Here is a 57671-nt window from a genome sequence, read left to right on the forward strand (position 1 = left end):
GCGTCCTTTGCCTGCCGGGCAATGTCCAGCCACTGATCGGCGGTAAGCTCCCGTCGGCCGGAGGCGGCGATCTGCTCCGGCGTCTGGTGCACATAGCACATCTTGCAGCTGAAATTGCACCGGGGTGTCAGCTCAAAGCTGCCGCTGACGGGCAGGCCCAGCATACTTCCCTTCTGGTGGATATATGTGGACCACAGTGGTTCCACATCCCGTTCCATTATCTGTCCCATAGATATTTCTCCAAACTTTTGACTGCACCCTCATCCGGCCGACAGGTCAGATAAAATACAGGCTGTTCGGTCAAAAGCGCCGAAAGGATTTGGGTGGCATTTTTAATTTCCTCTGTATCCCAGGTCCGATAGGAAACCCTGGGGAGCAGCGCACGAAACGCAGTCAATCCTCCCAGCGGTTCCACCGTATTCTCCGGCCCCTGGGCCAGCAATACCAGCGCTTTCAGAGGGGTACCTACATTTTTGCAGATACCGGATGTACCGCTGTAGCAGACACCATAGGCCCAAAAGGCTCCGTCCGGGCCGCGCCGGATCAGGGTTCGGTCGCCATTTATGACCTCAGCCCCCCTGTATTTCTCCCAGAGAGCGGCCTGGGTAGACTTTCCCATTCCACTGGGCCCAGAGAACAAAATCCCCTGGCCCTGATAAGCAACATATGCGGCATGGAGGACGAGTCCACCATATTCCAGCAGGATTCCGAACAGATCGGCCGACATCAGTACGTTCCGCGCGTACAGCATGTCTCGGAAGGCTTCCGACCACAGCATTTCCGTCACATCGCCCTGCCTCCGCCACCAGCAAGCGGGCCGCAGGGGATCCCTGTGGCTGATCTTGTAATTATGAAAGCCGCAGAGTACGCCGTCCTCCCTCCACATTTTTTCCTCCGGCGTATCAAGCGGCGAGTGGCTCGGAGGAGTCGGCAACTGTTCTGCAAATCGGCATTGAATCTGATGGTCTGGTTTTCCACCCGGAACACGGAACCGCTCCAAAAGCGTATCCGTCCGGATGGACGCCTCTGCTGTCAGGGCAAAACGCACGCCGCCGAATTGATAATCCTGCCGGTACAACAGGCCTGCCTCCTTTTCTACAAAAAAGCCCCGCCCCATCGGGGCAGGGCTTTTTGCGTGGTATTACGATGTGAAGAGGATGGTCTTGCCGCTGGGGCCGTGGTAGCAGGGCTTATCATGCTTCTGCAATGTAACCAGGCCCTGAGCAACATCATTGCATGTACCATACCAGAAGAGCGTGGGAATACCGGGACCCGTAATCGTACAGCCGTACTCCTGGGACGTCACATGGAAGTAACAGCCCTTGGCGATGTCGCTGCACAGCTCGAAGCTCTCAAAGCCGATCTCGGGTTTACAATATCTCTTTTTCATACTGCACACCCCTTTCTTAAGAACCGCTTACAAGCTTGAGGTTGGTCAGGGACAGGATTCCATCGCCCGAGGCGGTAATGGTAATCTCATTGCCGGGTTTCACGCCATCCAGCAGGTAATACATCTCCACTGCGGAGGTAATCTCGTAATCTTGCCCCTCCACAGTGAAGGTCATTTCTTTGCCGGATACCAGCTTGGCGCCGATCTGGACGATGGAGCCGCCCTCAGGCACGGTAAAGGTGATCTGATCGTCGGCCTTCAGATAGACCTCGTTGTTGGGACCCACGTTGGCGTAGTCAGCAGCGCTGTTTGTAGACGCACCAAGCGTATCTACATAAACGCTGTTGCTCTGATCCCACGCTCCGTCATACAGAAGGATGTTGCGGATCTCGCTGTAGGTCACATTACCCTCGTTATCCTGAGTGTAATTGGGATAATCGCCGATGGGCTTGTAGATACGGACGCCGTCCAGGACAAAGGTAGCAGAATCACTCTTCGCCCAGTCCCGGCCACTCAAATAGCCCGCCGTAACCGTAACGGTATAGTTGCCCAGCGCAAGTTCATCTACTTTCAGGACAGGCACCTGGTAGAGCGCGCCGCCGTTCGCATAGTAGCAGTCCACAAAGTAGTAATTATTGGTTTCTTCGCCCTCAACATGGACCGTGATGCAGCCGGAGGTGGCGTCGGTCATGCTGACCAGCTGGAAGCCGGTGCCGTGGAAGCTGAAGGTAGCCGTAGCGGTTTCGCCGCTTGTCAGCGTAACCTTGTGGGCGCTGCCGCCGCTGTAAGTAGTATCCGTGGCATAAGCAGCATCATGTCCGTAGACAGCCTTATCACCCAGCTTGCTGGTAGTCTGAGTGCGACCGGTAATGGTGGTACCAACAGTCTCCCAGCCCTTGCCATACTCAATGGCTCCGAAGGTATCCTCGTAGTACACCGTGGAAGCGGGCACCACATACAGCACCCAGTCAATTGACTGCGCGCCAATTGTGACCTTCATCCGGAATGTTTCGCTGCCATTCATTATTTTGCTGGGCGTATAGATATAATTTCCACTGCCATCTTTCTTCAATGTACCATAATTGCCAGTAACTCCACTTCCCGAATCGCCAACTGCGCTTATGCTGCTAGCATTTTTGTCGAAGAAAGTAGGACCAATTTTAACAGGCAGTCCAAAATCAACAATTGCGGTAGCTGCATTTTTATCGGTACTGTAGTAGAGATACAGATCATCGCCATCGCTACTGACGGTAATCTTATTGGCAAACTCAAAAAATCCGCTGGTATATGCGGGATTCATATTAGGAACCTTTGCCAAGTCATCTGTACGATAATATACTGTTTCTTCTCGACCCAGAGCATTCGTGATTACACCAGGCGTAAGATTCCCATTGTTCAACGTCCAGCCTGTGAAGTCTGCCGCTTCCTCAACGCTTTCTCCTGCAGTTCGAGTAGCAATATCATAGGAATGGAATTCCTGCCCCGATGTTTCGTTAATATAGTGAACCGTCAGATTGCTATACTCCGGATTTACTTCCAGCACATAGCGAACCAGTTTCACATTATCTCTGCCATTGGACTCGCCAAATGTCAGAGAAGGTACAATCGGGTCTGTCCCAGATTCGGATGTCCACACAACCTCCGCAGAGGCCTCATCATATTGAATGTCAATCTGCGACAGCGTTCCAACGCTCCGATAATTTGTAGAGCTGGCAGTGAGCACCTCGATCCGTGACAATACATAATAGGGATCGCTCAGAGAAGCGCGAATCATGCCAATAGTCCGGCCTTTTCCGGTATTATTATGGTAGAGCAGGGTCTTTTCATTTGCAAAATCATTGGGGTAGAAGCCGGAAGGATACTCTACCTGGAAATCAAGAAGCGCCCAATCTTCCTTTCCAATCAGGTAGAAGCCGTCCTGTCGGGCTCCGTAATCCACGACCTGTGTCTCAAGCTCCGTCGTGACATCCGTTACCTGAAGGTAATAGGCGACTAACTGATCGTTATCCTTTATATCGACCCACTGACCATCTGCATTTTGATACTGCCATCCGCCATTGCGGTAGCGCACTGCTGTCATCGTGTGCGTATCATCGGCCATCGTTTTGTCCGAACCATCACACGTACACTGAATATCGCCAAAGATTCCCTTGTGAGTCTGACCGCTGCCGCCTGCGCCGGTTCCCGCATGTGTAGCTCTGGCGGAACTGTTGTAATCAATCTCCACTACTTTCCAAAAAGCGTATTCAACATCGCCATCTGCGATGCGTGCCGGAATATCAGAAAATTGATATCCTTCCTCGGTTGCCGCCGCTTGCGCCTCAATCGCAATCGTATTCGCACCATTATAATTCAGTCGTCTATTTGTAATAAACAGCTCAATTGTAAGCGGTGACACCCCACTCAGGTCCTCCTCAGTGACCACAACCTTGATAACATAGTCATTGACTGTTACCAGAGTCTCACCAACTTGCAGGCCGCTAACGGTAATCTCCGTAGTCCCCTCCACAGGCTGCTGTGCAATCTCATAGGCAGCGCCGTAACTGCTGGTACTTTCCGCTGTGCTCCAATTATTACCGCCGGATAAGTAGTAGGTCTTTTCTACCCGATCAAACCATTCCCACTCTGTCTTAGTGTAGTAGAATCCCTTAGTGGAATCATAGCTCCAGCTGTAAGGAGTTCTGCTGAGAGATGCCCTCTCTGTTAAGTATTGACCGGTAGCAGGATCATAAATCGTATAAGAACTTCCGCTCTTACTGATTTTCCACTGGGTAGCTTCTGTCACATTAGTGGTGTTTCTCACCGCATAATTATAATACCTAGAGTAAACTTCCAGATAATTGCCGTTACCATCACTGATAAAGTAAGTCCCATCGGGTGCTGTGACCTTATTGCCGCATATAATGCCGCCCTGACCAGGGGTGTACTTACCAACTGTCACAGCCGCAATATTGCCATTCTGTACGTCTGCTTTAGCATTGGAATAATCGCCAGAAATCGTGATACTTTTTTTGCTATTAACTGCTACCGAAACTGTCTGATCCGGCTCAGCCATAACCGCCACACCCACTGTGGAGAAATGGGGCGCAGTAAAGGTGTAGACGCCATCATTCAAACTGCCATCGTCGGCATACTCCACCTTACCGTCGGAGGAGAGCACAAAGCCCCTCAGCTGGACGTCAGAATAGATCCAATCCTCAGGCAGAGGGATGGAGACCTGGGCGCTCTGGGTATAATTTCCGTTATTCAGACTGATGTCATAGGCAACATAGGTGCTGTCCGCCAGCGCCGGAATCGCCTTCTCATGCTTCACCGCACTGATGCTGGTCACTCCGGAGGCAGAAACAGTGATATTGGTTACATTGTCCGTTACCGAAGCAGCCGGTACATTAATAGTACCGTTGGCATTGAAGCCGCCGGGAGTCACGGAGGTATCAACCGTGTCCGCAGTCACAATCTGGTCCTGCATACGGGCCGCCATAATGCGCAGAGGCACACGAACCTTCTCTGCTACCTTCTGCTCAGTCTCATCATTGGGATAATCGCTCCAGATGCAGAACATGGAGCCCACCGGATCGGAGATATTGCTCCCTCCAGCAAATGTGTTGTTATCAAAATCATATCGGTATGTATCGCTGCTGTCCCAACTGTCTTCTTTCCCCAGGACGTAATAATAATCGCCGTGGGTGTTGATGAGCTGATAGCCCCGCTTCTCTAGCGTAGATGCCTCTGCCAAATCATAGGCGTACTCATTCCACCCAGAGGACCAGTAACAGACCTGGATATCAGTGCTGGGCGCGTAGTCAGTATTATCCTTATAGCAGAAGCTGTCGTTGAAGGCCCGGGGGGTCATGCCAGCTTTTTCTATAATAACTGCCAGATCGTTGATGTACTCGATCAGCTTGCTATAAACCTCTGGTTGATTGTAATAAATATAGTTCAGTCCCATGACAGGACTATATTCCGTACCGAGATCATTGGCAAACTCATCGGCGCCGATGTTGAAGGTCTTGCAGCCCTGCTTTGCAAACCACTCGGCGTAAGCGCTCACCACACCCTCAGCAAAGCGCACCGCCTCGTCGTTTTCAAGATCGATAGTGCTCTCGCTGATCCGATTCTGATTATCAGTCCAGCGATACTCCTGGAAAGCGTTCAGAATGGCGCCCATGTGGCCGGGGCTGTTCAGCAGCGGGACGATCTCAATATTCTTACTCTGGGCATAGTCAATGATCTCCGCCATTTGATCTGCGGTGATATATTCCTGGCTCAGAGCCTTGGTAAGATCCACGGTCTTGCTGTTATAGACCTGAACTTCCTTGTACTGGGGCTCAGGCTCCGCCTCGCTGCTCCCGGCGGGCTCGGAAGTCTGGGCAGCATCCGCCTCGCCAGTGCCCTCTTCGGGCTGGGCGGCGTCAGAAGCCTGAGGCAGAGCGGAGTCCGTCACGTCGGTGTCGCCGGCCGCAGCCGCGTCCGTCTCAGGAGACTGCGTCTCCTCAGCTTCCACTTCCATCAGGACGGTCTCATAGCCGCCCACTTCGATCTGCATCTGATCATAAGGCAGAGAGAACCGGAAGCCCTCATTATTAGAGAAGTCCAGCTCCAGTTGCGTATATCCCAGGGCAGAAATCTCGTTGATGAGTGCCTTGATCCACTCGGGGCTGAAGTACTTCCGGCCCATGTCCAGGTGGACGATACGGTCAAAAGTACTTTCCGTGGTCGTGCTGGCCGAAGCAGCAGCTGAATCTCCAGCCGAAGCGTTGACCATGGGCGCCATGCCGAAGATCATCGCCAGGCTGAGGACCAGAGCAACCGCTTTGGCTGCGCCCTTACGCACTGCTTTCTTCATAATTTTTCTCCTCCCTTGCAAAACAGTTGCCCCGCAAGGCCGGCTTCCGGCGTCACCGTCGATACAGGGGTCTGGCTGCAAACCATCAGGCACGTTCCGACGCTTCCGCCGAAAACACACCTATTTTTGGCTAGTATAGCATAGGCGGCCGCTAAATTCAAGAATCTTCCTTTATTCTTTCGGATATTTTTTAACAAGTGGTCCCCCTTTTTTATTTATTCACCCGCATTTTTGCAATGTTTCGCGCATATGTAACCAAAAAGCGTCATATATCACTCACAAACTAATTTTGGAATTTTCCCCTTCCTGTGGGTGATTTTTTATTGCCGTTTCCTTTTAACTATGCTATAATTTGTCGTGTGTTATAGCATGAGGCGCGCAGATTCTCCGGCTGTCTGTCGCGCTGTTTTATGCAAATTGCAAACGGAGGTATGACCTATGCGTATGCGCAAATTCCTGGCCGCGGCGCTGGCTGTCGTCATGCTGATCGGCATGCTCCCCGCCGCCTCTGCCACGGTAACCAACCCGCCTGCCAACACCGAGAACGGCATCACCCTGGGCAAGCAGGCCAGCGAGCTGGCCGGCAGCGACACCACCATCACCCTGGATGTGGTGGCCAACACCAACGCCAACCCCATCGCCATCCAGTTCGTGCTGGACGCCACCCAGAGCCTCTTCCTCAGCGAGGATAACAAGACCTACGTGGAGAACTGGGCCAACGCCCTCAAGTTCATGGCCGACAAGAACATCTACGCCGGCCTGACCATCTTCACCACCACCGCCCAGACCGTGGTGGAGCCCCAGCTGCTGACCAGCAGCTCCGAGGCCGCCCTCTCCGGCGTGGAGGATGAGTGTGCCGCCTTTGTTCTGGCCTCTGACCACGGCACCAACGTCCAGGCCGGTATCCGGGAGGGCCTGAGCGCCCTCAACAGCCTGTCCACCGACACCGTGGCCGCTGACAAGCGCTATCTGGTGCTCATCACCGACGGCGGCAGCTTCTACTGGCTGGACGACAACGGCAGCGCTGTGAACAACTCCTACTACAAGGCCGACGGCACCACCGCCACCATGGCCAACAGCGACGCCGCCGAGGGCGGCTACCAGGCCCTGACCGACCTGGACGACCTGCTGGCCCTGAACCTGTCCGCCGCCCCCAAGACCTACGGCAGCGCCTCCGCCAGCGAGCCTCTGCCCGCCGCTGTCCAGGCCGTCAAGGACGACGCCAACGCCTACACCAACTTCGAGACCGGCGTCTACTTCGCCGCCAAGGAGCTAGACAAGGTGGCGGAGGCCGGCGTGAAACTGGTCACCGTGGGCTATCCTTATTATGAGGACGACGCCAATGTCAGCGCCCTGTCCACGCTGGCCGCTCAGTTCATCGATTACGCCCAGAGCAAGAGCGTGACCGGCGGCGCCTTTGACGCCACCCTGGACAACACCGCCTCCCAGCTGGACAACATCATCAGCGCCATGTACGGCCAGTCCGCCAACGTGGCGGTCCCCGCCGGCAGCGTCATCACCGACGTGCTGGGCTACAGCTCCTCCGACGGCTACAACTTCGATCTGGCCACCGACAAGGCCATCCGTGTCAGCCTGACCAACGCCAACGGCACCAACGAGGGCGGTCTGTACTGGGAGAGCCAGACCCTGGGCGACAAGGACAGCCTGGTCTTCCACACCGACGACGGCGCCGAGTTCCTCACGCTCAATTACACCAAGGCCTCTGACGGCACCGAGCAGTTCACCCTCACCCTGCACCAGGACCTGCTCCGCGGCCAGAAGCTGTCCATCACCTACTCCGCCAGACTGGTGGGCCACATGGGCTTTGCCGGCACCTACATCGCCTACCCCAACGTGGAGGCTTATCTGACCCCCAAGGACAGTGAGTCCAAGCTGTACTTCCCCCGTCCCTCTGTGACCTACACCGTCATCGGCGGTGACGACGGCGAGACCGATATTGACGACCCCGATGTCCCCCTGGGCCCCGGTCCTGACCTGAACACCACCGATCACTTCGCCTACATCATCGGCCGTGACGACGGTCTGGTCCACCCCCTGGCCTCCATCACCCGCGCCGAGGTGGCCACCATCTTCTTCCGCATGCTCACCGACCAGTCCCGCGCCATGCTCTGGAGCACCAACAGCGGCTATGTCGACACTGACAGCAGCGACTGGTTCAACAACGCCGCCGCCACCCTGACCAACGCCGGCATCATCACCGGCAAGCCCGGCGGTCTCTTCGACCCCGACGCCCCCATCACCCGCGCCGAGTTTGCCACCATCGCGGTCCGCTTCTTCGGCGGTACCTATGAGGGCGAGGACATCTTCCCCGACATCGCCGGCCACTGGGCCAACCAGTACATCAACCGCGCCGCCGTCCTGGGCATCATTGAGGGCCGCGGCGACGGCACCTTCGATCCCGACGCCTACATCACCCGTGCCGAGGCCATGACCATCGTCAACCGCACCCTGGGCCGTGCTCCCTCCACGGAGAACATGCTGCCCGGCATGATCACCTGGCCCGACAACATGGATACCAGCGTCTGGTACTATGCGGCCGTTCAGGAGGCCACCAACTCCCACGACTATGAGTTCATCACCGTGGATGGCGCTCAGGTCGAGTCCTGGACCGAACTCCTGCCCGTCCGCGACTGGGCCGCTCTGGAGCGCGCCTGGTCCACCGCCAACTCCGCCCCCGATCCCAACGGCGGCGAGGTCGCCGGCGATCAGTAATAACGCCCAACAGCAAACGGCCCCCTGTGAATCTCGGATTCACAGGGGGCCGTTTTTTATATTCTTCCTCCGGAAGCGATAGATCAGAAATCCATGGCCATGCGGCCCGACTCCTCCCGGCTCAGCTCGGTCACCCGGGTGTCCATCACCCGGTAGACCCGCTGGCACAGGCTGAGCACGCTGGGCCGGTGGGTGGTAACGATACAGGTCTTTCCCCTGCCGCAGCCCGCGATATTGCGCAGCACAGCCCGCTCGGTTGCCACGTCCAGAGCCGAGGTGGCCTCATCCAGCAGGAGGATGGGCGCGTCCCGCAGCATGGCCCGGGCCAGGGCCAGCCGCTGTGCCTGGCCCTCGGACAGGCCCTTTCCCCGCTCCCCCACCGGACTGTTGATCTGCTCCGGCAGCTTCTCCACAAACTCCCAGGCGCAGGCCAGCTTCAGCGCCTCAATGATCTCCTCATCGGTGGCCGTCTCCTTCACCAGGCGCATATTCTCCGCCACCGTACCGGAGAATATGGTGTTGCCCTGGGGCACATAGGCGAAGAGCCGCCGGGTCTCCGCATTGGCAGGCACCTCCCGGCCGTCGCAGTCCCGGAGCACCACGCTCCCCTCTCCCGGGCACACCAGGCCCAGGATCAGGCGGATCAGGGTGGTCTTGCCCTCGCCGGAGGGCCCCACCAGGGCCACAATCTCCCCCGGCGCGGCGTGGAAGGCCGAATCGGTGATGACCTGATCCCCCTCCCGGTAGGAGAAGGTCACATGCTCCATGCGCACCTCAAAGCCTCCGCCGCTGTGGATATCCAGCTTGCCGCTCTCCGGAAGGTGCACCTCCCGGGGCAGCTCCGCCAGCTCCCGGATCCGGTGGGCCGAGACTGAGCTGCTGAGAAAGCTGGGAACGATGCCCACCAGATTGGTGAAGGCGGTAGACAGCTCATTGCGCTGCTGAAGGAAGAGGGTCATGGTACCGTATGTAATGCCGCCGCCCCACAGGCGGAACAGGCAGTACCCGAAGGCCACGAACTGGACCACGATCCCCAGCAGCGACATGAGCGCGCCGCTCTTGATGGAGAACAGGTTGTACTTCAGGCTGATGTCCCTGAACCTGGCCTGCCACCAGCGGATCTTGCCGCTGTAGTGGGGGCCAACGCCAAAGGATTTGATGGTGTCGAAGTTGCTGACCGCCTCCACTTCAAAGGCCATCAGGTCGCTGCTGGCCTCCCGCACCTGCCGGTTGTACTCCCGCTGCCGCCGCACCAGCAGCCGCCCCGCCAGCAGCAGGAAGGGCGCGCTGCCCAGGGCGATGAGGGCCATGGCCCAGTCGTAGTAGAACAGCACCAGAAAGGTGGCCACAAACTGGTACACCGCGATGATCACGCTGGGCAGCCACTTGATGGCGTTGCTGCTCACCGTGCTCACATCCCCGTTGAAGCGGTTGAGGATGTCGCCGCTGGTGTACCGGCTCAGGGACAGCCAGTCCGCGTCCATGATCTGGTCAAAGATGTCGGCCCGGATATCGTTGTCAATGTCCAGGGCCAGCCTGGTGGACACCCGGCTGATGACGCTGGTGAACAGCAAACTGATGAGGGTACTGCCCACCATGATGAGGATCACCAGCCACAGCTTGCTGGTCTCATAGCCGGTGATGACATCGATGGCGTACTTTCCCGCCACGCTGCTCACCAGCCCCAGGGACGTGCTGAGGATGCCCATCAGGATATAGAACACGATGGCCCCCTTGTACCGGGCGCTGTACCCGAATATCCACTTCCAGTCCTCCAGGATCTCGGAAAAGGTGCCGTCCTTCCACTTTCTCTTTAAAACATTCAGGGATTCGAAGGGGCTCTCCCCCAAATCCCGCTTTTTTCCCGCCATAGTTTTCCTCCCGGTCTGGTCTGCCGTGCAGCGTCCGCAGGATCCGGCGCGGAACGCCTGTTTTTTCAACATTATACTATGTCCCGGCGGGTTGGAAAAGAGAATTCCGTTTTTTCCCTGTCTCAAGGCTGAAAAAGGGCGGGAGCTGTATGCTCCCGCCCTGTCCCTTATCCCTCCGTAGGCTGAATCCAGGGGGCGTAGGTCTGCCAGAAGTAGTCCCGGCGGTACCGGTCCAGGACCCCCTCCGGCACGCAGATGAAAAAGTCCGCCCCGTCCCGCAGGCCGTCCCCTGCCACATAGGCCGCCGGGTCCTCACCGGTAAGGATCAGGCGCTCCAGGGCCGTACAGCCGGAGAACATACCGTCGTACAGAATCCCAATATTGGGCTGAACCGTAATTTCATGGATTTTGGTATTTCCTTCAAATAATGTTTTGTCTATCCCCACCACCGGCTCTCCCTCATAGCTGCCCGGCAGGGTGAGGGATTGGGCGGCCTGTCCCTCCGCCGTCAGACCGGACAAAATCCAGCCTTCCTCTGTATGCCGGTAGGTGAAGAGGGCGGCATCCGTGCTGTCCTCCGCCAGAGCCGACGCCCCCACAGCGGGCATGGCGGGCAGAGAAATCTCCGTGGGGGAGGTGTCCTTCAGATAGACCTTCAGGTCCTCAATGAGCAGCTTGGTGAACACCGTGGCGCCGCTGGCGTTGAGGTGGAAGTTGGTGTCGTAGAACCAGCCGCTGTCCAGGATACAGCGGTTTGGGTCCCCCAGGATCGGGAACAGAAGCTGTCCGTCCAGGTAGTCGTAGTAGGTATCCACCGCTGTCTGGTCGGTGTCCGGCTCCAGGGCGGCGGCGTTCATGGGCGGGAAGTGGTAGACCACCTTGGCCCCCTTGGCCACCACCGCCCGGGCGAAGTCGTTGAGGGCGTCGACAAAGTCCTCCGCAATGACGTCCCGGGAGAAGGAGATGAGGTCGTTGGGGTTGTACCCTCCGGACATGATGTTGGCTGTCCGGTCCGGGTAAATGATATCGCCGTACCCGTCAAAGGAGGACCGGGCGTACACCCCCTCCGGCTCCGGGGACCCGAATAGGGTATACCACAGCTTTTTCCCCGCAAAGGCGGGGAAGGATGCGGCCAGGGACTCGTACCGGCTGGAGTGGACGGCGGACAGCAGATCAAAGGCGCCGTCCGCCGCCTGCCAGGCCAGCTCGCCGGAGAAATAGCAGGACAGGGTCTGGGCGCTCTGTTCCGGGGCGATGATGAAGATGTCGCCCGCCCTGGCCTGGGTCTGGGCCCAGTCCAGCATGACCACCGTGCCTATGCCGGCGTACATGCCGAAGTCCACCACCTGATAGCCGGGGAGGTACTCCTCCACCAGGCCGCTCTTCAGGGCGAAGGGCACGCTGCTGCCCCCCACCACGACGATGCGGGGCCCCTCTGTGTCCTCCAGCCGCTCCATCTTGTACTTCATCTCGCCCAGAAAGGTATCCCCGTACTGGGGCGGCAGGGCGAAGCCGAAGAGGAGCAGCAGCCCGGCCAGCAGGCACAGCGCCGCCGCCAGCAGGCCGCAGAGGGCCGCCGGGGAGGGCGTTTTTCGCTGTTTCATGGCATCCTCCCCCTAGAACTGAAAGTAGATGAAGGCAGTTGCCCCGTGCTCTGTCAGCACCAGGCAGCGGCAAGCCACAATGGCGACGGCCAGCAGGAAGTAGAGCAGAGGGACGGCATACCGCCCCTTTGTTCTGTTTTTCTCCACCTCCAGGGCGGGCAGCCGCTCCAGCATCGGCAGCAGGAGCACCAGCAGGCAGGCCAGTATCAGCTCCACCCTGCCCATCCCCAGCCCGGTCAGGACGTTGGGGAGGCGGAAGTCGGTGAAGATGGAGCGGAGAATGAACACTGCCTGGGACAGGTCGGACGCGCGGAAAAATACCCACGCAAAGCACACCAGCACCAGGGTAACCGCCCGGTGGAGTCCCCGGCCCAGGGACGAGGTGAGCTGCCGCCGGCCCAGCAGCAGGGTCTCCGCCACCAGGAACGCTCCGTGGAGCCCGCCCCACACCACAAAGGTCAGGTTGGCCCCGTGCCACAGGCCGCTGACCAGAAAGACCGCCAGGATGTTGACGCACTGCCGGGCCAGCCCCCGGCGGCTGCCGCCCAGGGGGATGTACAGATAGTCGGTGAACCAGCGGGTCAGGCTGATGTGCCACCGCCGCCAGAAGTCCCGGATCGAGGAGGCGGCGTAGGGCTGCCGGAAGTTCTCGGTGAGCCGGATGCCCATGAGCCGGGCACAGCCCATGGCGATGTCGGAGTAGCCGGAGAAGTCACAGTAGATCTGCAGGGCAAAGAGCACGGTGGCCAGTACCATGGCCGCGCCCCCTGCCCCGGCGGCGTCCCCGTAGGCTGTATCCACAAAGGGAGCCAGAAAGTCGGAGATGAGCACCTTTTTGCCGTACCCCCGCACCAGAAACCGGACGCCCTGGGCGATGTCCTCCTGCTCCAGTGGGTTGGGGGCCTTCAGCTGGGGCAGCAGGTCGCCGGGGCGCTCAATGGGTCCGGCCACCAGCTGGGGGAAGAAGGAGACGAACAGGGCGTAGTATCCCAGGTGGCGCTCCGCCCGGATGGTGCCCCGATAGACGTCAAAGGTGTAGGACATGGTCTGGAACACATAGAAGGAGATGCCCATGGGCAGCAGCAGGTGGAAGCCGGTAAAGCCGCTCTCCACCCCGAACAGGCGCAGCAGGGAGAACACACCCCCCAGGGCAAAGTCCAGGTATTTGAAGAGAAAGAGAATGCCCAGACACACCGCTGCGTCCAGGGCCACCGCCCGGCGCTTCTGCTTTCTAGTCTCCGCCCTCTCAATGCGCAGGGCGCTGCCGTAGGACACCAGGGTGGTGAGCAAGATCAGGCTGAGCAGCCAGGGGCTGTGGCAGGCGTAGAAGAAATAGGAGGCGGGCAGGAGCGCCATCCACCGCTGCCGCCATGGGGTGAGCCGGTAGAGGGCCAGCACCGCCGGGAGAAAGAGGAGAAAGCCGGGGGACACAAAGCTCATTTCTTCTCCCCCCTTGCCACAGTCAGAAAGCAGGTGAGGGCCGGGAGGAGCAGCAGGAGCAGGATCTCCTCATAGGGCACCGAGCAGGCCAGCGCGGCCACCGCCATGGCCCCCACGGACACCGCCGCCAGCGCTGCCGCCGCCCCGCTGCCCCGGCGGAGCAGCCCGGCCAGGGCCGTCAATACCAGGGACAGTGCCAGTAGAATGGGGATCAGGGGGTACTGGAGAAAGACAAGGTTCATGCTCCTCCCTCCAGTGCCCGGCGCAGGTCGTCGATGACCTGCGCGGTGTGGATTTGCGCGCCCTCGGTGCTGAGATGGTTGTCGGTGGCGTAAAAGTACAGCGGGTCCATGAGGGAGGACTGGATGTCGGAGATGACCGGGGCGTGGAGCTTCTGCCGGAACAGGGCGTCCAGCTCGGTGATGGACACCTCGGTGCTGTCCTCCGAGATGCTGGTGCGGCTGCGGGGGGAGTAGGTGAAGTACACCGACACGCCCTTGGCAGCAAAGCTGTCGTACATGGCGTTGATGCCCTGCCAGTCGGCCTCGGTGATGTGGCTGGCGTTATAGAAGGCCCGCTTGATGCCGAAATTCTCCCCGGACAGGTTGTTCTCCCGGTAGAGGATGTAGTCCCCGTAGCGGTTATAGGTGGCCTGCTCCTGCCGGTTGCCGTCCTCGTCGTACAGGGCGGGGGAATCGGCGTAGGACCTGGGCTCCATGTCCGCCCGGGCGGCCTGGAAGGCCCCGAAGGCCCCCCAAAGGTTCGTAAATTCCCGGCAGTCCAGCAGGGCGAGCAGGTCGTAGTTGGATTCTGTCATGCAGAAGGTCTCCTTGTCCAGGGCGGTGCTGCCGCAGAACTGCTGCCCGATGGCGTCCAGCTCGGGGGAGTGGAGGAGGATATCCCCCTCCTTCATGTAGTGGAGGACGATCCTGGCCTGGGGTAGCATGTTGGCATAGGCGTACACCCCCATGTTCACCACCTCGTAGTCGGGAAATGCCTCAGCGAGCATGGGACTGTCGTACCCGAACCGGGCGGAGGAGCCGCAGAAGAGCACCAGCTTGTCCTCCTCCGCCACCGACCGGAGGTAGTCCGCCTTGTCGGGGAAGGTGTCGAAGTAGGTGCCGCTGTAGGCCGGGTCTTTCACTGCGTTGAGGTGGAGACGGGTGATGGCGTAGTCCCCCAAGGAGGCCTCGTCCACCTGCTCCAGGGTATCAAAGAGATAGAGGTGTTCCGCCGTCAGGGCGGAAAAAGCCCCGGGTTCCACGGCGGTCAGGGTGGGCGGCAGGGCCACGGTGTCCGCCGTCACGGCCCCAAAGGCCCCGGCGGCGATGGCGGTGACGGGCAGGCCGCCCAGGGTCTCAGGGATGACCAGGTCGCCTTCCCTGCCGTCATAGCCGGTGATGACGGCGCCGCCGTCCCGCTCGGTCCAGGTGAAGGCCTCCTCCGGCGTACAGGGTAGCCACTGGGGATAGAGAGTCAAGGTCTCTTCCCCGTCCTCCCGGGCCCCCCGGCTGCCGAAGCCGATATGGACGCCGCTGCCGTCGGGCGCTGTGTTCCAGCCCACGGCCAGAAAGCCCTCTCTTGAAAATTGTCCCCGCCAGGGCAGGGTATTGGGGGACAGGCGGGGGCTGTCCTCCTGGACGGTGATGGTCTCCCCCTGCCCTTCTCCGGCGGTGTAGACCGTGGTGAGGGCGGGGGATGTGGTCAGCCGCACCACCGCAGGGTAGCGGACGTCGTGGAGGATAAGGTCGTAATAGTCGTAGCTGGCGGAATAGCCGGTCTTGCCCGACACGGTATACCGGTCAAAGCTGACCGTGGCGATCCGGCGGCCGGTGGGAACCCCCACCGTCACCGTCACATCCCCGCCCCGGGGCGTCTCATAGATCTGGTTGTAGAAAAACAGCTCCGGGTCGTCCTCAAAGACCACCGTGCAGGTGGACGCCCCCTCCCCGGCGGACACACAGCCCGACAGGAGGAGCACAGCGGCCACCGCCGCCCACAGCCATGAAAATTTCCTGCCGCCCACGGGAAAGCCCCCTTGCATCCGGTTAATGGTTGATGATCTCCAGCCCTTCCGCCCGGAAAGGGGTCAGCACCTCATCCTCCGCGTCGGTGAAGATACAGTCGTACTTCCGCAGGCCCACAGTGCGGTAGGGGGACCGAAGGCTGAACTTGGTCTTGTCCGTGATGAGGATACACCGGTCGGACAGCTCCATGGCCGTGACCTTCAGCTCCTTCACCGGCAGGGAGTTCTCATAGGTGCCCTCCATGTCGATGGAGGCGCAGGAGCAGAGCATCAGATCGAACCGGAACCCCCGCAGGGTGTTGCAGGCCATGCTGCCGGTAAACCCGGTGTTGGCCTTCAGCTCTCCGCCGGGCATGATGACCTGCACGTCGTCCTGCTGGGCCAGCCAGGTGGCCGCCTGGATGCCGTTGGTCACCGCCACCTTGTGCCGCAGGTTCATGCGCTGCACCAGGGCCAGGCAGGTGGAGGAGTTGTCGATGAAAATGGTGTGGAAGTCGGGCAGGTGGGGCAGGGCGATGGAGGCCGTCACCTCCTTGCCGGTGGCGTTCACCTCCTGCCGGACAAAGATGGACACCTCCTCCGAGCCGTCGGCATACATGGCCCCGCCGTGGGTCCGGCGCAGCAGCCCCAGACGCTGCATCTCATTCAGGTCCCGGCGTACCGTGGCCTCGCTGACATACACCATTTTGCTCAAATCTGCAACTGTTGCGCGTTTGTGCATTTTAAGGTAGTCCAGGATCAGGTCAAAACGTTCGTTCGTATGCATAATTAAGCCCCCTGTATTTGGTCGATATTGTATCATTCGGTCATTTTGTTGTCAACGGGCTCTTGTTTTTGGAATATTATGGATACCGTTACCGGACACAGTGTCTACTTTTCCCCTCCCATTTTGTCCATTTATGCTCATTTACGTTCAATTGCCTCAAAAAGTATGTTGTTCTTTCTACTTCTTGGATATTATCGCTAAATTGTGGACAAAAGATTACCTCAGTGTTATAATTTCTCACAACAGAACGGCCGTTAATGTTCATGCTACTATGGGGAGGAAAAATGATGAAAGCGAAACGAATTGCACCCGTCATGAGAGGCCTTTCGGCGGTCATGGCCTCCGTGCTTGCCCTGTCCGTCGTGGGCACCGGCATCGCGGAGGGCTATCGTTCAGCGCTGGACGGCTTCCTTGGCACCAGCAGCTACATTACCCTTACCGATGAGGATTCCGCCCGCTTCAAGAGCGACTACGCCACCATCGACGAGATGAAGGCCGCCGCCAAGGACATCGCCATCAAGGAGGGCGAAGAGGGCACCGTTATCATGAAGAACGACAACGATGTGCTGCCCCTGGCCTCCGACGCCACCGTGGCCCTCTTCGGCCTGGCCGCCTACGCTCCCTATCCCTACACCAGCGGCGACCACAAGGCCGGCAACGCCGACGCGGTTGACCTGGTCCAGGCCCTCACCGACGCGGGCGTGCAGATCAACGAGACGGTCAAGGACTTCTACACCAACAACATTCTCAACAAGCACACCGAGGAAGTGCCCAACCAGTGGACCGGCGAGATGGAGACCAGCGTGGCCTATGACCACATCTACGTGGCCTCCCCCGGCGACATGACCACCTATCAGATCGCCGAAGTACCCCCCACGGAGTACGAGGCCCTGGGCGCTCCCGCCGACTGGAAGAGCCAGGTGGACAAGGACAACACCATCGGCATCTGCGTGTTCGCCCGGGGCGCCGGCGAGGGCAACACCTATATGCCCGGCTCCGCCGTCAACTACGCCGGCAAGGAGACCGGCGAGGACCCCCTGGCCCTGAGCGAGGATGAGCTGGCCGTCATCGACGTGGCCAAGGAGACCTGCTCCAAGGTCATCGTCCTCCTGAACACCGGCAACACCATGGTCATCAAGGATATCGCCGCCGGCGGCGCCCACGAGGTGGACGGCATCGCCTACATCGGCTGCCTCAACGACTACCAGTCCATCGGCGTGGTGAAGGTGCTCACCGGCCAGGTCAACGCCACCGGCGCCCTGCCCGACACCTATGTGGCCGACAACGCCTCCATCCCCGCTGTCATGAACTTCGGCGGCGGCTACTACGCCGACTACGAGATCGTGGGCAGCGACGGCGACGACCCCCGCTATCCCGGCGTGGAGATCGCCAACACCACTGCCGGCTCCTTCGGCGGCAGCGACACCTACAACGGCGGCTACTACATCGTGGAGGCCGAGGGCATCTACGTGGGCTACAAGTACTACGAGACCCGGTACTACGACTCCATTATGAACCCCGAGTCCGGCGCCAACTCCGGCGCGGGCGCCACCCAGGACAGCACCTGGGACTACAATAAGGAAGTTATCTACTCCTTCGGCCACGGTCTGAGCTATCTGGACTACACCCAGACCCTGAAGAGCGTGGACGTGGACCGCACCCCCGACGGCAACATCACCGCCGTGGTGGAGATCAAGAACAACAGCGACCAGGACGGCTATTTCCTGGCTCAGCTCTATGTCCAGCAGCCCTACACCGACTACGACAAGCAGAACAATGTGGAGAAGTCCGCGGTGATGTTCCTCAACTCCGCCAAGACCGAGGTGGCCGCCAACAGCACTGCCGAAGTCACCATCACCATCCCCACCAAGTACCTGGCCAGCTATGACTACACCAATGCCAAGACCTACATCCTGGACGCCGGTGACTACTACTTCACCGCCGCTGCCGGCGCCCACGAGGCCGTGAACAACATTCTGGCCGCCCAGGGCAAGACCACCGCCGACGGCATGGATGCCGAGGCCACCGGCAACACCCAGGTGTGGAGCCTGGGCGAGCTGGACAAGACCACCTTTGCCGTTGAGAACGGCGTGGCCGTCACCAACGTGGCCGACGACGCCGATCTGAACTACTGGACCGGCGAGGACACTGTCACCTACCTGTCCCGCAGCGACTGGGAGGGCACCTATCCCATCAACTACAACGAGGTGGCCATCACCATCGGCGACAGCCCCAAGGCCGACGAGTGGATCGCCGAGCTCCGCGGCCAGACCTACACCATCCAGACCGACAGCCCCGCCACCGAGGGCGGCGACAAGGGCGTCCGCTTTGACACCACCAACATCCAGTACGACCAGCTGAGCGATGTCAACGACCCCTTCTGGGATACCCTGGTGTCCTCCATCACCATCGACGAGGCCGTGGGCGCCGTCATCCACGGCGGCAGCCAGTCCGACGTACTGACCAACGTGGACAACCCCGTGGTCATCCAGAACGAGGGCGTCAGCGGCTTCACCGCCACCTACACCGACGAGACCACCGGTGAGACCTACCGCTTCAACGTCCACTCCCAGACCCTGCTGGGCTCCTCCTTCAACCCCGACCTGGCCTATGAGTGGGGCCGCATTGAGGGCAACTCCGGCCTGTGGCTCAATCGCTACCACCTGTGGGGCGTGGGCCTGACCCAGCGCCGCACCCCCTACAACGGCCGTAACTACGAGTACATCTCCGAGGATCCCATGCTCACCAACCGGATGGGCTACGGCGTGCTCCAGGGCTGCGCCGACATGGGCATCATCAACGGTCCCAAGCACATGGGCTTCAACGACCAGGAGCACAACCGCGGCGGCATCTCCGCCTACATGAACGAGCAGAAGTTCCGCGAGACCGACCTGCGCTGCTTCCAGGGCGGCCTGGAGGACGCTGACGGCATGGGCGTCATGATCGCCTTCAACCGTATCGGCGCCACCAACGCCTCCCACCACGTGGGCATGCTCCAGACCATTCTCCGGGGCGAGTGGGGCTACACCGGCCTCATCTCCACCGATATGATGAACAACAAGTACTACTTTAACGCCGAGTCCATGGTCATGGCCGGTATCACCCAGGTGGCCGACTTCGCCACCGAGGACAACCACATCAACCTGGGCGAGGGCGGCGTGGACGCCACCTGGCCCTACATCTCCGTGGATACCGTCAAGAACGACTCCACTCTGGTGGAGCAGGCCAGAGAGAACCTGAAGTACCAGCTCTACACCTTCGCCACCAGCGCCATCATGAACGTGTCCACCGAGAAGGTCAACACCTGGTGGGACAACGCCCTGGCCGCCATCACCTACACCAGCGGCGCGCTGGCCGTGATCACCGGCGTGGCCTGGCTGGCCCTGACCCTGGTGCCTGAGAAGAAGAAGAAGAAGGAGGAGGTATAACCATGAACATCAAGAAACAGTCCGCTGGCGTTTGGGTTAACCTGATCGTCGCCATCCTGGCGCTGGCCTCTCTCATCGTCTACGGCGTGAACATCTCCAGCGCGGGCTACTTCCAGAACGCCGCCGTCAGCAGCATGACCACCTACGGCATTCCCGCCATCATCCTGCTGGTGCTGGTCATCATCCTGGCCCAGCTCAAGCTCTCCGGCGCCGCCGCCACCGTGGTGGAGATCATCTCCGGCGCCATGCGCATCGTCATCCCCGTGCTCCTCACCCTCTGCCTCATCAACCTGATCTCCGCCAGAGCCGAGGGCCTGGGCTACATCTACTTCTCCAACGCCGATGTCGCCCTGGAGGTTCAGACCCCCGAGAACCTGTCCTCCGCCACCGGCACCATCGCCAACATGATCTGCCTGGCGGTGGCCGCTGTGGCCGCCATGGTGGCCGCCTTCTTCCGCCTCAACAAGAAGGCGGACTGAGCAAAACCTACAGGCAAGCGTTGAAGGCCTGAGCAGGGTTTGAATTGCTGTGCCTGGGGAACGCACCCTGGGCACAGCAATTTCTTTGCCCGGCAAGGGCGGGAAAATGAAAGAACGTTACGCTGCACGAGAAAGGCCGGTTACATATGCTTACCATCAGAACATTTACCTGTGAACATCAGCGGGAACACTGCGTGACCGACGCGGCCGCCCCCCGGTTCGGTTTCTCCCTGGACAGCGACCGGGCCGGCGCGGCGCTGGCCAAAGCCGTTCTGACGGTCAACGGCTGGACGGTGGAGACGGACCGGCAGGTCGCCATCCCCTACGGCGGCCCGGCCCTCAAGCCCTTTACCTGCTACCGGGCGGAGCTGACGGCGGTGGACGACGCCGGGGAGACCGCCCGGGCTTCCCTGGAATTCGAGACCGGGCGGCTGGACACCCCCTGGGCCGCCCAGTGGATCAGCGACGGGGCCTACTCCTTCACGGAGAAGCGGGTGTCCCCCGTGCCCATGACCTTCCGCAAGACCTTTGCCCTCCGGGGCAAGGTGAAGGAGGCCAAGATCAGGGCCACCGCCATGGGCATCTACCAGCTGGCCCTCAACGGCGCAGCCGTGGGCCACGACTACTTTGCCCCCGGCTTTACCTCCTACAAGACCAACCTGCAATACCAGACCTACGACGTGACCGGCCTGCTCCAGGGGGACAACACCCTGACGGCGGTGGTGGCCGGCGGCTGGGCGGTGGGCTCCTTTGTGTTCACCCGGAAGAACCGGGTCACCGCCGACCGTCAGGCCCTGCTGCTGGAGCTGCGGGTCACCTATGAGGACGGCTCGGAGGAGATCGTGGGCACCGACACCTCCTGGCAGGTCACCGAGGAGGGGCCCCTCAAGGAGGCCGACCTGTACGACGGCGAGGTGTACGATGCCACCGCACAGACCGGCGGCTGGCGGAATGCAGTGATAGAGCAGCTGCGGGTCAGCCCGGCCATCCGGGCGGCCTACGGCCCGGCGGTCACCGCCCACGAGGAATTTTCCCCCATCTCCTGCACCAAAGTGGAAAACTGCCTGGTCTATGACTTCGGCCAGAACTTCGCCGGTGTGGTCAGGCTGAAAATCCGGGGCAAGAAGGGGCAGAAAATCCTGGTGCGCCACGCCGAGATCCTCAACCCGGACGGCACCCTGAACACCGCGTTCCTCCGCTCCGCCAAGGCCCGCATCGCGTACACCTGCACCGACGGCGAACAGACCTACTCCCCCCGGTTCACCTACATGGGCTTCCGGTATGTGGGCGTGGAGGGCATCGCGGCGGAGGACATCGATGTGAAAGCCGTGGCCCTCTACTCCGACCTGGCCGACAACGGCGGCTTCTCCTGCTCCAACGAGATGCTCAACCAGCTCCAGTCCAACATCCGGTGGGGCGCCAAGTCCAACTTTGTGGACATCCCCACCGACTGCCCCCAGCGGGACGAGCGCATGGGCTGGACCGGCGATATCGCCGTGTTCTCCCCCACCGCCTGCTACAACTTCGACATGAGCCGCTTCCTGGAGAAGTGGATGCTGGACGTGCAGGCCGAGCAGCTCAGGGGCGGCGGCATCCCCAACACCGTCCCCGCCCAGGGATACGGCTTCCCGGCCACCATGCCCGCCATGGCGGTGGACTGGTGGGGCGACGCCTGCGTGCTGGTGCCCTGGGCGGAGTACATGGCCCGGGGCGACCTGTCCATCCTGAAGAAGTTCTACCCGGTGATGAAAAAATACGTGAAGGCCTGCAAATTCTGGGCGGGACTGCTCAGCTTCGGCAAGAAGAAGTACATCTGGAGCACCCCCTCCGTGCTCCACTTCGGGGACTGGGTGGCCCCCGACGTGCCCAAGATGCAGCAGTGGCAGGCACGCAGCAAGTGGACCGCCACCGCCAGCCTGTGCCACACCAGCGCCGTCACCGCCCAGGTGGCAGAGCTGCTGGGGGAGCAGGAGGACGCCGCCTATTACAGGGACCTGAGCGCCAAGGTGGCCGACGCCTACTGCTCTGTGTTCACCGACGGCCAGGGCAGGCTCCTCAACGAGTTCCAGACCGCCTATGTGCTGCCCCTCCAGTTCGGCATGTTTCCGCCGGAGGCGCGGGCCAAGGCGGCGGACAATCTGGCCCGGCTGGTGGAGAAAAACGACTTCTGCATCGGCACCGGCTTCCCCGGCACGCCCTACATCCTCTTCGCCCTGGCCGACAACGGCCACGCCGACACGGCCTGGAAGATGCTTCTGAACACCAAGTGCCCCTCCTGGCTCTACGAGGTGAAGGTGGGGGCCACCACCATCTGGGAGCGGTGGGACGGCCTGGACGAGAACGGCCAGTGTCCTATCGGGGACGACGGCACCGACACCATGATCTCCTACAACCACTACGCCTCCGGCGCGGTGGGCGACTTCCTCTACCGGCGGGTAGCGGGCATCGAGCCCCTGGAGGCGGGCTACAAGCGCTTTGCCGTCAAGCCCCTGGTGGGCGGCGGCCTCACCTGGGCCAGCGCCTGGGTGGAGACCCCCTACGGCCGGGCCGCAGTGGACTGGAAGGCGGAAAACGGCGCACTGACCGTGACCGTGGCGGTGCCTGTGGGTGCAAGTTGTGAGTTGACGCTGCCTGACGGATGTCATACAATTTATGGCAGCGGAACCTACACCTGTTCCTGCAAGCTGTAAGAAAGGATATGGACTATGAACGACAAAAAGAATGACTTCTGGAGCACGCCCCTGACCAGATCCCTCATCCGTTCCCCGGAAGTCCGGCTCCCCGAGATGCTGCTGGGCTACTTCATCGGCCCCTTCGGCGCCCTGCTCTCCTCGGGCATCTTCACCAGCTTCCTCAACAAGTACTTCACCGACGTGCTGGCCCTGGACGAGGCCTTCCTCTCCGTGCTGCAGGTGGTATCCACCATCCTGATCGTGGCGGCCAACCTGATTGTGGGCCAGCTCATCGAGCGCACCCGGTGCCTGGCGGGCAAGGCCCGGCCCTGGGTACTCCTGTCCGCCCTGACGCTATCGGTGGCCAGCGTGCTCATGTTCATCGTCCCCTTTGAGGGGACGGCCAAGATGGTGTGGATCGCCATCGCCTACAACCTGTACTACGCTGTGGCCTACCCCATCTACAACACCGCCAACTCCACCCTGATCCCCGTGTCCACCCGCAACAGCCAGCAGCGGGGCGCCCTGGCCTCCTTCACCAATGTGGCCGGCCTGGGCGTCATGGGCGTGGGCTCCATGGTGTTCCCCATCCTGGTCAGCCAGGTGATGAAGAACGACCAGAACATGTGGTTCATGGTCATGCTGGCCGTGGCCATCTTCTCCGCCCTGACCATCTTCCTCCAGTACAAGTTCACCCGTGAGCGGGTCACCGAGGAGGCCATGACCTCCGGCAGCGCCCAGGAGACCAAGGCCAAGGCCGCCTCCCTGGGCGAGCAGCTGGGGGCCGTCACCAGCGAGAAGTGGTGGTGGATCGTCATCCTCTTCTACCTGGGCTTCCAGTGGGCCGGCGCCATGAAGAACGGCTCCATGAGCTACTTCTGCGAGTGGGTCATCGGCGCCACCGGCACCATCGACTGGGGCCTGGCCCAGACCGTTCTGTCTGTCCTGGGCGCCATCCCCATGGCGGTGGCCGCCCTGTTCGTGGTGCCCCTGGCCAACAAGTTCTCCAAGCGCACCGTGTGCATGGCGGGCATGCTGGTGGGCGCCGTGGGCGGCGTCATCGCCGGTCTGGGCAGCCACAACTTCGTGCTGGTGGCCATCGGCGTGGCCCTCAAGTGCCTGGGCTCCGCCCCCGCCTGCTACCTGATCCTGGCCATGCTGGCCGACGTCATCGACCACATCGAGTTCAAGAGCGGCATCCGCACCGACGGCCTGACCATGAGCATCTACTCCTCCCTGATGGTGGCCGCCACCCCCATCATGAACGCCGTGTTCATGGCCATGCTGGGCGCGGTCAACTACCAGAAGCCCACCGGCGGGGCTGAGACCATTGTTCAGACCGCCGCTGTCCAGAGCACCATCACCGTGGGCTACATCTGGGTGGAGACCATCGCCTATGTGGTGTGCGCCGCCCTGATCTTCTTCTTCACCGTGGAGAAGAACCTGCCCCAGGAGCAGGCCGCCATCGCCGCCCGCCACAAGCAGGAGGACTGACCCCTGCAAAACCCCAGAAAAGAGAGGGTATCGGAAATGATACACTTAGCCATTGACATCGGCGCGTCCTCCGGGCGGCACATTGCCGCCTGGAGGGAGGACGGCGAACTGAAAATGAAAGAGGTCTACCGCTTCCCCAACCTGCCCCAGGAGCAGGACGGCCACCTGGTCTGGGACCTGGACCGGCTGTGCCGGGAGGTGGTCAGCGGCCTGAAGGCCTGCAAGGAGCAGGGCATTATGCCCGACAGCGTGGGCATCGACACCTGGGCGGTGGACTATGTGCTGCTGGACGACGCGGACAAGCCCATTCTGCCCCTGTACTGCTACCGGGACGGCCGGGGCGCCCAGGCCGCGGAGCTGGTCCACAAGGTACTCCCCTTTGACAAGCTCTACGAGAAAACTGGCATTCAGTTCCAGCCCTTCAACACCATCTACCAGCTCTATTGGGACAAGGTGAACGGCCGGCTGGACGGCGCGGCGGACTTTCTTATGCTGCCCGAGTACCTGAGCTTCTACCTCTCCGGCGTCAAGGCCCACGAGTACACCAACGCCAGCTCCACCGGCCTGCTGGACGCCAGGCGCAGGACCTGGGACATGGAGATCGTCACCGCCCTGGGCCTGCCGGAACGGCTCTTCGCCGCCCAGCCCCAGAAGCCGCCTGTGAAGCTGGGGCAGTTGAAGACGGACATTGCGCAGCAGGTGGGCTTTGACTGCGACGTGGTCCTCCCCGCCACCCACGACACCGCCTCCGCCATCGCCGCCCTGCCCCAGAAGGGCACGGCCTACATCTCCAGCGGCACCTGGTCCCTGCTGGGCGCCGAGCTGGAGCAGCCCGTCACCACCCCGGAGGCCATGAAGGCCAACTTCACCAACGAGGGCGGCGTGGGCACCATCCGGTTTTTGAAGAACATCATGGGCTTGTGGCTGGTCCAGTGCCTCAAGCGGGAGCTGAAGGACCAGTACTCCTTCGCCCAGCTGGCCCAGATGGCCCAGGCGGAGGCCGATTTCGACTACCGCCTGGACGTAAACAGCGCCCGTTACCTGGCCCCCAAGTCCGTCATGGCGGAGATCGACGCCGAGTGCGCCGGTCACGGATGGCCCGTACCCCAGACCCCCGGCCAGTACGCCCACGCCATCTACCAGAGCCTGGCCCACGCCTACGCCGCCGCGCTGGATCAGCTGGAGTCCATCACCGGCGAGAAGTTCGACGTGCTGTGCATTGTGGGCGGCGGCGTCAACAACACCTACCTCAACCACCTCACCTGGCAGGCCATCGGCCGGCCGGTGATCACCGGCTCCCCCGAGGCCACGGCCCTGGGAAATATTCTGCTGCAGGAGGCTGCATATGTATAACGAAGCGAAAGAGAAATACGCCGCGCTGGGCGTGGACACCGAGCAGGCCATGGCGCGGCTGATGAAGGCGCCCGTCTCCCTCCACTGCTGGCAGGGCGACGACGTCCGCGGCTTTGATACCGACCCCACCAAGCCCCTCACCGGCGGCATCCAGACCACCGGCAACTACCCCGGCCGGGCCCGTACCCCCGAGGAGCTGATGGCCGACATCGACATGGTCCTCAAGCTGTGCCCCGGCATGAAGAAGCTGAACCTCCACGCCAACTACGCCATCTTTGACGACGCCAACGGCGGCTGGGTGGACCGGGACAAGCTGGAGCCCAAGCACTTCAAGAAGTGGGTGGACTTCTGCAAGGAGCGGGGCCTGGGCTGCGACTTCAACCCCACCTTCTTCTCCCACCCCAAGTGCGACCCCCTCACCCTGTCCTCCCCCAACGAGGAGACCCGCCGCTTCTGGATCGACCACGGCAAGGCCTGCATCCGCATCAGCCAGTACCTGGCCGAGGAGCTGGGTCAGCCCTGCGTCATGAACATCTGGACCGGCGACGGCTTCAAGGACATCCCCGCCGACCGCATGGGCCCCCGGATGCGCTACAAGGAGTCCATCGATGAGATCCTGTCCGAGCCCTTTGACTTCAACAAGGTCAAGCCCTGTGTGGAGTCCAAGGTCTTCGGCATCGGCGTGGAGGCCTATACCGTGGGCAGCGCCGAGTTCTCCCTGAACTATGCCGCCGCCAACCCGGGCAAGTGCATCCCCCTCATGGACAACGGCCACTACCACCCCACCGAGGTGGTGAGCGACAAGATCCCCGCCCTGCTGGTGTTCTTTCCCGAGATCGCCCTCCACATCACCCGCCCCGTCCGCTGGGACAGCGACCACGTGGTCCTCTTTGACGACGAGACCCGGGAGATGGCCAAGGAGATCGTCCGCTGCGGCGGCCTGGACGGCCGGGTGAAGATGGCCCTGGACTACTTCGACGCCTCGGTCAACCGGGTGGCCGCCTGGACTCTGGGCTTCCGCAACTGGCAGAAGGCCCTGCTCAACGCCCTGCTCACCCCCAGCGACAGCCTGAAGGCCGACCAGGACGCCGGCGACTTCACCGCCGTGCTGGTTCGGCAGGACGAGCTGAAGACCCTGCCCTTCGGTGCGGTGTGGGACGAGTACTGCCGCCGGTGCGGCGCGCCCCTGGACGGCACCTGGCTGGACACTGTCCGCCAGTATGAAAAAGAGGTTCTCTCCCAGCGCTGAATGCGCCGTCTGAAACTATTACATAACAGGAGGAGTATTATCATGGTCAATCGTTTTGTGCTTAACGCCATCTCTTATCACGGAAAGGGCGCCATCAAGGAGATCCCCGGCCTGGTGACCGCCAAGGGCTTCAAGAAGGCCTTCATCGCCTCCGACCCCGACCTGGTCAAGTTCAACGTCACCAAGAAGGTCACCGACCTGCTGGACGAGGCCGGCATGGCCTATGAGATTTACTCCGACATCAAGCCCAACCCCACCATTGAGAACGTCCAGTCCGGCGTGGAGGCCTACAAGAAGTCGGGCGCCGACTACATGATCACCATCGGCGGCGGCTCCTCCATGGACACCGGCAAGGCCATCGGCATCATCATCAACAACCCCGAGTTCGCCGACGTCCGCTCCCTGGAGGGCGTGGCCCCCACCAAGAACCGCACCGTGTTCACCATCGCCGTGCCCACCACCGCCGGCACCGCCGCCGAGGCCACCATCAACTACGTCATCACCGACGTTGAGCGCAAGCGCAAGTTCGTCTGCGTGGACACCAACGACATCCCCGACATCGCCGTGGTGGACCCCGACATGATGTCCACCATGCCCAAGGGCCTCACCGCCTCCACCGGTATGGACGCCCTGACCCACGCCATCGAGGGCTACACCACCAAGGCCGCCTGGACCCTGGCCGACTGCCTGAACCTGGAGGCCATCCGCCTCATCTCCAAGAACCTGCGCAGCGCCGTGAACAACGAGCCCGACGGCCGCGAGGGCATGGCCCTGGGCCAGTTCGTCACCGGCATGGCCTTCTCCAACGTGGGCCTGGGCATCGCCCACTCCATGGCCCACACCCTGGGCGCCGTGTACGACACTCCCCACGGCGTGGCCTGCGCCATGATGCTGCCCATCGTGATGGAGTTCAACCAGGAGTACACCGGCGAGAAGTTCAAGGCCATCGCCGAGGCCATGGGCGTGGACACCACCGGCATGGACCAGGCCGCCTACCGCAAGGCCGCCATCGACGCGGTGCGCCAGCTGTCCCAGGATGTGGGCATCCCCACCAAGCTGCCCGCCATGAAGGAGGAGGACCTGGACTTCCTGGCCCAGTCCGCCGCCGCCGACGCCTGCGCCCCCGGCAACCCCAGAGAGGCCACTGTGGAGGACTTCAAGACGCTGTTCCGCAAGCTGATGTGAGAGCAGCATTTCATCCATCGGATATGAGATAGGAGAGAAAAGACGTCATGAAAGATATTCTGACCGCTCCCTTTGTGGAGGAGATGAAGAGCACTACCGCCAACATGTACCGCATGGGCTGGGATGAGCGCAACGGCGGCAACATCAGCTACCTGCTCAGCGAGGCCGAGGTGGCCGAGTACCTGGATCTGAACAAGGTCATCCGCACCATCCCCACCGGCTTCGACGCCACCCCCCTCATCGGCAAGTACTTCATCGTCACCGGCACCGGCAAGTACTTCAAGAACGTGGAGAAGGACCCGGAGACCAACCTGGGCGTCATCCGCATCGCCCAGGACGGCACCACCGCCGAGCTGCTGTGGGGCTATAAGGACGGCGGCAAGTTCACCTCTGAGCTGCCCGCCCACCTGATGAGCCACATGGCCCGCCTGAAGGTGGACCCGGAGAACCGGGTGGTTATGCACAGCCACCCCACCTACACCCTGGCCATGAACTACGTCCACGAGCTGGATGAGAAGAAGTTCACCCACACCCTGTGGGAGATGTGCACCGAGTGCATTGTGGTCTTCCCCGACGGCGTGGGCGTGCTGCCCTGGATGCTCTGCGGCACCAACTCCATCGGCGAGGCCACTGCCAAGAAGATGGAGGAGTTCCGGCTGGTGGTGTGGGGCATGCACGGCATCTACGGCGCCGGCAAGACCCTGGACGAGACTTTCGGCCTCATCGAGACCGTGGAGAAGGCCGCCCAGATCTACATGCTCACCGCCCACCTGCCCCGGAAGAACACCATCCTGGACAGCCAGATGAGAGAGCTGGCAGAATACTTCGGCGTCAACTACCGGAAAGACTTCCTGGACTGACCTCTTTCTCCCCAGGTCTGTCCGCCATCAAAAGCATGAGGCCCCACCCAGCCGGGTGAGGCCTCATGCTTTTCTATCCTGTTTCTCCCGGCGCTCCGCCATCCCACCGGAACCGTTTTATATCCACACAGCCGTCGGAGCGGAATCCCACGCCCTCCCCCTCCAGAAGGGCGCGCTGCTCCGGCCACCCCGGTGCCGGACGTCCGGCATGGTTCACCACCCGGTGGCACGGGTAGTCGCCATAATAGGACGCGTCACTGAGCACCCTCCCCACCAGCCTGGCGTTTTTCTCCCTGCCGATGAGCCGGGCGATCTGGCCGTAGGTGGCCACCCGGCCCGCCGGAATCTCCTCCACCACGGACAGGATCTCATAGATCAGATGCTCATTCAGAATTCGTTCCATCGCGCTGCTCCTGGTCTGCTTTTTTATTACTATATCATATCCATGCGCCGGCAGAGCGGTCTTTTTCCCCATTCTGAAAAATCTGCCGCGGAAAGCCTGTTATTGGTACGCCCGAAGTCCGACCGAGGGGACGTGCCGGTGGCACGTCCCCGACCGAGGAGTCCCTTCCCAAGAGGGCGAGCGCTCCTGCGCGACGCCCGATTGGCCGCCGCGGCTTCATCTAAAACAAAAACAGGCCTCCCGCTGTCGCGGAAAGCCTGTTATTGGTACGCCCGAAGGGACTCGAACCCCCAGCCTTCAGAACCGGAATCTGACGCTCTATCCAATTGCGCTACGGGCGCATACAACGCCTCAACCAAGGCGCTCAATTATTATAGCAAGAATTTTCCGATTTGTAAAGGGGGGTCTCACTCTTTTTTTGCGGGCTTCCGGATTTGCGGCAGGCGGGCAGTCAGTAGGGGATGACCTGCCAGGTGTTGGCGCCGGACAGGTCCGTGAAGAGGACATGGTCGGGCGGCAGGAAGGTAAACAGGAGCATGGCTCCGCCCAGGGCGATGGTGAGCAGCAGGAGCAAATCCGTCCGCTGCCGGACGGCCGGGCCGTTGAACACCGCCGCCAGCAGGAAGCCCGCCCCCATCAGCAGGACATACAGCCCCACGTCAAAGGCCACGGAGTCCCCGCCAGCTGTCACATGGTAGAGATATCCCGCCGCCAGCATGGCGCCGCAGATAGCCAGCAGGGCCAACAGCCAGGGCCCCAGGCAGTCCCGCCCGCCCCGCCGGCAGAGGAGCAGCACCCCCGCCAGGAAGGGCCAGTAGATGATCTTCAGGTGCTCCCATATGCTCTCGTTCACCGGCGCGATGAGGCCCACAGCGGGATTGGGAAAGAAATCGTGGACAAAATGGAGACAGGCCCCCGCCAGCGTGACGGCCACAAAGGCGGTCAGAAGCTTCCAGGACAGTCGCGGCACGGCTGTTCCCCCCTTTCTCCCTAGAGGATATGCGCTGTCGTCCCCTTTTATTTCCCTTTCCTGGAAAACTGCTCTTTCCTCTGATCCACGCCCCTCTTTCTTTTTTCGCCGCTGTGGTTTATACTGATATCTGCACATTATGTATACCAACGTGGAAAAGGAGATCCCATGAAACGACGTATCGCGCCCCTGCTCACCCTGCTCTGCCTGCTGGTCTCTCTGGCCGGCTGCGACCTGCTCTCTGCCGCTCCGCCGGACTCCGGCGCTCCCTCCGCCGCCCCTGTGACCGACGGCTCCACCCTGGCCGTCCACTTCATCGACGTGGGCCAGGCCGACTCCGCCCTGCTGGTGTGCGGAGACGACGCCATGCTCATCGACGGCGGCAACGTGGCCGACAGCAGTCTGGTGGTGTCCTATCTGGACCAACAGGGCATCGACCAGCTGGACTATGTGGTCTGCACCCACGCCCACGAGGACCACGTGGGCGGCCTGTCCGGCCCCCTGAACACCTGCACCGTCAGCCACGTCCTCTCCCCTGTCACCCAGTACGACTCCAAGGCCTTTGAAAACTTTGTCAAGTACACCGAGGCCCAGGGCCTGGAGCCGGAGATCCCCGACCCCGGCGACACCTTCGACCTCGGCGAAGCCCAGGTGACCATTCTGGGCCCTGTGGCCGAGTACAGCGAGACCAACAACACCTCCATCGTGCTGCGGGTGGACTTCGGCGCCACCTCCTTCCTCTTCACCGGCGACATGGAGACCAAGGCGGAGAAGGACCTGCTGGACCAGGGGGCAGACCTGTCCGCCACGGTCCTCAAGGTGGGCCACCACGGCAGCGACACCTCCACCAGCTACTCCTTCCTGCGGGAGGTCATGCCCGAGTACGCCGTCATCTCCGTGGGGCTGGACAACGACTACGGCCACCCCTCTGACGATGTGCTCAGCCGCCTGCGGGATGCGGGCGCCACCGTGTACCGCACCGATCAGCAGGGCACCATCGTGGCGGTGAGCGACGGCACCACCGTCACCTTCACCACGGAGAAGGACGCCGCCCCCACCCCCGGCCGGGACGGCCAGACGTCTCCCCAGCCCAGCCAGTCCGAGAGCGCCCAGGAGACCTACATCGGCAACCTGAACTCCAAGGTGTTCCACCGGGAGGACTGCCCCAACCTGCCCGCCGAGCAGAACCGGATCATCTTCTCCAGCCGGGAGGAAGCCGTGGAGGAGGGGTACACCCCCTGCGGCAACTGCAAGCCCTGATTGTGCTTGTACTCCAGTCGCCCGTACACGGGCGGCACTGCGCAGAGCCCTATCTTTACTTCTGAGGTGATACGGATGAGACGGCTCCAGTACAATTCCCCGGTGATCCTCACGTTCTTCTTTCTTTCCCTGGCGGCCCTGCTGTTAGACCGCCTGACCGGAGGGTGGACCAACTCCTATCTCTTCTCGGTCTACCGTTCCCCCATCTCCCCGCTCTTCTTCGTGCGCCTGCTGGGCCACGTGCTGGGCCACGCCGGCTGGGACCACTTCCTGGGCAACATGCTCCTGCTGCTGGTGGTGGGCCCGCCGCTGGAGGAGAAGTACGGCAGCGGCACCCTGCTGGCGGGCATCGTGCTCACCGCCGCCGTGTCCGGCCTGCTCCAGTGCCTCTTCTTCCCTGGAGTGGCCCTGCTGGGGGCCAGCGGTATCGTGTTCATGCTCATCATGCTCTCCTCCCTGGCGGGCATGAAGTCCGGGTCCATCCCCGTCACCCTGATCCTGGTGGCCGTGCTCTACCTGGGCCAGGAGGTGTACTCCATCCTCTTCGTCCAGGACAACGTGGCCAATTTCATGCACCTGGTGGGCGGCGCCTGCGGCACGGCCTTCGGCTTTTGGGCCGCCAGAAAGAAGCTCTAATTACAAAGGACTGGGGCGGAAACAGAAGTTTCCGCCCCAGTCCTTTTTTATCCCAGAGCCACGTCCAGGATCATCATGATGAGGAAGCCGCCCATGACTCCCAGGGTGCCCACGTTGGAGTGCTCCCCCAGATGGGCCTCGGGGATCAGCTCCTCCACCACCACATAGATCATGGCGCCCGCCGCGAAGGAGAGCAGCCAGGGCATCAGCGGGGCGATCTGGCCCGCCAGCAGCACGGTGAGGATGCCGAAGACAGGCTCCACAAAGCCGGACAGGCTGCCGCACAGGAAGGATTTGACCGGCCCCATCCCCTCCTGCCGCAGGGGCAGGGAGATGGCCGCCCCCTCGGGGAAGTTCTGGATGCCGATGCCGATGGCCAGGGCCATAGCGGCGGCGTAGAGGGCCGGGTCGTCCCCGTGCTGGGCCGCCAGGGCAAAGGACAGGCCCACCGCCATGCCCTCGGGGATGTTGTGTAAGGTGACCGCAAAGACCAGCATGGTGGTGCGCTTCAGGTGGGCCTTCATGCCCTCCGGCTCCCGGGCGCCGGGGTGCAGGTGGGGCAGCAGGCCGTCCAGGCCGATCATCAGCCCCACCCCCAGGACAAAGCCCCCCGCCGCCGGAATCCAGCCGATCATACCGGCCGCCTCCGCCTCCTCAATGGCGGGAATCAGCAGGGACCAGACCGAGGCGGCGATCATCACCCCGGCGGCAAAGCCCAGGAAAATCCGCTGGGCCAGGGCGGTGACCTGCTTTCGGAACAAAAACACCATGGCCGCGCCCAGGGTGGTCATCAGAAAGGTAAATCCGGTGCCGCCGGCGGCCCAGAGCAGTGCTGTCATAGGGTTCTCCCCCTTTCAAAGGTTCTGTGGTTCTAATAATTAGTTTCAGCTAACCAAATAATATCACACGCGCTCTCCGCCGTCAATCCCCAGTTGTATACTGGGAAATAAATTTTTTACCGCAAAAAACAGCACCCCGGGAGGCATCCCGGGGTGCTGTAGATGTGTTTGTCAGGCTGCGCTTACTTCAGGGCGCAGATGGCAGCGGCGGTCTTGGCGGCCAGCTTGGCGTTGTTGTACACCAGGTGGATGTTGGAGTCCAGGGAGTCGCCGCCGGTCAGGTCCTTGATCTTGGCCAGCAGGAAGGGGGTGGTGGCCTTGCCGTGGATGCCCTGCTCCTTGGCCTCCTCCACAGCCTCGTCGATGGCCTTGTTGATGACGTCGGCGTCCATGGAGAACTCCTCGGGGATGGGGTTGGTCACCAGCATGCCGCCCTTGAACTCCAGCTCACGCTGGGCATGGAAGGCAGCGGCCAGCTCCTCGGGGGTGTCGATCTCGTAGTCCACGCTGAAGCCGCTCTTGCGGGTGTAGAAGGCGGGCAGCTCCTTGGTGCCGTAGCCGATGACGGGCACGCCGTGGGTCTCCAGGTACTCCAGGGTCAGGCCCAGGTCCAGGATGGACTTGGCGCCGGCGCACACCACCATCACGGGGGTCTGGGCCAGCTCCTCCAGGTCGGCGGAGATGTCCATGGTGGTCTCAGCGCCGCGGTGGACGCCGCCGATACCGCCGGTGGCGAAGACCTGGATGCCCGCCATGTGGGCAATGATCATGGTGGTGGTGACGGTGGTGGCGCCGTCCTCACCCCGGGCCACCAGCACGGGCAGATCCCGGCGGCTGGCCTTGGTCACCTCCAGGCCCTTCTTGCCCAGGTACTCGATCTCCTCCTTGGTGCAGCCGGCCTTCAGGCGGCCGCCGATGACGGCGATGGTGGCGGGCACGGCGCCGTTCTCGCGGATGATCTTCTCCACGTTGAGGGCGGTCTCCACGTTCTGGGGATAGGGCATGCCGTGGGAGATGATGGTGGACTCCAGGGCCACCACGGGCTTGCCGGCCGCAATGGCCTCGGCGACTTCAGGGGCAACGTCCAGATACTTGTTCAGGCTCATTTTCAATTACCTCCAGAATAATATTTTATGTATATTACAATTTGTAGTGGTTTTTCTCTGTTTCCGGCTCACTCGCCCATGCGCTCTTTCAGCAGACGGGCGCTCATGCTGGGGTTGATGGTCTCGGCGCTCTCCATGGCGATGGCCCCTGCCGCCATGGCGGCACGGGCGGTGCCCTCCAGGTCGGTGCCCTCCAGATAGGCCCAGGCGATGGCCGCCATGCCCGCGTCGCCGCAGCCGGTGGTGTTGACCATGTCGCCGGGACAGCAGGGCACATGACAGCGGCCGTTGTGGTCAGCGGCCAGCACTCCGTCCCCGCCCAGGCTGATGAACACCCGGCGCAGGCCGGTGGAGAGCAGGGCGTCCGCCGCCGCGTTGAGGCTGGCCTCGTCGGTGATGGTCACGCCAGAGAGCAGCTCGGCCTCCAGCCGGTTGGGCTTGAGGGTGTGGAGCCTGCCCAGCACCGGCCGGAGCTTCTCTGCCTTGGCGGTGGACACCGGGTCGGCAAAGATGGGCAGCTTGATGTTCTCCGCCAGCCAGGCGATGGACTCGGCGGGGATGTTGGTGTCCACCACGATGAGCTGGGCGTTCTGGAGCAGCCGGACACGGCTGGAGAGAAACGCGGGGGTCACGTTCTTGTAGATCTCCATGTCGCTCACCGCCACGGCCATGTCCCCCCGCTCATCGGTGATGAACAGGTAAGTGGAGGTGGCCCCGCCGGGCACGGTCAGGCACTGGCTCACGTCGATGCCCAGCTCGCCGCAGCTGGCCGCGATGCGCTGGGCGTTTATGTCGTCGCCAAAGGCGGTGAGGAGGCGCACATCCATGCCCAGCAGGCTCATATTGTGGGCGATGTTCCGCCCCACACCGCCCAGGCTCATGCGCACGGAGCCCGGGTTGGAATCGGCGGGTACCAGCTTGTGGGCCGGATGGCCGCCGATGTCCATGTTCACGCCGCCCACCACCACCGCGTATGGCGCGGTGCGGACGATGTACCCCCGGCCAGCGATGTGCCCCTGCTTCATCAGGTTGGAGATGTGCACCGCCGCCGAGGAGCGGGTGATGCCCGCCTTCTCCGCCAGCTCCTGCTGGGAGATGAGGGGGTTCTCCTCAATCCACTTGAGAATCTGTCGTTCCCGCTGGGTCATGGCCTCTCCTCCTAAGCAAAAGTTTGTTTTATAATCACGTGCTTATTATACATCTTTTCTCTCCTCTGTCAAGGGACAAACGGAACTTTTTCTCCAAAAAAACGTCTGAAAAGCAGAACCAAACCTGGAAGGAGGAGGAAGCGCAATGAAAATTCGGCTCCTGGCACTGGCCATGACAGGGCTGCTTGTCCTGACCGCCTGCGCACGAAAGCAGGCCACCTTGACCGTGCGCATTGTGGACGGGGCGGAGACGGGCGCCCTGATGGTGGCCGACCTGGATGGGGGCAGCGGCATCTACCGCCTGGGTGCGGATGATGGCCCCGTCACCATAGACGGACACCCGGCCACGGCGGACGACCTGGCAGACGGCATGAAAATCACCATCACCTTTGACGGGATGTTTCTGTACAGTTGCCCCGCGGGCCTTGGCAAGGTCTACGCCCTGGATGGGGACGGAAGCAGCGTGGACGACCGCTGCGGCCTCTACCTCCAGGTGCTCAACGACCTGTGGGCGGCAGAGCCCGGCCTGAACGAGGGCGCCACCCAGCTGGCTGTGGACCTGTCCGGCCTGACCGACCTGACCCCGGGCGAGAAGGCGGGCCTGGCCTGGCGCTTTGGCGAGGACTGCGGCCTGGCGCCCCCTATGGAGGTCCCCCTGGAGGTGCTCTGGCAGGAGGGCTATCTCACCCCCATGGCAGAGGGCGGTGAGGAGAACCCCAACCTCTGCGCCTGGGAGGACGGCTGTCTGTTCTCCATCACGGGGGACGCGGAGACCGGCTTTGAGGCCCGGAAGTGGCGCTCGGGCACAGAGAGCTATGCCTTTTCCGACTGTACCGCCCAGATGGCGGAGGACGGCTCCTGGACCTACACGGTGGGGGAAGCGGGCGCTCCCTGAGCCGTCCGCAACCGAATATTCCGGCGGAGAGACCGTCTGTCCCGATGGCATGGACAGACGGTCTCTTTTTGGTTATAGTTAGGGTGGAAAGGGGGCGGAAGCCATGAAGGTGACGATACGCATTGACCCGGGCTGCGGTGCGCCCTCCGTGACCATCACGGCCCCCGCCCTCACCGACGAGGTGAAGGCCCTGGCCGCCCGGCTGGAGAGCGGGGACCGGCTCATCGGCTGGCGGGACGGCTCCGCCTTCCCCATCCCGCCGGAGAAGCTGCTCCGGTGCTACGGGGAGGACAAGGGGGTCAAGGCCCAGACCTCCGACGGGGTGTTCGACCTGAAGGAGCGGCTCTACGAGCTGGAGGCCCGGCTGGACCGGCACACCTTTGTGCGCATCTCCCAGTCGGAGATCGTCAACCTGGGCAAGGTTACCGCCCTGGATCTGACCCTGACGGGCACCATCAAGATGACCCTGGCGGGGGACACGGTGTGCTACGTGTCCCGCCGGTATGTGAAAAAGATCAAGGAAGCCCTTGGACTGTGATAGGAGGGAATCGCTATGACGGACAGACAGAAACAGTGGCTCATCCGCATCCTCCTGGGCGGACTCATCGGCATTGCCGTCCTCATCCCCCTGGGCGGCCTCTTTAACGACCTGGTGAGCGGCGGCCTTCTCTCCAGCCGCACCTCCTTCCGGCTGGTGAGCTATGACCTGGCGTATCTCACCGGCTCCGTCCCCCTGGCCTTTGCCATTGAGCTGGGGCTCTACTTCCTGATGGGGGCGGTGGTGGGGGTGTCCACCCTGCCCTTCGCCGACGACGGCCCCACCCTGGTGTGCCGCTCCCTGGTCCACTTCGCCGCCACCGCCGCCGCCCTCACCCTGCTGGTGGTGCTGTGCGGGTGGAACTGGGGCGAGTTCTGGCCCCTTGTCCTCTACCTGGGGCTGCTGGCGGCGGTTTACCTGCTCATCTGGCTGGGCCGCTGGGTGGGGTGGTATGTGGAGGTGGCCGCCATACGGCAGAAGCTGGGCCTCTCCCCCGGGCCCTCCCCCCTGAAATGGCGGGAGAGCCTGCCCTATCTCCCCTTCGCCGCCCTCATGTGCCTGGTGCTGCCCATGGCGGTGCGGCTCACCCTGGACTCTCCCATCCCACTCTTCACCGCCATCTACGCCATGCTCATCCTGCCGGTGGGCGGCTTCTTCTCCGGGCTCTTTCTGGGCAGGCGGCAGGGCTTCTGCCCCCTGTACCCCGTGGCCTGCGCCCTGCTGACCCTCTGCTTCGTGCTGCTGGCCAAACTGGCCTCCAATGTGGCCGATGGGGTGATGATCCCCATTGCCCTGTGCACCGCGCTGCTGGGCAACGCCATCGGCGCCCTGCTGCGCACCGTGAGAGAGAGGAGAATGGAAAAATGAAACGGGAACACCGGCTCTACAACATCATCCTCCCCATATGGCTGCTGATCCTCTTCCCTGAAATTTGGTTGATCCTGCTGCCCGGCAACCTCATCGTCGACTGCCTGGTGCTCTTCCTCACCCTGCTGGCTTTAAAACATCAGGGCAAGGGCAGGGTGATGAAGAAGCTGTGGTGGAAATTCTGGCTGCTGGGCTTTGCCGCCGACGCGGTGGGCGTGGCGTGGATGTTCCTGGGCCTGCTGCCCGCGTGGATCGCCGGTTCCGGGCAAGTAGGGGAGCTGCCTGCCATCGTGGCCGCCTGGGAGGACTCGGTGGGCCACATCACCCACAGCGCCTTTGCCCACCCTGCCGCCTTCGCCTGGACCCTGATTGGCGTGGCCCTGGCCGGGGCGTGCATCTACTTCTTCGATAAAAAAGCCATGGGCAGGTGTGAACTGCTCACCCCCCGCGAGAAGCATATCATTGCCCTGACCATGGCCGTGATCACCGCCCCCTGGCTCTTCTTCATCCCCATGTACTGAACGGCTTTAGAAATGAGGTGTTGTTATGGCTCCCATGCGTGAAACGGCAAACCGCGTCCTGCTGTCCCTCACCCTGATCTCCTTTGCCGCCTACGCCGCCATTTTCGCCACGGCCTTTTGGGATCTCCCGCTGGATATCCCCCCGTGGCATCAGCTCCTGCTGCTGTACGCCCACTTTATTCCCATGTTCTTCCTGGAGCTGCTCCTGTGCCGGACGGCGAAGTTGCGGTGGCGCATCCTCCTGCCCGCCGCCCTGCTGGCCGTCCCCGGGCTGTGGTTTGTGGCCTCCGCCGAGTGGTATGTCCTGGCATGGGTCCTGGCGGGCTGGTGGTGCGTGTCCCCGGTGCTGGGCTGCCTGGCCGTCTGGGTAGTGTGGGCAATTTCACGGCGGGTGAACCGGCCCAAGCCAATATGAGTGCAGGCCGCCCCGGGCTTCACCGTCCGGAGCGGCTTTTTTCTCCTCCAATCCCCTCGGAGTGGTTGCAAATTCTGAGGAAAACGGCTATACTTAGAGGCAACTGCAAAGAATCGAGGAGGATTCGCTTTGGAACGCACGACCATTTCTCAGATTTTCGCCGACCAGGAGCAGTTCGGCGGGCAGACGGTCACCGTCTGCGGCTGGGCCCGCACCATCCGGGACATGAAGACCTTCGGCTTCATCGAGCTCAACGACGGCTCCTGCTTCCGCAACCTTCAGATCGTCATGGACGCCAACGTGCTGGGCAATTATAAGGAGATCGCCGGCCAGAACGTGGGCGCCGCCCTCATCGTCACCGGCAAGGTGGTCCTCACCCCTGAGGCCAAGCAGCCCCTGGAGGTCAAGGCCGACACCATCGCCGTGGAGGGCCCCTCCACCCCCGACTACCCCCTCCAGAAGAAGCGCCACAGCGTGGAGTACCTGCGCACTATCCAGCACCTGCGGCCCCGCACCAACCTGTTCTCCGCCGCCTTCCGGGTGCGCAGCGTGGCGGCCTACGCCATCCACACCTTCTTCCAGAACCGGGGCTTTGTGTACGTCCACACCCCCATCATCACCGCCAGCGACTGCGAGGGCGCCGGCGAGATGTTCCGGGTGACCACTCTGGACCTGGAGAACCTGCCCAAGAAGGACGACGGCACTGTGGACTACAGCCAGGACTTCTTCGGTAAGAGCGCCAACCTGACCGTGTCCGGCCAGCTCAACGCCGAGAACTTCGCCATGGCCTTCGGCAATGTGTACACCTTCGGCCCCACCTTCCGGGCGGAGAAGTCCAACACCACCCGCCACGCCGCCGAGTTCTGGATGATCGAGCCTGAGATGGCCTTCTGCGATCTGGCCGGCGACATGGACGTGGCCGAGGCCATGATCAAGTTCATCATCAACACCGTGATGGAGAAGTGCCCCGACGAGATGAACTTCTTCAACTCCTTTGTGGACAAGGGCCTGAAGGAACGTCTGGAGCACGTGGCCACCTCCGACTTCGGCCGGGTGACCTACACCGAGGCGGTGGAGCTGCTCAAGCAGAACAACGACAAGTTCGACTACAAGGTGGAGTGGGGCTGTGACCTCCAGACCGAGCACGAGCGCTACCTCACCGAGCAGATCTTTAAGAAGCCCGTCTTTGTCACCGATTACCCCCGGGAGATCAAGGCCTTCTACATGCGCCTCAACGACGACGGCAAGACCGTGGCCGCCGCCGACTGCCTGGTGCCCGGCATCGGCGAGATCATCGGCGGCTCCCAGCGTGAGGAGCGGCTGGACGTGCTGGAGGCCCGCATCAAGGAGCTGGGCATGAAGCCCGAGGACTACTGGTGGTACCTGGACCTGCGGCGCTACGGCGGCTGCCGTCACGCCGGCTTCGGCCTGGGCTTCGAGCGGATGGTCATGTACCTCACCGGCATCGGCAACATCCGCGACGTCCTGCCTCATCCCCGCACTGTGGGCAACGCGGACTTCTAAGAAAATGCATAAAAACGGCGCTCTCCCGTTGGGAGAGCGCCGTTTTTGCTGTCTTTTAGTGGTATCTGGAGAGGAACTGCTTGGTCCGCTCCTCCCGGGGGTTCTCGATGACCTGCCGGGCGGAGCCCTGCTCCACGATGAGGCCGCCGTCCATAAAGATGACCTGATCCGCCACGTCCCGGGCAAAGGCCATCTCGTGGGTGACGATGATCATGGTGGTGTGCTGGTCGGCCAGGCCCCGGATGACCTTGAGCACCTCGCCGGTCAGCTCCGGGTCCAGGGCGGAGGTGGGCTCGTCAAAGCAGAGGATGTCCGGCTTGAGGGCCAGGGCCCGGGCGATGGCCACCCGCTGCTGCTGGCCGCCTGAGAGCTGGTGGGGGTAGTGCCCCGCCCGCTCGGCCAGGCCCATCCGCTCCAGCAGCGCCTGCCCCTCCCGCTCGATGTCGGCAAAGATCTGCTTCTTGTTCTGCTTGAAGTCGGGCCGCTCCCGCGCCAGCAGCTGGCTGGCCAGCGTCACGTTCTGGAGGGCCGTGTACTGTGGGAACAGGTTGAAGGACTGGAACACCAGTCCGAAGTGGAGCCGCTTCTTGCGCACCTCGTTCTCCCGCTGGGTGGCCGGGTCGGCGGCGTCAAACAGGGTCTCCCCGTTGACCAGGATCTTCCCCTTGTTGGGGGTCTCCAGGAAATTCAGGCAGCGCAGCAGGGTGGTCTTGCCGCTGCCCGAGGAGCCGATGATGGCCAGGGCCTGGCCCTGGTCCAGGGAAAAGCTGATGTCCTCCAGCACCCGGGTGGCCCCAAAGTGCTTTTCAATGTGCTGTACTTCCAAAACCGGCATGGGGCGCACCTCCTTACTTGAAGTAGTCCATCTTCTTCTCGAACCAGTTCAGCAGCAGGGTAAGGATGCCGCTGATGGCCAGATAGAACACGGCGGTGTAGAACAGGGGCCAGATCATGCCCTTTTTGATGTAGGACTCGCCCATCCAAATGATCTCATACACCGAGATGACCCGCACCAGGGCGGTGTCCTTCACCAGGGTGATGAACTCGTTGCCCATGGGGGGGACGATGCGCTTGATGACCTGGAGCAGGGTGACCTTGAAGAAGATCTGGCTGCGGGTCATGCCCAGCACCAGACCGGCCTCCCGCTGGCCCGCCGGCACACCCTGGATGCCGCCCCGGTAGATCTCGGAGAAATAGCAGGCGTAGTTGATGGTGAAGGTCACCACCGCGGCGGTGAACCGGGGCAGCAGGGGCAGGCCGAACATCAGCCCCGGCCCGTAGAACACGATCATGATCTGGAGCATCAGGGGGGTGCCCCGGATGATCCAGACCACGGTCTTGACCACCGCCCGCAGGGGGGTGAACCGGCTCATGGAGCCCAGGGAGATGATGAGGCCCAGGGGCAGCGCGAACAGAAGGGTGAGGGCGAACAGCTCCAGGGTGACCACCAGGCCATCCAGCAGCGTGAGGGATACAGACAGAAGCATAGGCTTTTTCCTCTCTATGACCGGGGAAAGGCAGAGGGCCGTAACGGCCCTCTGCCCTGTTCCCTCAGCGTGATGTTACTTCTCGATGACGGACTCCTGTACGCCGTAGGTGGTGGCCGTCTCCATGACGGTGCCGGTGTCATAGGCCTCCTTCCAGAAGGTGTTGAAGGCCTCGGTCAGGTCGGAGCCCTGGCGGAATGCCACGCCGTACTCCTCGTCGTTGAGCTGCACGGTATAGGTCAGGTCGGGATAGCTGGTGCCCTCGCCGATCATGGCGCCCGCCATCAGCAGGTCGATGACGCAGGCGTCGGAGGCGCCGGAGGCCACCTCCATCAGGGCGTCGGCCTGGGTGCTCTTGGCCACGTAGCTCAGGCCCAGGGCGTCCAGCTGCTCGGCGCCGGCGGAGCCGTTCTCCACGGCGAAGTTCAGCCCGCTCAGGCTCTCCTGGGTCTGGTAGTCCTCCGCCTTGTCCACGGGAACCACCACCACCTGGCCGTTGCGGCAGTAGGGCTCGGAGACGGAGGCGCCGGCCTCCACCTCGTCGTTGATGGTCATGCCGTTCCAGATGACGTCAATACCCTTGGTGTCCAGCTCCATCAGCTTGTTGTCCCAGTTGATCTCCAGGAACTCCACTTCCACGCCCAGGCTCTCGGCAAAGGCCTTGGCCATGTCGGCGTCAAAGCCGATCCACTCGCCGTTCTCGTCCTTATAGTCCATGGGGGCGAAGTCGGTCATGCCCACCACCAGGGTGCCCTTGTCCTTCACATACTGCATATCGCTCTCCGCCACGGCCTGAGAGCCGCTGGGAGCGGGAGACCCGGAGGGCGTGCCGGCATCTCCGCCGGTATCGCCGCCCGTGGGAGTGGAGCAGGCGGTCAGGGTCGCTGCGGTCGCCAGCGCCAGAGCAAGGGCCAGCCATCTTTTCAGCTTCATGATATATCCTCCTTCTGTCAGGCGCCGGTGATTCGCCTTCTTGCTTTAGTATACTACCATGATAAATTATTGGTGTAAAGATGTATTTCAAAAATCGTCATATCGCACAAAGCCTTACCGCGCAAAAAGGCGGATTCAGCCTTGACAATCCCTGGAACCCATGATAGGATACTTACGCTTCTTTAATAAGAGGATAGAGGCGCGGTACGCATGCGTACTCCGGGACAAGGCCAGGCAGCCGTCCCGCGGGGAGAGGGCGCACCGCCGAAGGTCGCTTCGCCTGCCTGGGCGGCGCGGCCTGGGCCGTACGGGAACACCGTCCGGACTGTCACAGCATGTGGAGCGCTATCCTGAGGTCCCCGTTTTTTTCTATGTGCGGGGACCCCTGGTTTTTGCCATGGGCGCTTCCATCAGCGCCCATGGCTTTTTTCGTTGGCGCAACAGGGGCATGTGTGCGCCCCGGCAACATTTTATGGAGGGAAAAATATGAGAGCAAGAAGAACCTGGCTCGCCAGGGCTGCGCTGCTGCTGATGCTGCTCTTCGCCCTGACGACCACCGCCTTCGCCGCCGGTGACCCCACCGACGAGACAGGCACCAAGATGATCGAGTGCACCGACTGCGGCACTCTGGGCGTGGTCCTCAACGACGCGGGCGAGGCCGTCACCTGTGAGACTTGCGGCGGCACCGGCTATGTCCAATCCCCCAGCAATTTCTTCAACACCATCTGGTCCCTGCTGCCCCCGGTCATTGCCATCGCCCTGGCCTTGATCACCAAGGAGGTCTACTCCTCACTCTTTATCGGTATTGTGGTGGGCGGCCTGCTCTACTCCAATTTCTCCTTTGAGGGCACCCTGACCCACGTATTCAGCGACGGCATCGTGTCCGTCCTGTCCGACAGCTACAACGTGGGCATCCTCATCTTCCTGGTCATCCTGGGCACCATGGTGGCCCTGATGAACAAGGCCGGCGCCTCCGCCGCCTTCGGCCGCTGGGCCCAGAAGAACATCAAGACCCGCGCCGGCGCCCAGCTGGCCTCCATCGTCCTGGGCTGCCTCATCTTCATCGACGACTATTTCAACTGCCTCACCGTGGGCTCCGTCATGCGGCCCATCACCGACAAGCACCAGGTCTCCCGCGCCAAGCTGGCCTACATCATCGACGCCACCGCCGCCCCTGTGTGCATCATCGCCCCCATCTCCTCCTGGGCCGCCGCCGTGGCCAGCTTCGCTGAGGAGGGCCAGGGCCTGAACCTGTTCATCCGCGCCATCCCCTACAACTTCTACGCCCTGTTCACCATCGTGATGATGCTGGGCCTGGTGTTCATGAAGGTGGACTTCGGCCCCATGGCCAAGTTCGAGAAGAACGCCATTGAGAAGGGCGACCTGTTCTCCGGTTCCAACCCCTACGCCATGCTGGACGAGGACATCGAGGAGGGCAAGGGCCGGGTCATCGACCTGGTGCTGCCCATCCTGGTGCTGGTGGTGTGCTGCGTCATCGGCATGATCTACTCCGGCGGCTTCTTCTCCGGCTCCAACTTCGTGGAGGCCTTCTCCAACTCCGACGCCTCCGTGGGCCTGATGCTGGGCTCCGCCTTCGGCCTGCTCTTCACCCTGGTCTACTACGCCGCCCGCCGCGCCATGTCCTTCAAGGACATGATGGGCAGCATCCCCGAGGGCTTCAAGGCCATGGTCCCCGCCATCCTCATCCTCACCTTCGCCTGGAGCCTGAAGGGTATGACCGACTCCCTGGGCGCCAAGTACTTTGTCCGTGACTTCGTCCGCAGCGCCGAGCACCTGCAGATGTTCCTGCCCGTCATCGTGTTCGTCATCGGCTGCCTGCTGGCCTTCGCCACCGGCACCAGCTGGGGCACCTTCGGCATCCTGATCCCCATCGTGCAGAACGTGTTCTCCATGAACGACCCCCTGGCCATCATCTGCATCTCCGCCTGCATGGCCGGCGCCGTGTGCGGCGACCACTGCTCCCCCATCTCCGACACCACCATCATGGCCTCCGCAGGCGCCCAGTGCGACCACGTCAACCACGTGTCGACACAGTTGCCCTACGCCATCTCCTGCGCGGCCATAGCGGGCATCTCCTACCTGCTGGCCGGCCTGCTGGCCGCCAACGGTGCCCCCGGCATCATCGCCCTGCCTGTGGGCGCTGTGCTCATGCTGCTCTTCCTGGCCTTTATGAAGAAGCGCCAGACCGCCTGAGCCTGACCTGTAAAAAAAGGCCGCCTCATCGTCTGATGAGGCGGCCTTTTTGTCGGACAGGGGCTTTACTCCTTCTCCGCTTTCTCCCGCGCTTCCTTCTCCTGGATGGCCCGGATGGCGTAATCCACGGCGGCGAGAGAACGGGGGGTGCAGTACTGCTGGATCTTCAGCAGCTCCTGGATGGCTTCGTGTGCAGTCATGATCCCCACGCTCCTTCCCTTTTTCTTCCTCCAGTTTACCACAGGGCAGGGCATGGGCGCAAGAGGCCTTACAGCTCCTTCTTCTCAAAAATCCCACGGGCGATAAAGTAGGAGATGATATAGCCTCCGATGGTCAGCAGAACCAGCAGACCGGGCAGGGCCAGGAAGAACCACTCGGGGATGACAATGCCGTCCATCGTCTCGGCCAGCTGGCCCAGCAGCAGGATTCCGCCGAAGATAGCGACAAAGATGATGATGCTGATGACACGGCTCTTCTCCGCGCCGAACTTGATGAACACAGGGAGAATCACGGCGTCAATGAGGATGGAGATAAGCGTGCAGATTAGCAGCCCGATGAGCATCTCGTCCACAGCCCCCAGCTCCGGCTTCAACATGAGTACGGCCACCACCAGCACAGCGGAGAAGGCCGCCGCTAGCAGCACAGCGAGCAGGGAAAAGACGTACTTGCCTGCCACAACGCCGCGACGTCCGGCAGGGGTGGCGGCGGCGTACTTGTTCCACCGGGCCAGGTCGTCGTAGGCAAAGGTGGACATGGGCACCAGCATGCCGATGAGCACGGTCATGGTGTACATGATGGCCGTGGGCATGATTTCCATTACAGCCAGTACTGTATACATGATAAAAAACGCAATGTAATATCCCAGCTGCTTGCGCTGGACCAGAAAATCCTTATAAACCATTCCCATCATGACGCTACATCCCCCTTCGCGGTAAAGACCATGATCTCGTCCAGGGTCACCCGGTCCACGGTCAGCTCCGGGTAGAGCCGGACAAACTTCTCCCGGTCCCGTACCAGGGCCTCACAGCTGAACTGGCTCTCCCGCACGCCCACCAGGAAGGCCCGGTCCACCTTGTCCAGGTCGGCTCTGCCGCACACCAGGCGGCCGTACTCCTCCAGCAGCTCGTCCTTGGCCCCCTGGAGGGCCACCTTGCCCTTGTGGAGGTAGACCACGTAGTCCGCCGCCTTCTCCAGGTCGGTGGTGATGTGGCTGGAGATGAGGATGGCATGGTCCTCGTCCCGTACAAAGTCCAGGAACTGGTCCAGAATCTCGTCCCGCACCACCGGGTCCAGGCCGCCGGTGGCCTCGTCCAGAATGAGCAGCCGGGGCCTGGCCGACAGGGCCGCCGCAATGGACAGCTTCATCTTCATGCCCCGGGAGTAGTCCTTCAGGAGCTTTTTCTCCGGCAGGTCGAACTTCTTCAGCAGCTGTTCAAAGAACCGCTGGTCCCAGTTCTTATAGATCCGGCGGAGGATTTTCCCCACATCGCCGGAGCGCAGGGTGTCGTGGAAGGTGGACTCGTCCAGCACCACCCCGATCTCCTCCTTGGCCGCCCGCTCGTCGGCGATGTTGTCCCGGCCCAGCAGCACAATCTCCCCGCCGTCCCGGCGGATCAGGTTCAGAATGCATTTGATGGTGGTGGATTTTCCGGCGCCGTTCTCGCCGATCAGGCCCACAACCGTGCCCATGGGCACGTCGAAGGACACGTCGTCCAGCTTGAAGCTGCCGTAATCTTTGGTGAGATGGCGGATTTCAATGGCGTTTTCCATATTATTCGTCTCCATACAGGATGTTGAGGGTGTCGGTCATCTCCTCCAGGGTGATGCCGCCCACTTTGGCGGCCTCCACAGCCCTGGTCAGGTGCTCCTCCACCCGGCGGAGGGTCTCCTCACGGGCCAGCGCCGGGTCCTGGGGCGCCACAAAGCATCCCTTCCCCGGGACCGTGGTAATGAACCCCTCACGCTCCAGCTCTTCATAGGCTCGTTTCGTGGTGATGACGGAAATGCGCAGCTCCCTGGCCAGCAGCCGCATGGAGGGGAGGGCCTCCCCCTCCTTCAGCTCACCCCGCAGGATCAGGCCCTTGATCTGCCGGGTGATCTGGTCGTAGATGGGCACCCCGCCGGCATTGCTGATGATAATATCCATTCGGTGCACCTCGTTTTACTGTGTATACTCATCATATACAGTATAAACACAGATAACAGCCGCTGTCAATAGGGAGACGTAAAATTTCTATTCCGCCGAAAACGCAGATGGCCGCGCCCAATGGCGCGGCCATCTGTCAATTCAGTTCTCCTCTTGGGCGTTGAGCAGGCTGGCGGCCCCGTACCGCAGGCAGCGGCGCAGGCGGCGCTCGCCCCGCTTGATGGTGCGGGAGACGGTGGACTTGTCCACCCCCAGCCGCTCCCCGATCTCCCGCATGTTGAGGCCCTCGGCATAGTAGAGCAGCAGGGCCCGCCGCTGATGGGGGGTCACGTCCTCCTGAAGGGCCCGGATCAGGTTGCGCCGCAGCCGGGAACGCTGGGCCCGGTTGTCCTCCGCCATAGTCCTGGCGTACACCGCCATGTCCGCGGCGTAGGCGCCGCCCCTCTTATATCGCGTATTTGACATTGCGCCAATACCCCCTGTCGTAATATCGCTCCGTGACCACGGCCAGATCCCTGGCCTCCCGCCACATTGTCTCCAAAATTCTGATGCGGTCCTCCAGAACCAGCCGCTCGGTGGCGTCCGGCTCATTGGCGCGGCGCAGCTCCAGCTCGCTGATCCGCCGCCGCAGGACCTGGGCCTGGGCCCGGTATTCCACTGACATCTCCAGTAACGTCATGTATCTCCTTGCTTCGCTCCATTCCCTCTCGTTTTTCCTCCGCCCGGCACTGGGGACACAGGTCCTCCCCCTCCGCCAGCTCCCAGGCGTAGATCTCCTGCCGGCAGCGCCTGCACCAGGCCGCCGCCGGTTCCCGCTGCACATCCCGTAGCGGATCGGTAAAAATCCTCCCGTTCGTGCTTCCTCTCCTGTCCTTTGGACGCCCATTCCGCCCTCTCAAAATTTTTTGAAATTTTTTTGCTTTTCCTGTTGACAACCCTCCCTTTGCCTGATATAATGAGCAACGTTGTGGACGAGCTGAGAGCTGAAACGCTGGTGTAGCTCAGTTGGTAGAGCAGCTGATTTGTAATCAGCAGGTCGGGGGTTCGAGTCCGTCCACCAGCTCCAATAATTTCATATGGAGGAGTTCCCGAGTGGCCAAAGGGGGCAGACTGTAAATCTGTTGCGTCTCGCTTCGGTGGTTCGAATCCACCCTCCTCCACCACGTCAGAGCAAGCGTCATATCGCTTGCTCTGATTTTTTATCAAAATCAGAGCGCGCTCATTCTGCTGCTCTTCCTTCCCAAACCGAACCCGCTCCGCTGGGCTTAGGTTTGGGCCGCCTCCGGCGGCGTCCTCCTTGGTGACCTCATTGAGGTTGCCGTTTTTCTTTTGTCCGGTGGATCCGAACCGGCTCCTGGCTGCGTTCGCCTCTTGTGTCTCAGGAAAACGGAAATTTACTTTTCACCGGAAGTGTGGTACACTGATGAAAATTTTTCCCCTGCAACGCGGTCGAACCTGTCCACTGCTCGTGCCGCACCAGCGCTGCTTCCCTGTCCGGCTCCGCCCATCCTCCCGCCGGACGTTATGCATCCCCCCTTCCCTGCTGTATGTTCCCCGGGGTAAATAGAACTTGTGTTCTAGTTCTCGTCTATCTTACCACCTACCGTCCTCGGCGTCAATACAACTTTCTTATGTTAATCAAACTAGTGTTCTATAAAAGTCCCCCTATTGGGATAATTCTCCGGAGAGGAGCCCTCTGTTATGCTGACTCAGGACTGGATGATGCGCCAGATCGAGACCTTGACCCTGGCCATTGCCAAAATTATGTTCCACAAAGACACGGCGGAGTACGAGAACCACGGCGGGCGGGAGACCCTGACCGCCGCCGACAGCCTTCACGCCTCCCTCAACGCCCTGCTGCGGGAGGGCCGCATTGCCGACGGAGAGGACCTGCTCTTCTCCGCCCTGGATGAGGATGACCCCGCTCTTCTGGAGGTGGCGGTGGACTTCTACTTCCGCCTGAACCTGCTCTCCGACCAGGAGCTGGAGGAGGGCAATTTCTCCCGCCAGGAGATCGAGGAGGGCCTCCACGACGTGATGGACCAGTACGGCGTGGTGCTGCCCTGACAGCGCAAAAAAATCCCGTGGGGCGGCCTGCATGCCGTCTCACGGGATTTCTGCTTGATGTCAGGTTCTGCTATATCCCCATCTGGAAGCCGTCGCCCTTGCCGGAGAGGCCGTCCTTGTCCAGCATCCGCTCCAGCACCTCCACGTCGGTGGTGATGTCCATGGCGTCGTCCTGGAAGAGCTTGTCAAGCTGCTTCTCAAAGCCCTCCACCACCTTGTCCATCATGCCCTCAATCCGCTCTTTGGCGGCGGAGATGTTCTCCCCCTCGATGCCCTGGGCCTCCATCTGGGCGTAGGCCTTCAGGATCTTCAGGGTGGTGGGCAGGTAGTAGTTGAGGAAGCTGCGCAGCTGGCTGTTCTTGTTGGGGTTCTTCCTCTGGTAGTCCAGGATCTTGCCGGTGATCTCGCCGATGCGGTCGATCTTCTCGCTCATCACCGGGTCCTCAATGGCGTCGTTCACCTGGCGGATCTCCCGGAGGATGGCGTCGTCGTCCTCCGGCGGCGCGGGCTGCTCCTCCTCCTCAGGCTCGGGCTCCTCCTGGAGCCCCTCGTCGGACAGGATCAGGCGGCCGCTGGCCATGTCCAGGTAGCCGGTGGGGATATACCCCTCGTCCAGCATCTCCTGGATGTCATCACAGGCGGTGTGGTAGGACACGGGCATGGCCTGGGCCAGGGAGCCGATGGAGATGCTCTCCCGCTTGCCGATGAGGGCTAAGTACTTGCGGAAGCGCTTGGCCTTCTTGTTCCGCTGGGTGCCGCACACCAGCAGCACCAGGCCCGCGCCCAGCACACCCAGAGGGAAACCGATGCTCTGAAGCATGTAGATAAAGCCCATGCCCATGGTGTCGAAGAACTCCACAAAGGAGATGAAACCGCCCAAAATGGCCAGGATCGTGCCCCAGACCATCATGCCCTTGCCCTTGTTCAGATCCACAGGCCGGCGCCTGGGCATAAACCGTCCCTTCTTGTCCCGGGGCTGGTCGCTGACGCCCTGCATCCCAGGCTGGGTGGTCCTCTGTGCATTCTGGCTGGTCTGTGTATTCTGGGTGGTCTGGCCGCCCTGGCGGGGCGCGCTCTGGCCCTGATAGCGGTACTCGTACTTATAGCCCGAGCTCTGGCCCCAGGACTGGCTGCCCGAAGCGCGGTAGGGCCCGGTGGGGCTGGAGCCGTAGGAACTGCCGTTGTTCCGCCTGCTGCCGAAGGACCGGCCCGTCAGCTTCATGAACAGCAGCACCAGGCCCACAGGCCAGAAGATCACCAGCGCGGCCACCACCACAATCCAGGATATCAAGTCCCCGTTGTTGCTGCCGCCGCTGTTGTTGTTGTAGCTGTACGCCATGGGTAGCGCCTCCTATATTCCGCTCCGGCGGACCGGCCGCCGTCTCCTGCTGGATCATATAATATCATATCTGTGGAAAAAATAGATTGATTTTTTCTTTAAAATCTTTAAAATTTATGTTCTTTCCCGCCCACGGTCCATAAAATGTGATACAATGGCCAGGACGGGCCGCCCGCTCCGGGCCGGAATGCCCACGGTACAGCCGTGGGTATGGATGGAGATATGATACAACGAAAGCACTTTCTTGTAAAGAGGGGCGGGGTTCCCATCCGGTTTCCCTCCGGCGGCGGCCCGGACCGGTCCGCCCGGTACAGCCGGGCAAATGTGTAACCGTTCTGTAATTGCTTTCCCCGGCACCGGGCCCTATAATGTATACTGATTTCGTAGATTCTGCGGGATATTGGAGTGATTATCATGGGAAACAGCGCGGACGGCAAGCGCGTCATGCCAAAAAAAAGCAAATCCGGCGGCGCTAAGGTTGCCGTCATCGTGATCGTCGTACTTCTGGTCCTCCTGGCCGGGGCCTATGTGGCCCTGTGCGCCTGGGTGAGCACCGGGCGGATCCTGCCCAGCACCACCCTGACGGTGGAGGACCACACCCTGGACCTGTCCGGTATGACCCAGGAGCAGGCCTCCCAGACCATCAGTCAGGAGGCTGAGGGCTGGTACCCCACCTCCTTCCAGCTGACCAGCAGCGAGTACCCCCAGCTGGACCGGGATGTCACCGGCAGCGGCCCCCTGTTTCAGCTGGACGCGGCGTCCCTGTCGGCTGACGCCTGGTCCCACGGCCGGGAGCAGGGCTTTCTGGGCGGCGGCATCGCCTGGCTGAAGGCCACCTTCGGCGGCGGCTACGCCATTACCGCCCAGCCCCAGCCCTCCGCGGAGCTGGAGCAGCTGCTCACCGACCTGCCCGGCGAGCTGACCAAGGCGCTGGACTCCGGCCTCACCGAGAGCACCTATGAGGTGACCGACACCGCCCTGGTCATCCACAAGGGCGTCTCCGGCCTGAGCGTCAACGCCGCCGACTTCCGGGACCTGGTTATCGACAGCCTGCTCACCGGCCGCACCTCCATCGAAGTGGCCCCCCACGTCACGCCCCCTGAGGCGCTGGACTTTGAGGCCATCTACCGGGAGGTGTACAAGGAGCCGGTGGACGCCTATCTGGACAAGGAGACCAGCGAGATCGTCCCGTCGGTCACCGGCGTCAGCTTCGGCATCTCCACCGCCCAGGCCCTGATGGAGCGCACCGAGGAGGGGGCGGAGTGCGAGGTGCCCCTCACCCTGACCGAGCCGGACATGACCACCGAAAAGCTGGAGTCCAGCCTGTTCAAGGACGTGCTGGGCAAGAGCAGCACCAAGACCTCCGGTCCCTCCAACCGCTGGCACAACGTGGAGACCGCCTGTGAGCGGGTCAACGGCACCATCCTGCTGCCCGGCGAGGTGTTCTCCTACAACGAGCTGTGCGAGCCTTACTCCCAGGCAGGCGGCTACCTGAAGGCGGGCGCCTACGTCAGCGGCACCACCCAGGACACCTGGGCCGGCGGCGTGTGCCAGCTCTCCTCCACCATCTACTACACCACCTTGAAGGCCAACCTGGAGACTGTGGAGCGCACCAAGCACAAGTACGACGTGGGCTACCTGCCCTCCGGCATGGACGCCACCGTGTACAGCGATACCCTTGACTTCAAGTTCAAGAACAACACCGACTACCCCATCAAGGTCGTCGCCACCCTGACCAAGGACAGCAACGGTACCCGCTGGTGCAACGTGACCATCTACGGCACCAACACCACCGGCATCTACGGCGACCCCTACTCCGTGCTGCTGGAGACCATCCCCTATGAGACCTACTACGAGGCCAAGGACTCGGTGCCCCAGGGCAGCCAGCCCCAGAAGGACTCCACCCGCACCGGCTACACCGGCAAGAAGGTGGAGGTCCACCAGCGCCTGCGGGATGCCGACGGCAACGTCATCAGCGACACCGTCATTCACACCGACACCTTCTCTGTCCGCAACGCCTACTACTTCTACAACCCGGCCGACGCCGCCGCGCTGGGCATCGACCCGGCCACCGGCCTGCGGAATCTGACGCCGGTGACCAGCCCGTCGCCCTCTCCCTCGGAGAGCACCGCGCCTTCGGCCTCTCCCTCCCCGTCGCCGTCCCAGTCGGTGACGCCCTCCCCCTCGGAGAGCACGCCGCCCTCCCAGTCCCCCTCCCCGTCGCCGTCGGAGACGCCGTCTGAGTCCCCGTCGTCCTCCCCCTCCGCCACCCCGGACGCCGACGGCAACACCCCGCCGGAGGGAATCCCCATCGTCAATCCCTCCGAACCGGCCAACTGAACCAGACGGAGCGCTCCCTCTTTGGGGAGCGCTCCGTTTTTTATTTTTTCTGATGATTTAAATCTTTTGTAATACTTTTTGTTTTCTTTGTTTACAATTTTACCGTAGGATAAGAATCAGCGAGAGACAGCATCTTCTTCATTTCATGTATCCCTCTTTCCTTCCTTTGCATGAACAGCCCGCGCCGGTACCGGCGCGGGCTGTCTGCGTTTTCTCCTGTTCAGAGGCTGCCCAGCAGCACGGGCTGGACCTGCCTGCCCGCCATGGCCGCCTCCACCGTCTCGGGGATGCGGTCAAAGTCCGCCACCAGGGAGGTGGGCTTGCCCTCCGGGTCGTCCTGGCGGAAGGGGACAAAGTACACGTTTTTCTTGTCCAGCAGCGCGCCGATGTTCTTCGCGCTGGAGGCTAGGCCGTCGTTGGTGGCCACAGCGATGACCAGGGGCCGGCCGTTGCGCAGGTGGGCCTTGGCCGCCATGGTCACCGAGGAGTCGGTGATGCCGGCGGCCAGCTTGGCCAGGGTGTTGCCCGTGCAGGGGCAGATGACCAGCACATCCAACAGCTTCTTGGGGCCGATGGGCTCGGCGGCCCGGATGGAGTCGATGGGCCGCCTGTCGCAGATGCGCTGCATCTCCCGCATAAAGTCGTGGGCGTTGCCGAAGCGGGTGTCCGTGGCGGCGCTGCGCTCGGAGATGATGGGGGTCACGTCCGGCCACCGCCGGTGGACTTCCTCCAGGGCCGCCATGGCTTTGTCGTATGTACAGAAGGAGCCGCAAAAGGCAAAGCCTACCTTCCAGTCTTCCATGCTCACACTCCTAACTCGCTCAACATATTGTAGATGGTGTTTTTGATGCTCTCCCCGGCGGTCACCGGCGCCGTCTTGCCCGGCAGGGACAGGGCCCAGATGACCCGCACCCCCAGCCGGGCGGCCGCCTCAAAATCCACCCCCGCGGCGTTGCCGGTTGGATAAGCGCGGACATAAAAACATCGGGCTCCCGTTCCAATGCGGGAGCCCGATGTCCTTATATTCACATGTCGTCGCAGACCTGGAAGATATAGAACTTCAGGTAGTAGGACTCGTCCGCCCCCCACAGAATGGGGTGGTCGGCCGACTGGGTGCGGTACTCCACCTGCCGCAGGCGGCGGTGGGCGTCCCGGGCCGCCTGGGCGATGGTGTTGGTGAAGAGCTCGGGCATCATGAAATGGGAGCAGGAGCAGGTGGCCAGATAGCCCCCGTTCTCCACCAGGCGGATGCCCCGCAGATTGATCTCCCGGTATCCCCGCACCGCCTTTTTCACCGAATCCCGGGACTTGGTGAAGGCCGGCGGGTCCAGAATGACCACGTCGAACCGCTCCCCTGCCCGGTCCAGCTCGGGCAGCAGGTCGAACACGTCCCGGCACAGGAACTTCACCCGGTCCTCCACGCCGTTGAGCCGGGCGTTCTCCTCCGCCTGGCGCACGCCGGTCTCCGACGCGTCCACGCCCACCACCTCCCGTGCCCCCGCCACAGCGGCGTTGAGGGCAAAGGCGCCGGTGTGGGTGAAGCAGTCCAGCACCCGCTTGCCCCGGCACAGGGGCTGGATGGCCCGGCGGTTATACTTCTGGTCCAGGAAGTAGCCGGTCTTCTGGCCCTCCTCCACGTCCACCAGATAGCGCACGCCGTTCTCCGAAATTTCCACCTTGGTGTCAAAGGGTGTGGACAAAAATCCCTTGACCCGCTCCATGCCCTCCTTCAGCCGCACCTTGGCGTCGCTGCGCTCATAGATGCCCCGGACGGTGATCCCGTCCTCTGCCAGCACCTTCACCAGGGCCTTGAGAATGGTGTCCTTGAGCTGGTCGATGCCCAGGGCCAGGGACTCCACCACCAGCACGTCGGAGAACTTATCCACCACCAGGCCGGGGAGGAAGTCCGCCTCGCCGAAGATCACCCGGCAGCTGTCGGTCTCCACCGTGTCCTTCCGGTACTGCCAGGCCGCCCGCACACGGGCCTCCAGAAAGGCCTCGTCGATGACCGCGTCCGCCTTCCGGGACAGGACCCGCACTGCGATGGTGGATTTCCGGTTGAGAAAGCCCCAGCCCAGCACATAGCCGTTGTAATCCTCGATGCGGACGATGCCGCCGTCCTCACAGCCGGGGGTGATCTCCCCGATCTCGTTGTCGTAAATCCAGGGGCCGCCGGCCTTGAAGGACCGGCCCTCCCCCCGCTTGAGCCGAATTGCTGCCTGCTCCATAGTTACCTCTCTCTTTTGTGGAATCGCGCCCTTACAGGGTGGCCGCCCGCTTGGACACCGCCTGTTTGAAGTCGGTGACATAGTGGGTATAGGTGGTACTCATCAGGGGCGAGCTGATGAGGAAGTCGGCGGTGGCCCGGTTGTTGGCAATGGGGATGTCATAGACCTGGGCGATGCGCAGCAGGGCCTTCACATCCGGGTCGTGGGGCTGGGCGGTGAGAGGGTCGGAGAAGAAGATCACCAGGTCGATTTTTCCCTCCACGATCTGGGCGCCCACCTGCTGGTCGCCGCCCAGCGGGCCGCTGTTGTAGCCGTAGACCGGCAGGCCGGTGCGGTCGGCGATCATCCGGGCCGTGGTGCCCGTGCCGCACAGGAAATGGCCGCTCAGGACCTCCTTGTTCTTCTGGCACCAGTCGATGATCTCCGGCTTCATATTGTCGTGGGCAATGAGGGCAATCCGCTTCTGGGCGGGCAGCACCTGCTCGATAAAGGTCTCGTCTCTCATGGAACTCATCCTCTCAACTGATTTCCCGCCCAGCAGCTCCCGCACGCGGCGGTGCGCCCCCCAGGGGGTTGGCCATACGGTTTAAATTCTAATATAAATCCGCCCGGAATACAAGAGGTTCCCTCAGCCTGCCTCCGGCCTCCGGAACCGGAACACCACCTCCAGGGTCTTGTCATGGTGCACCACCACCCGCTCCACCAGGGCGGTCAGGGTGTCCCGGTCCAGCCGCTCCAGGGCCTCCGCCTGCCGGGCTGCCTCACGGGCCACGCTGGCCTGATGCCGGCAAAATTCCGCCGCCTCACGGGCTCTGCGCGCCGCTCCCAGCAGGGCGCGGAACTCCTCCTCGGTCAGCAGTCCTGCCGCCCGGTCCCGGTACAGCAGTCCCGCCGCTTCCGTCCAGCGGTCTATGGCTCTGCTCTCCCCCTCCCCACGAGACTGCTCCTGCGGCGGCTCCGCCTGCCGGCTGATCCCCGCTGCCAGTTCCGCCAGCTGGCGGCGGATGGTCTCGATGACGGCGTCCTCCCGCATACAGTGAGAGGACGGACAGCCCCCTCTCCGGCTGCCCTGGCAGACCATGTAGCAGCTGCCGCCCCTGCCTCTGACATAGGTCATGGGGGAGCCGCAGCCGCCGCAGAAGGCCAGCCCGGTCAGCAGATGGCTGCTCCCGGTCCGGGGCGCGTAGCTCCGCACGGCCAGCAGCTCCTGCGCCCGGTCAAAGACCTGCTGGCTCACCAGGGGCTGGTGGGTGTTGGGCACAACGATCCAGTCCTCTCTGGGCAGTGTCACCCGTTTTTCCACCTTGTATCCCACTTTTCTGGCTCGGTTCTGGGTCAGGTGCCCCGCGTAGGTGGGGTTGGTGAGGACACGCCGCACCATGGTGCCGCTCCACAGCCCCGGGAAGCGGCTCTGCGGCCCTTTTTTATACTGGGAAGGGGTGGGGATACCCCCTGCCGTCAGGGCCCTGGCTGTGCCGCTGACGGAGCCGCAGGAGAGGAAGGTGCGGAACAGCAGCCCGATCACCGGGCCGGTCTCCGGGTCGGGGATGAGCCGCCCCGGGGTTTCCGGGTCCTTCCGGTAGCCCATGGGCGGCTGAGCGCCGATGAAGCGGCCGCTCCTCTTCCGTACCTCCAGGGCCGTGCGCACCTTGCGGGAGATGTCGGCGGTGTAGAAGTCGTTGGCCGCCGCCAGAAAGGGCAGTATCAGCTCCCCGCTGCCCCCCATGCCGGTGTCAATGCCCTCGCTGACGGCGATATACCGCACCCTCCGCTGTGGGAAGTAGATCTGGTAGTAGTACATGGTGCCGATCTGGTCCCTGCCCAGCCGGGACAGGTCCTTGGTGAGCACGGTGTTGATCCTTCCGGCCTCCACGTCTGCCAGCAGCCGCAGGAAGCCCGGCCGGTCAAAGTTGGTGCCGGTGTAGCCGTCGTCGGTGTAGATGGCCGCTACGGACCACCCCCGGGCCGATGCGTACTGCCGGAGGTACTCCCGCTGGTTGGCAATGCTCTGGGACTCGCCCTCCTCCTCGTCCTCACGGGAGAGACGGAGGTACAGCCCCACCCTTGGTTCCGTCAATCCGTCCCGCCTCCCTTCGCTCCCGTGACAGCGCTGCCAGCAGCTGTTCCAGAGTAGGCCCTACTTCCGTATAGCGGCAGGTCACAGGATAGATCTCCGCCCGTTTCACGCCGGACACCCCCTTTCCGGCCCATATTGGGGCCCACTGCCATTCTATCGGGGCGTCCCTGTCTCTATGTCAGCTTTTTATCCAACCGCTTCCTCCGCCCCCCCGGGCTTTGAGACAAGGTCAATGACCAGGCAGCCCGGCTTCAGGTCCCCCAGCTCCGCCTCGCCCAGCACCCGGGCGGGCACAGTATTGATCACAAGGTCGTAGCCGCAC

51 protein-coding genes, 3 tRNA genes and 1 riboswitch (2 of these 55 running past the window's edge) are annotated in these 57671 nt (G+C 62.1%); of the genes, 22 read left to right on the forward strand and 32 right to left on the reverse strand.

The features are described from left to right. The 4 genes from WMO64_RS09285 to WMO64_RS09300 form a co-directional block, all read right to left on the reverse strand. A protein-coding gene (locus WMO64_RS09285; RefSeq protein ID WP_349231784.1) for a radical SAM protein crosses the window boundary here: on the reverse strand, nt 1-230 show its 5' portion. Its footprint begins 892 nt before the window's first position; only the first 230 of its 1122 coding nucleotides appear in the window; its start codon is at nt 228-230; its stop codon lies off the left edge, out of view. Then, entirely contained in the window at nt 218-1078 is an 861-nt protein-coding gene (locus tag WMO64_RS09290) for a hypothetical protein (protein WP_349231785.1), read from the reverse strand. The genes WMO64_RS09285 and WMO64_RS09290 overlap by 13 nt, the downstream gene beginning before the upstream one ends. A gap of 63 nt (nt 1079-1141) precedes the next feature. After that, nucleotides 1142-1390, reverse strand: coding sequence for a hypothetical protein (locus WMO64_RS09295; protein ID WP_349231786.1), 249 nt, complete (start codon nt 1388-1390; stop codon nt 1142-1144). A gap of 16 nt (nt 1391-1406) precedes the next feature. Beyond that, the gene (locus tag WMO64_RS09300; protein WP_349231787.1) at nt 1407-6236 is read right to left on the reverse strand and encodes a beta-N-acetylhexosaminidase; all 4830 of its coding nucleotides are present in this window, start codon (nt 6234-6236) and stop codon (nt 1407-1409) included. Between the two features lie 438 nt (nt 6237-6674). On the opposite strand from WMO64_RS09300, the gene WMO64_RS09305 reads away from it, so the two are divergent. Continuing rightward, nucleotides 6675-8969, forward strand: coding sequence for an S-layer homology domain-containing protein (locus WMO64_RS09305; RefSeq protein ID WP_294516767.1), 2295 nt, complete (start codon nt 6675-6677; stop codon nt 8967-8969). A gap of 83 nt (nt 8970-9052) precedes the next feature. On the opposite strand, the gene WMO64_RS09310 is transcribed toward WMO64_RS09305, so the two are convergent. The 6 genes from WMO64_RS09310 to WMO64_RS09335 form a co-directional block, all read right to left on the reverse strand. Beyond that, complete coding sequence (locus WMO64_RS09310) at nt 9053-10840, reverse strand: ABC transporter ATP-binding protein (protein ID WP_349231788.1); 1788 nt, start codon at nt 10838-10840, stop codon at nt 9053-9055. A 167-nt stretch (nt 10841-11007) separates the two neighbouring features. Next, a complete protein-coding gene (locus tag WMO64_RS09315) occupies nt 11008-12444 on the reverse strand; it encodes a leucine-rich repeat domain-containing protein (protein ID WP_349231789.1) in 1437 nt (478 codons plus the stop codon). Nucleotides 12445-12456: 12 nt separating this feature from the next. Then, entirely contained in the window at nt 12457-13884 is a 1428-nt protein-coding gene (locus WMO64_RS09320; RefSeq protein ID WP_349231790.1) for an MBOAT family O-acyltransferase, read from the reverse strand. After that, nucleotides 13881-14126, reverse strand: coding sequence for a hypothetical protein (locus tag WMO64_RS09325; protein WP_349231791.1), 246 nt, complete (start codon nt 14124-14126; stop codon nt 13881-13883). Before WMO64_RS09325 ends, WMO64_RS09320 begins: the two co-directional genes overlap by 4 nt. Then, the gene (locus WMO64_RS09330) at nt 14123-15910 is read right to left on the reverse strand and encodes a hypothetical protein (RefSeq protein WP_349231792.1); all 1788 of its coding nucleotides are present in this window, start codon (nt 15908-15910) and stop codon (nt 14123-14125) included. The genes WMO64_RS09325 and WMO64_RS09330 overlap by 4 nt, the downstream gene beginning before the upstream one ends. A gap of 22 nt (nt 15911-15932) precedes the next feature. Then, a complete protein-coding gene (locus tag WMO64_RS09335) occupies nt 15933-16676 on the reverse strand; it encodes a DeoR/GlpR family DNA-binding transcription regulator (protein WP_294516755.1) in 744 nt (247 codons plus the stop codon). Between the two features lie 287 nt (nt 16677-16963). Here WMO64_RS09335 and WMO64_RS09340 point away from each other — a divergent pair, with 287 nt between their 5' ends. The 8 genes from WMO64_RS09340 (at nt 16964) to rhaD (ending at nt 29396) form a co-directional block, all read left to right on the forward strand. After that, a complete protein-coding gene (locus tag WMO64_RS09340) occupies nt 16964-20104 on the forward strand; it encodes a glycoside hydrolase family 3 C-terminal domain-containing protein (protein WP_349231793.1) in 3141 nt (1046 codons plus the stop codon). Between the two features lie 2 nt (nt 20105-20106). Next, nucleotides 20107-20583, forward strand: coding sequence for a hypothetical protein (locus WMO64_RS09345; RefSeq protein WP_294516750.1), 477 nt, complete (start codon nt 20107-20109; stop codon nt 20581-20583). Nucleotides 20584-20729: 146 nt separating this feature from the next. Beyond that, nucleotides 20730-23273 carry a family 78 glycoside hydrolase catalytic domain gene (locus tag WMO64_RS09350; RefSeq protein ID WP_349231794.1) on the forward strand — a complete coding sequence of 848 codons (2544 nt, stop codon included), beginning with the start codon at nt 20730-20732 and terminating at the stop codon, nt 23271-23273. 15 nt (nt 23274-23288) lie between these two features. Further along, on the forward strand, nt 23289-24749 hold the full coding sequence (locus tag WMO64_RS09355) for an MFS transporter (RefSeq protein WP_349231795.1): 1461 nt from the start codon (nt 23289-23291) through the stop codon (nt 24747-24749). Nucleotides 24750-24785: 36 nt separating this feature from the next. Further along, the gene (locus tag WMO64_RS09360) at nt 24786-26102 is read left to right on the forward strand and encodes a rhamnulokinase (protein WP_349231796.1); all 1317 of its coding nucleotides are present in this window, start codon (nt 24786-24788) and stop codon (nt 26100-26102) included. Next, on the forward strand, nt 26095-27351 hold the full coding sequence (locus WMO64_RS09365) for an L-rhamnose isomerase (RefSeq protein WP_349231797.1): 1257 nt from the start codon (nt 26095-26097) through the stop codon (nt 27349-27351). Before WMO64_RS09360 ends, WMO64_RS09365 begins: the two co-directional genes overlap by 8 nt. Before the next feature lie 42 nt (nt 27352-27393). After that, on the forward strand, nt 27394-28536 hold the full coding sequence (gene fucO, locus WMO64_RS09370; RefSeq protein ID WP_349231798.1) for a lactaldehyde reductase: 1143 nt from the start codon (nt 27394-27396) through the stop codon (nt 28534-28536). Between the two features lie 47 nt (nt 28537-28583). Further along, entirely contained in the window at nt 28584-29396 is an 813-nt protein-coding gene (rhaD, locus tag WMO64_RS09375; protein ID WP_294516739.1) for a rhamnulose-1-phosphate aldolase, read from the forward strand. Nucleotides 29397-29469: 73 nt separating this feature from the next. On the opposite strand, the gene WMO64_RS09380 is transcribed toward rhaD, so the two are convergent. The 3 genes from WMO64_RS09380 to WMO64_RS09390 form a co-directional block, all read right to left on the reverse strand. After that, on the reverse strand, nt 29470-29799 hold the full coding sequence (locus WMO64_RS09380; protein ID WP_349231799.1) for an MGMT family protein: 330 nt from the start codon (nt 29797-29799) through the stop codon (nt 29470-29472). A 264-nt stretch (nt 29800-30063) separates the two neighbouring features. Next, nucleotides 30064-30140, reverse strand: a tRNA-Arg gene (locus tag WMO64_RS09385). Between the two features lie 110 nt (nt 30141-30250). Beyond that, nucleotides 30251-30769 carry a DUF6512 family protein gene (locus WMO64_RS09390; protein ID WP_349231800.1) on the reverse strand — a complete coding sequence of 173 codons (519 nt, stop codon included), beginning with the start codon at nt 30767-30769 and terminating at the stop codon, nt 30251-30253. A gap of 168 nt (nt 30770-30937) precedes the next feature. Between WMO64_RS09390 and WMO64_RS09395 the strand changes: the two genes are divergently transcribed. Both WMO64_RS09395 and WMO64_RS09400 read left to right on the forward strand, forming a co-directional pair. Continuing rightward, entirely contained in the window at nt 30938-32029 is a 1092-nt protein-coding gene (locus WMO64_RS09395; protein WP_349231801.1) for a ComEC/Rec2 family competence protein, read from the forward strand. A 75-nt stretch (nt 32030-32104) separates the two neighbouring features. Further along, nucleotides 32105-32665, forward strand: coding sequence for a rhomboid family intramembrane serine protease (locus tag WMO64_RS09400; protein WP_294516729.1), 561 nt, complete (start codon nt 32105-32107; stop codon nt 32663-32665). A 47-nt stretch (nt 32666-32712) separates the two neighbouring features. On the opposite strand, the gene WMO64_RS09405 is transcribed toward WMO64_RS09400, so the two are convergent. From WMO64_RS09405 to WMO64_RS09415, 3 genes are all read right to left on the reverse strand, one after another. Then, nucleotides 32713-33504 (reverse strand): ZIP family metal transporter, encoded by a 792-nt coding sequence (locus tag WMO64_RS09405; protein ID WP_349231802.1) that lies wholly within the window; start codon nt 33502-33504, stop codon nt 32713-32715. Between the two features lie 182 nt (nt 33505-33686). Beyond that, the gene (locus WMO64_RS09410; RefSeq protein WP_294516724.1) at nt 33687-34610 is read right to left on the reverse strand and encodes a pseudouridine-5'-phosphate glycosidase; all 924 of its coding nucleotides are present in this window, start codon (nt 34608-34610) and stop codon (nt 33687-33689) included. Nucleotides 34611-34678: 68 nt separating this feature from the next. Continuing rightward, complete coding sequence (locus tag WMO64_RS09415; RefSeq protein WP_349231803.1) at nt 34679-35758, reverse strand: PfkB family carbohydrate kinase; 1080 nt, start codon at nt 35756-35758, stop codon at nt 34679-34681. Between the two features lie 145 nt (nt 35759-35903). Here WMO64_RS09415 and WMO64_RS09420 point away from each other — a divergent pair, with 145 nt between their 5' ends. The 6 genes from WMO64_RS09420 (at nt 35904) to asnS (ending at nt 40518) form a co-directional block, all read left to right on the forward strand. Next, complete coding sequence (locus WMO64_RS09420) at nt 35904-36653, forward strand: hypothetical protein (RefSeq protein WP_349231804.1); 750 nt, start codon at nt 35904-35906, stop codon at nt 36651-36653. A 103-nt stretch (nt 36654-36756) separates the two neighbouring features. Next, nucleotides 36757-37191, forward strand: a complete 435-nt coding sequence (locus tag WMO64_RS09425; RefSeq protein WP_294516718.1) for a LytTR family DNA-binding domain-containing protein — start codon at nt 36757-36759, stop codon at nt 37189-37191. Nucleotides 37192-37206: 15 nt separating this feature from the next. Next, entirely contained in the window at nt 37207-38058 is an 852-nt protein-coding gene (locus tag WMO64_RS09430) for a DUF3021 family protein (RefSeq protein WP_349231805.1), read from the forward strand. After that, a complete protein-coding gene (locus WMO64_RS09435) occupies nt 38055-38579 on the forward strand; it encodes a hypothetical protein (protein ID WP_349231806.1) in 525 nt (174 codons plus the stop codon). The genes WMO64_RS09430 and WMO64_RS09435 overlap by 4 nt, the downstream gene beginning before the upstream one ends. Before the next feature lie 25 nt (nt 38580-38604). After that, complete coding sequence (locus WMO64_RS09440; RefSeq protein WP_349231807.1) at nt 38605-38994, forward strand: hypothetical protein; 390 nt, start codon at nt 38605-38607, stop codon at nt 38992-38994. 129 nt (nt 38995-39123) lie between these two features. Beyond that, nucleotides 39124-40518, forward strand: a complete 1395-nt coding sequence (asnS, locus tag WMO64_RS09445) for an asparagine--tRNA ligase (protein ID WP_349231808.1) — start codon at nt 39124-39126, stop codon at nt 40516-40518. Nucleotides 40519-40573: 55 nt separating this feature from the next. Here asnS and WMO64_RS09450 read toward each other — a convergent pair whose 3' ends face one another. From WMO64_RS09450 to WMO64_RS09460, 3 genes are all read right to left on the reverse strand, one after another. Further along, nucleotides 40574-41353 carry an amino acid ABC transporter ATP-binding protein gene (locus WMO64_RS09450; protein ID WP_349231809.1) on the reverse strand — a complete coding sequence of 260 codons (780 nt, stop codon included), beginning with the start codon at nt 41351-41353 and terminating at the stop codon, nt 40574-40576. A gap of 13 nt (nt 41354-41366) precedes the next feature. Continuing rightward, a complete protein-coding gene (locus tag WMO64_RS09455) occupies nt 41367-42005 on the reverse strand; it encodes an amino acid ABC transporter permease (RefSeq protein WP_294516705.1) in 639 nt (212 codons plus the stop codon). Between the two features lie 75 nt (nt 42006-42080). Continuing rightward, a complete protein-coding gene (locus WMO64_RS09460; protein ID WP_349231810.1) occupies nt 42081-42938 on the reverse strand; it encodes a transporter substrate-binding domain-containing protein in 858 nt (285 codons plus the stop codon). A gap of 186 nt (nt 42939-43124) precedes the next feature. Next, nucleotides 43125-43294: riboswitch (Lysine riboswitch) on the forward strand. Nucleotides 43295-43424: 130 nt separating this feature from the next. On the opposite strand from WMO64_RS09460, the gene WMO64_RS09465 reads away from it, so the two are divergent. Then, nucleotides 43425-45152, forward strand: coding sequence for a Na+/H+ antiporter NhaC family protein (locus WMO64_RS09465; protein WP_294516701.1), 1728 nt, complete (start codon nt 43425-43427; stop codon nt 45150-45152). Between the two features lie 65 nt (nt 45153-45217). On the opposite strand, the gene WMO64_RS09470 is transcribed toward WMO64_RS09465, so the two are convergent. The 6 genes from WMO64_RS09470 to WMO64_RS09495 all read right to left on the reverse strand — a co-directional run bounded on the left by WMO64_RS09470 (nt 45218) and on the right by WMO64_RS09495 (nt 47977). Next, entirely contained in the window at nt 45218-45352 is a 135-nt protein-coding gene (locus WMO64_RS09470) for a hypothetical protein (RefSeq protein ID WP_294516699.1), read from the reverse strand. A gap of 68 nt (nt 45353-45420) precedes the next feature. Next, nucleotides 45421-46062, reverse strand: a complete 642-nt coding sequence (locus tag WMO64_RS09475; RefSeq protein WP_294516697.1) for an ABC-2 transporter permease — start codon at nt 46060-46062, stop codon at nt 45421-45423. Continuing rightward, the gene (locus tag WMO64_RS09480; RefSeq protein ID WP_349231811.1) at nt 46059-46922 is read right to left on the reverse strand and encodes an ABC transporter ATP-binding protein; all 864 of its coding nucleotides are present in this window, start codon (nt 46920-46922) and stop codon (nt 46059-46061) included. The genes WMO64_RS09475 and WMO64_RS09480 overlap by 4 nt, the downstream gene beginning before the upstream one ends. 1 nt (nt 46923) lies before the next feature. Then, nucleotides 46924-47298: a GntR family transcriptional regulator gene (locus WMO64_RS09485; RefSeq protein WP_294516692.1), complete on the reverse strand. Its 375-nt coding sequence runs from the start codon at nt 47296-47298 to the stop codon at nt 46924-46926. A gap of 141 nt (nt 47299-47439) precedes the next feature. Next, complete coding sequence (locus WMO64_RS09490; protein ID WP_294516690.1) at nt 47440-47763, reverse strand: sigma-70 family RNA polymerase sigma factor; 324 nt, start codon at nt 47761-47763, stop codon at nt 47440-47442. Next, on the reverse strand, nt 47744-47977 hold the full coding sequence (locus tag WMO64_RS09495) for a hypothetical protein (RefSeq protein ID WP_294516688.1): 234 nt from the start codon (nt 47975-47977) through the stop codon (nt 47744-47746). Before WMO64_RS09495 ends, WMO64_RS09490 begins: the two co-directional genes overlap by 20 nt. Before the next feature lie 311 nt (nt 47978-48288). Between WMO64_RS09495 and WMO64_RS09500 the strand changes: the two genes are divergently transcribed. The 3 genes from WMO64_RS09500 (at nt 48289) to WMO64_RS09510 (ending at nt 49365) form a co-directional block, all read left to right on the forward strand. Then, a tRNA-Thr gene (locus WMO64_RS09500) sits at nt 48289-48364 on the forward strand. Nucleotides 48365-48376: 12 nt separating this feature from the next. Next, nucleotides 48377-48461 (forward strand) — tRNA-Tyr (locus WMO64_RS09505). Nucleotides 48462-48999: 538 nt separating this feature from the next. Beyond that, nucleotides 49000-49365, forward strand: a complete 366-nt coding sequence (locus WMO64_RS09510) for a DUF6483 family protein (RefSeq protein WP_294516686.1) — start codon at nt 49000-49002, stop codon at nt 49363-49365. Between the two features lie 70 nt (nt 49366-49435). Here the strand turns inward: WMO64_RS09510 and WMO64_RS09515 are convergent, their stop codons facing one another. Beyond that, nucleotides 49436-50704: a 5-bromo-4-chloroindolyl phosphate hydrolysis family protein gene (locus WMO64_RS09515; protein WP_349231812.1), complete on the reverse strand. Its 1269-nt coding sequence runs from the start codon at nt 50702-50704 to the stop codon at nt 49436-49438. Nucleotides 50705-51118: 414 nt separating this feature from the next. On the opposite strand from WMO64_RS09515, the gene WMO64_RS09520 reads away from it, so the two are divergent. Continuing rightward, the gene (locus tag WMO64_RS09520; protein ID WP_349231813.1) at nt 51119-53044 is read left to right on the forward strand and encodes a VanW family protein; all 1926 of its coding nucleotides are present in this window, start codon (nt 51119-51121) and stop codon (nt 53042-53044) included. 220 nt (nt 53045-53264) lie between these two features. On the opposite strand, the gene WMO64_RS09525 is transcribed toward WMO64_RS09520, so the two are convergent. The 6 genes from WMO64_RS09525 to WMO64_RS09550 all read right to left on the reverse strand — a co-directional run. After that, nucleotides 53265-53846 (reverse strand): dipicolinate synthase subunit B, encoded by a 582-nt coding sequence (locus tag WMO64_RS09525; RefSeq protein WP_294516680.1) that lies wholly within the window; start codon nt 53844-53846, stop codon nt 53265-53267. A 2-nt stretch (nt 53847-53848) separates the two neighbouring features. Further along, nucleotides 53849-53986 (reverse strand): hypothetical protein, encoded by a 138-nt coding sequence (locus tag WMO64_RS09530; protein WP_006570814.1) that lies wholly within the window; start codon nt 53984-53986, stop codon nt 53849-53851. A gap of 83 nt (nt 53987-54069) precedes the next feature. Continuing rightward, nucleotides 54070-55272 (reverse strand): class I SAM-dependent rRNA methyltransferase, encoded by a 1203-nt coding sequence (locus WMO64_RS09535; protein ID WP_349231814.1) that lies wholly within the window; start codon nt 55270-55272, stop codon nt 54070-54072. Nucleotides 55273-55303: 31 nt separating this feature from the next. Further along, on the reverse strand, nt 55304-55777 hold the full coding sequence (locus WMO64_RS09540; protein WP_349231815.1) for a methylglyoxal synthase: 474 nt from the start codon (nt 55775-55777) through the stop codon (nt 55304-55306). Between the two features lie 123 nt (nt 55778-55900). After that, entirely contained in the window at nt 55901-57349 is a 1449-nt protein-coding gene (locus tag WMO64_RS09545) for a recombinase family protein (RefSeq protein WP_349231816.1), read from the reverse strand. A 186-nt stretch (nt 57350-57535) separates the two neighbouring features. Further along, nucleotides 57536-57671 carry the 3' portion of an NAD(P)-dependent oxidoreductase gene (locus WMO64_RS09550; RefSeq protein ID WP_349231817.1) on the reverse strand. Its footprint extends 197 nt past the window's final position, so 136 of the gene's 333 nt are visible here — the last part of the coding sequence; its start codon lies beyond the right edge, outside the window; it ends in the stop codon at nt 57536-57538.

This window comes from Pseudoflavonifractor intestinihominis (genome assembly GCF_040096055.1).
In the GTDB taxonomy this organism is placed as follows: domain Bacteria; phylum Bacillota; class Clostridia; order Oscillospirales; family Oscillospiraceae; genus Pseudoflavonifractor; species Pseudoflavonifractor intestinihominis.

Bases quoted from the DNA above. Each gene is read 5' to 3' on its own strand.
- WMO64_RS09520 (WP_349231813.1), top strand. From the start codon at position 51,119: ATGGGAAACAGCGCGGACGGCAAGCGCGTCATGCCAAAAAAAAGCAAA.
- WMO64_RS09395 (WP_349231801.1), top strand. From the start codon at position 30,938: ATGAAACGACGTATCGCGCCCCTGCTCACCCTGCTCTGCCTGCTGGTC.
- WMO64_RS09340 (WP_349231793.1), top strand. From the start codon at position 16,964: ATGAAAGCGAAACGAATTGCACCCGTCATGAGAGGCCTTTCGGCGGTC.
- WMO64_RS09305 (WP_294516767.1), top strand. From the start codon at position 6,675: ATGCGTATGCGCAAATTCCTGGCCGCGGCGCTGGCTGTCGTCATGCTG.
- WMO64_RS09410 (WP_294516724.1), bottom strand. From the start codon at position 34,610: ATGAGCCTGAACAAGTATCTGGACGTTGCCCCTGAAGTCGCCGAGGCC.
- WMO64_RS09400 (WP_294516729.1), top strand. From the start codon at position 32,105: ATGAGACGGCTCCAGTACAATTCCCCGGTGATCCTCACGTTCTTCTTT.
- WMO64_RS09355 (WP_349231795.1), top strand. From the start codon at position 23,289: ATGAACGACAAAAAGAATGACTTCTGGAGCACGCCCCTGACCAGATCC.
- rhaD (WP_294516739.1), top strand. From the start codon at position 28,584: ATGAAAGATATTCTGACCGCTCCCTTTGTGGAGGAGATGAAGAGCACT.
- WMO64_RS09380 (WP_349231799.1), bottom strand. From the start codon at position 29,799: ATGGAACGAATTCTGAATGAGCATCTGATCTATGAGATCCTGTCCGTG.
- WMO64_RS09455 (WP_294516705.1), bottom strand. From the start codon at position 42,005: ATGCTTCTGTCTGTATCCCTCACGCTGCTGGATGGCCTGGTGGTCACC.
- WMO64_RS09535 (WP_349231814.1), bottom strand. From the start codon at position 55,272: ATGGAGCAGGCAGCAATTCGGCTCAAGCGGGGGGAGGGCCGGTCCTTC.
- WMO64_RS09515 (WP_349231812.1), bottom strand. From the start codon at position 50,704: ATGGCGTACAGCTACAACAACAACAGCGGCGGCAGCAACAACGGGGAC.
- WMO64_RS09495 (WP_294516688.1), bottom strand. From the start codon at position 47,977: ATGACGTTACTGGAGATGTCAGTGGAATACCGGGCCCAGGCCCAGGTC.
- WMO64_RS09540 (WP_349231815.1), bottom strand. From the start codon at position 55,777: ATGAGAGACGAGACCTTTATCGAGCAGGTGCTGCCCGCCCAGAAGCGG.
- WMO64_RS09325 (WP_349231791.1), bottom strand. From the start codon at position 14,126: ATGAACCTTGTCTTTCTCCAGTACCCCCTGATCCCCATTCTACTGGCA.
- WMO64_RS09405 (WP_349231802.1), bottom strand. From the start codon at position 33,504: ATGACAGCACTGCTCTGGGCCGCCGGCGGCACCGGATTTACCTTTCTG.
- WMO64_RS09440 (WP_349231807.1), top strand. From the start codon at position 38,605: ATGGCTCCCATGCGTGAAACGGCAAACCGCGTCCTGCTGTCCCTCACC.
- WMO64_RS09435 (WP_349231806.1), top strand. From the start codon at position 38,055: ATGAAACGGGAACACCGGCTCTACAACATCATCCTCCCCATATGGCTG.
- WMO64_RS09350 (WP_349231794.1), top strand. From the start codon at position 20,730: ATGCTTACCATCAGAACATTTACCTGTGAACATCAGCGGGAACACTGC.
- WMO64_RS09525 (WP_294516680.1), bottom strand. From the start codon at position 53,846: ATGGAAGACTGGAAGGTAGGCTTTGCCTTTTGCGGCTCCTTCTGTACA.
- WMO64_RS09365 (WP_349231797.1), top strand. From the start codon at position 26,095: ATGTATAACGAAGCGAAAGAGAAATACGCCGCGCTGGGCGTGGACACC.
- WMO64_RS09485 (WP_294516692.1), bottom strand. From the start codon at position 47,298: ATGGATATTATCATCAGCAATGCCGGCGGGGTGCCCATCTACGACCAG.
- WMO64_RS09420 (WP_349231804.1), top strand. From the start codon at position 35,904: ATGAAAATTCGGCTCCTGGCACTGGCCATGACAGGGCTGCTTGTCCTG.
- WMO64_RS09300 (WP_349231787.1), bottom strand. From the start codon at position 6,236: ATGAAGAAAGCAGTGCGTAAGGGCGCAGCCAAAGCGGTTGCTCTGGTC.
- WMO64_RS09460 (WP_349231810.1), bottom strand. From the start codon at position 42,938: ATGAAGCTGAAAAGATGGCTGGCCCTTGCTCTGGCGCTGGCGACCGCA.
- WMO64_RS09450 (WP_349231809.1), bottom strand. From the start codon at position 41,353: ATGCCGGTTTTGGAAGTACAGCACATTGAAAAGCACTTTGGGGCCACC.
- WMO64_RS09320 (WP_349231790.1), bottom strand. From the start codon at position 13,884: ATGAGCTTTGTGTCCCCCGGCTTTCTCCTCTTTCTCCCGGCGGTGCTG.
- WMO64_RS09360 (WP_349231796.1), top strand. From the start codon at position 24,786: ATGATACACTTAGCCATTGACATCGGCGCGTCCTCCGGGCGGCACATT.
- fucO (WP_349231798.1), top strand. From the start codon at position 27,394: ATGGTCAATCGTTTTGTGCTTAACGCCATCTCTTATCACGGAAAGGGC.
- WMO64_RS09465 (WP_294516701.1), top strand. From the start codon at position 43,425: ATGAGAGCAAGAAGAACCTGGCTCGCCAGGGCTGCGCTGCTGCTGATG.
- WMO64_RS09470 (WP_294516699.1), bottom strand. From the start codon at position 45,352: ATGACTGCACACGAAGCCATCCAGGAGCTGCTGAAGATCCAGCAGTAC.
- WMO64_RS09490 (WP_294516690.1), bottom strand. From the start codon at position 47,763: ATGTCAAATACGCGATATAAGAGGGGCGGCGCCTACGCCGCGGACATG.
- WMO64_RS09475 (WP_294516697.1), bottom strand. From the start codon at position 46,062: ATGATGGGAATGGTTTATAAGGATTTTCTGGTCCAGCGCAAGCAGCTG.
- WMO64_RS09510 (WP_294516686.1), top strand. From the start codon at position 49,000: ATGCTGACTCAGGACTGGATGATGCGCCAGATCGAGACCTTGACCCTG.
- WMO64_RS09480 (WP_349231811.1), bottom strand. From the start codon at position 46,922: ATGGAAAACGCCATTGAAATCCGCCATCTCACCAAAGATTACGGCAGC.
- WMO64_RS09415 (WP_349231803.1), bottom strand. From the start codon at position 35,758: ATGACCCAGCGGGAACGACAGATTCTCAAGTGGATTGAGGAGAACCCC.
- WMO64_RS09295 (WP_349231786.1), bottom strand. From the start codon at position 1,390: ATGAAAAAGAGATATTGTAAACCCGAGATCGGCTTTGAGAGCTTCGAG.
- WMO64_RS09315 (WP_349231789.1), bottom strand. From the start codon at position 12,444: ATGAAACAGCGAAAAACGCCCTCCCCGGCGGCCCTCTGCGGCCTGCTG.
- WMO64_RS09335 (WP_294516755.1), bottom strand. From the start codon at position 16,676: ATGCATACGAACGAACGTTTTGACCTGATCCTGGACTACCTTAAAATG.
- WMO64_RS09345 (WP_294516750.1), top strand. From the start codon at position 20,107: ATGAACATCAAGAAACAGTCCGCTGGCGTTTGGGTTAACCTGATCGTC.
- WMO64_RS09310 (WP_349231788.1), bottom strand. From the start codon at position 10,840: ATGGCGGGAAAAAAGCGGGATTTGGGGGAGAGCCCCTTCGAATCCCTG.
- WMO64_RS09430 (WP_349231805.1), top strand. From the start codon at position 37,207: ATGACGGACAGACAGAAACAGTGGCTCATCCGCATCCTCCTGGGCGGA.
- WMO64_RS09425 (WP_294516718.1), top strand. From the start codon at position 36,757: ATGAAGGTGACGATACGCATTGACCCGGGCTGCGGTGCGCCCTCCGTG.